Genomic DNA, 57,671 nt, shown 5'->3' with positions numbered 1-57,671 from the left:
CCAGCACCAGCAGGCCGAAGGTGGCGCCCAGCGCGTCTTCGTCCGGGCGGGTCGGCACGCGCAGCGCCACCATCGCCAGCGAGGCGATGTCGTCACGCTCGAGCAGCGCGGCGGCCTCGAAGCCGCTGTTCGGGCCGCAGTACGGCGCGCGCAGCCCTTCGGCGAACAGGCGCAGGTCGTCGCTGGCGCCCTGCGCCACTTCGATGTGCGTAAAGGCTTCGCCGACGTTCCACACGCGCAGCGCCACGGCCGGCACGTCGAACACCTGCTGCAGGCCGTCCTGCACCGTGTACGGCAGCGCGTGCGAGTCGGCCTCGGCCAGCAGGCGGAGCTGCCAGGCGTGCATGCGCTGCTGGGTGCGGTCGTTGTCGTGCCCGTGGCGGACCAGGTCGGCCAGCTTCAGCTCCAGCCCCTTGTTCTTCTCGCGCAGGATTTCCATCTGGCGCTCCTGCAGCGACACGGCGCGATGGCTATGCGGGCTGGTCAGCTGCACCGCGGCCAGCAGTTCGGCGTGTTCCTCGAAGAACTGCGGATTGCTCTGCAGCCAGGCGGCGACATCTTGGGCGTTCATAAGCTTCTACCGGAGTATTTTTCGGATGGCAGTGTAGCAAACGGCACTGCTAGGTCTGGATCAGCCGCTTCTGGCGCGAAATGCTCATCAGGATGCCGATCCCCATGCCCAGCGTCACCAGCGCCGTCCCGCCRTAACTGAGCAGCGGCAGCGGCACGCCCACCACGGGCAGGATCCCGCTCACCATGCCCATGTTCACGAAAGCGTAGGTGAAGAAGATCAGCGTGATGGAACCCGCCAGCAGCCGCGAGAACAGCGTCGGCGCATTGGCGGCAATATACAGCCCGCGGAAGATCAGCATCAGGTACAGCACCAGCAGCACCGCGTTGCCGATCAGGCCGAATTCCTCCGAGAACACCGCGAAGATGAAGTCGGTGTGCTTCTCGGGGATGAATTCCAGGTGGGTCTGGGTSCCCTTGAGCCAGCCCTTGCCGGTCACGCCGCCCGAACCGATGGCGATAATCGACTGGATGGTGTGGAAGCCCTTGCCGAGCGGGTCGGTGGTGGGGTCCAGCAGCGTGCAGACGCGGTGCTGCTGGTAGTCGTGCAGGACCGGCCAGTTCACGCCCGGGGCGCAGATCTGGCTTTCATAGGAGATCAGCAGCGTGACCGCCACCACGCCGATGGCCAGCAGCGGCAGGATGATCTTCCAGGTCAGCCCGGCGAAATAGATCACATAGAGGCCGGCGGCCAGCACCAGCAGCGCCGTGCCAAGGTCAGGCTGCTTGGCGATCAGCCCCACCGGAATGCCGAGCATGACCAGCGCCACGACAAAGTCGAACCACTTGACCACGCCCTCGCGCTTCTGGAAGTACCACGCCAGCATCAGCGGCATCGAGATCTTCATGATCTCGGACGGCTGGATCACCATGCCCACGTTGAGCCAGCGCCGCGCGCCCTTGCGGATCAGGCCGAACATCGCCACGGCAATCAGCAGCGCCACGCCCACTGTATATAGGGGGACGGCGACCCGCATCAGCAGCTGGGTCGGCATGTAGGCRATCACCATCATCACTGCGTACGAGAGCAGGATGTTGCGCAGCTGGTCTTCCACGCGGCCCGGCATGTCGATGGCGGCCGAGTACAGCGCCACGATACCGGTGGCRAACAGCAGGAAGACGATCAGGGCCAGCGGCTTGTCGAAGCCCGTGAGGGCCGTCCGGATCACGGACACGACGCGGCGTTTATCCATGGTGCCCGTCTCCTTTACTCTGAAGCATTGTTACGGGGGGCGGGTGCCGTCGTGCTGACCGGCCGGACGCGTGGCTTGGCCGGCGCAGGCGCCGAGGCGGGTGCGGGGCGCGCGGCGGGTGCCGGGACCGGCACCGGAGCCGGCGCGGCCGGCTTGCTGTGGCCAAGCGCCTGGAGCATCCGTTCGTCGAGCGTGGCCACGGCCGAGGCCGGCGCGATGGCGGCCGGGTCAAGCTGGGCGGCGATCGATTCCGACGCGCCGCGCGCGCCGGCGCCCGATGCCACGGTGGCGCCGGAAGCCCCCGCCAGGGCTGCACTCGCCCCCGCAGCACTGGCGTCCGCGCCCGAGGCCGCGCTCACCGGCGCATTGGCCATCACCGTGGCCGTCGCCACGTTCGCCGTCAGGCCGGTGGTGAACACGCTCGGCGTGTCCACCGGCGGCTTGCCGCCCGCGCGCTCGCGCTCGGCCGGCGGCGGCGCGTTGGCCTGCAACTCCTCGGGCCACTTGCCGAGCAGGTAGTAATCCATCACCTTCCGCGCGATCGGCGCCGCCACGGCCGCGCCGAAGCCGGCGTTCTCGACGATCAGCGCCAGCGCGATCTTCGGGTTGTCCGCCGGCGCGAACGCGGTATAGAGCGAGTGGTCGCGCTTTCGCTCGTCGATGGCATGGTGGTTGTACTTCTCGCCCTTGGCCAGCGTGTAGGTCTGCGCCGTGCCGGTCTTGCCGGCCGATTCGTAGGCCGCGCCCGCGAACACGCGCGCGGCAGTGCCCGAGTGCGTCACGGCCACCATGGCCTTCTTGATCACGTCGATATCGGCCTGCTTGAGCGGAATCCGATAGCTTTCCTTGGGCACGGTCAGCGTCCGCTGGCGCGAGACCGAATCCTCCACCGCCTTCACCAGGTGGGGCTTCATCGCCGCGCCATTGTTGACGATGATCGACACCGCATTGGCCAGTTGCAGGATCGTGAAGCTGTTGTAGCCCTGCCCGATGCCCAGCGAGATGGTCTCGCCGTCATACCACTTCTGCTGCTCGGGCTTGCGGTACGCCTTGCGCTTCCACTCGGTGGACGGCAGGATGCCGCGGCTTTCGCCCTCGATGTCGATACCCGTGATCTGGCCGAACCCGAGCGGCTTCATGAAGTCGTGGATGCCGTTGACGCCCATGTCGCGCGCCAGCGCGTAGTAATAGGTGTCGCAGGACTGCACGATGGACGCCTGCATGTCCACCCAGCCGTGGCCGCCCGGCTTGTCGTCGCGGAAGGTGTGGTTGCCCAGCGTGAAGAAGCCCGGATCGTGCATGCCCCAGGCGGCCGTGCGCTTGCCGATGGTCAGCGCCGCCAGCGCCATGAACGGCTTGTAGGTKGAGCCGGGCGGATAGGTGCCGCGCAGCGGGCGGTTCAGCAGCGGCTTGTCCGGCGAGCTGTTGAGTTCGTCCCAGGTCTTCGAGTCGATGCCTTCCACGAACAGGTTCGGGTCGTAGGTCGGCTTGGAGACGAAGGCCAGGATGTCGCCCGTGGCCGGCTCGATCGCCACCAGCGCRCCGCGCCGGTCGCCAAACAGCTGCTCGGCCAGTTGCTGGAGGCGGATGTCCAGCGACAGGATCAGGTTGTTGCCCGGCGTGGCCGGCGAGGTGGACAGCGTGCGGATCGGCCGCCCGCCCGCGCTCACTTCCACTTCCTCGAAGCCGGTCAGCCCGTGCAGTTCGGCCTCGTAGCTCTGCTCCAGGCCGATCTTGCCGATGTAGTTGGTGCCCTTGTAGTTGTCGGCGTCCTTGCGCGGATCGTACTTGGCGCCCTCGGCGTCGTTGGCCTCGTCCATCGCATCGATCCGCTCCTGGTCGCGCTGCGAGATGCGCCCCAGGTAGCCGATCACGTGGCTGGCCGATTCGCCGAGCGGGTACTGGCGGAACAGCCGCGCGCGCACATCCACGCCGGGAAAACGGAAGCGCTGGGCGGAGAACTTGGCSACTTCCTCGTCGGAAAGCTGGCTGCGGATCGGCAGGCTTTCGAAGCTGCGCGATTCCTCCAGCAGCCGCTTGAAGCGGCGACGGTCACGCGGCTGGATATCGACAAGTGACGAAAGCGACTCAATCGTGTTGTCGAGGGTATCGGTCAGCTTCGACGGCGTGATTTCCAGCGTGTAGGCCGAATAGTTGCGCGCCAGGATCACGCCGTTGCGGTCCATGATGATGCCGCGATTGGGCTCGATCGGCGCCACCGAGATCCGGTTGTCCTCGGCCTTGGCCGAGTACTGGTCGTGCTTGTACCACTGCAGCCACAGGAAGCGGGTGAACAGCAGCCCGAAGCAGATCACCGTAAACAGGGCGGCAGCCGCCACGCGGATGCGGAAGCGGCCGATTTCCAGTTCGACGTTGCGGATTTCGGTCATGGCGGTACTGCGGCGGCGGGTTCGGCGTGGGCGGTGGCCCGGGCGGCTCTATATAGATAGATCCGACCCGGGAAGGCTGGATCGGCTAAATCGGTCGGGTTTCGTCGACGTCGTGCGAACGCCGCTGTGGCGCCAACAGCACACTGGTGGCCAGCGGCCACAGCAGCGCCTCGATGCAGGGCGCCAGCAGCAGTTGCCAGCCCGGCAGGGGCGCGCCCATGGCCAGGCGGATCACCACCGGCACGGCGTGGACGATAAACAGCAGCGGCAGCACGTGCAGCGCCTGGGTATAAACCGAGAACCACAGCACGCGGCGATGGATCGTGATGGCGAAGTAGGCCAGCAGCGTGTAGGCCATGGCGTGCTCGCCCAGCAGGCGGGCATCGTGCACATCCATCAGCAGGCCGAGCAGGAAGGCCACGCCCATGCCGACCTTGCGCGGCTGGTGGATGTTCCAGAACACCAGCACCAGCGCCACCATGTCCGGAATCCAGAGCGTGGTGCCCCACGGCATCAGGTTGAACAGGAAGGCGACGATGAACGTCACCGCGATGAACGCGGGGTTGACCGGGCGCAGCAGATACTGGGGATTGGTCACCGTGCGGGCTCCGTGGCAGCGGGTTTATCGCCGTTTTTCTCTGCCGATTTCTCGGCACCGGCGCGGGCCGCCGCCGAACGCGCACCGCGCTCGGCCTTCTGCGGCTTGTCCTCGTCCTGCGGACGCGGTCCCAGCCCGGACTCGTAACGCACCACCAGCAACTGTCGGTGCGAGCGCACGCCAGCCACCGGCTCGCAGTACACGCGCGAGAAGGCGGTATCGGCCTTGCGTTCGATATGGGAGATCTTCGCCACCGGCAGGCCGGGCGGATAGGTCCCGTCCAGGCCGGATGTGACGAGAAGGTCTCCTTGCTGGAGATCGGCCGAGGCCGCCATGAAGCGCAGGTCGAGCTGCCCGGCACGCGAGCCGCCAAAGGCCACGCTGCGCAGCCCGTTACGCACCACCTGGACCGGAATCGCCTGATCCTTGTCGGTCAGCAGCGTCACTTCGGACTGGAGCGGCGAGACCCGCGTGATCTGGCCGATCACGCCGCGTTCGTCGATCACCGGATAGCCGGCGCGCAGGCCCTGCACGCTGCCCCGGTCGATCACGATGCGCTGGCTGTACGGGTCGCGGGCGTCATAGAGGATCTCCGCCGCCACCACCGGCGTGGCCGATTGCTGGGTCAGATTCAGCAGCTTGCGCAGCTGGTTGTTCTCGGCCTCGAGCTGGGCCTGGCGCACGGCGGCGCTGGCCTGCTCCACGGCGCTGCGGCGCAGCTCGCGGTTCTCGTTGGCCAGCGTGACGGACGACTGGGCATAGTCAAAGACGCCGCGCAGCGCATCGCGCGGCACCAGGACCGCGCGTTCCACCGGCATCAGCACGGTGGCGGCAACCTGGCGCGCGACGCGCATGGCGTCGAAGCGGGCATCGACCACGAGCAGCGTCAGCGCGATGGTCACGAAAATGACCAGCCGCGCCACGGCGGACGTGCCTTGCTTGAAGAGCGGCGGTGGGGAGTAATCCATTTACCCGTGCGCAGGCGAAGTCATCCCGCCRGGGGCGGCGGGAAGGGGCGGAAATCTCGTGGCGCACGCGCCGGCGCAGCCTGCTGGGGCCGGCATGCCGCGTGTCGCCACGTTGCGGTTCCTGTTCTTACTCGTACGAGAAGATGCTGCCGAGCTTGTCCATGCGCTCGAGCGCCATGCCGGAGCCGCGCACCACGCAGGTCAGCGGGTCTTCGGCCACCAGCACCGGCAGGCCGGTTTCCTCGGCCAGCAGGCGGTCCAGGTCGCGCAGCAGCGCGCCGCCACCGGTCAGCATCATGCCGCGCTCGGCGATGTCGGCACCCAGTTCCGGGGGCGTCTGCTCGAGGGCGATCTTCACGGCGGACACGATCTGGTTCAGCGGATCGGTCAGGGCTTCGAGGATTTCGTTCGACGAGACCGTGAATGCACGCGGAATGCCTTCGGACAGGTTGCGGCCCTTGACTTCCATCTCGCGCACTTCGGACCCCGGGAATGCCGAGCCGATTTCCTTCTTGATGGCTTCGGCGGTCTGTTCGCCGATCAGCATGCCGTAGTTGCGGCGGATGTAGTTGACGATGGCTTCGTCGAACTTGTCACCGCCCACGCGCACCGAACCCTTGTAGACCATGCCGCCCAGCGAGATGATGCCCACCTCGGTGGTACCGCCGCCGATGTCCACCACCATCGAGCCCGACGGCTCCGACACCGGCAGCCCGGCGCCGATCGCGGCCGACATCGGCTCCTCGATCAGGTACACCTGGCTGGCGCCGGCGCCCAGCGCCGATTCGCGGATGGCACGGCGTTCCACCTGGGTGGAGCCGCACGGCACGCAGATGATGATCCGGGGGCTCGGGCGCAGCAGCTTCGAGTCATGGACCATCTTGATGAACTGCTTGAGCATCTGTTCGGTCACGGTGAAGTCGGCGATCACGCCGTCCTTCATCGGGCGGATGGCCTCGATATTGCCCGGCACCTTGCCCAGCATCTGCTTGGCTTCCTTGCCGACCGCCTGGATCGTCTTCTTGGCGTTGGGGCCGCCTTCCTGACGGATGGCCACGACCGACGGCTCGTCCAGGACGATGCCCTTGTCGCGCATATAGATCAGGGTGTTGGCGGTGCCCAGGTCGATGGCCAGGTCGTTGGAGAAATAGCTGCGGAGAAATCCGAACATCAGGAATCCTGTCTTTTGTTGGTTCGCGAGTATGCGAAACGGCCGGCGCCGTCTTCGGCCCGGCCAGGTATACGTTTGCAAGGGTGATGGTTCACGGTTCCCCCGGTGCGCTGCGGCCCGTACCGGCAAGCCGGTACGCCCCGGTGCCGACGGCGAGGGGCGCATGCCCGCCCGGTCATCGGCGATCCGCAACCGGCGCAACCTGCACGCCGGACCTACGGGAACCTTTGATTAGACTCTGCGCGAAAGTTCGCCGCCAGATGCGCCGGACAGGTCGGAAAATCGCCTGACGATGGCAGAAGCCTAATCGGAGGAACCTGATTGTGAAGTGTGAAACTGCGATGAAAACCAGCCGTTAATCGCGGACTCGCCGCCGGGCCGTGCCTTTATCGTTCGCCAATCGTTTCCTGCTCTGTTGCAGTCCTGCGACGCTCGCGCGACGCATGCCCCGGGCGGCTGCCCTGCCCGGCACTCATGGTACGTGCCAGCAGTGGCGACGGCATCACCGGCGCAGCCGCCGGCGTGACCCGTGACCTGCCTGGAACCCGCCATTTGGCGCGCCATGTGAAGTCCGCGTTGCGGGAGGCCTGCAGCGCGTAATGATACCTTATAATCCACGCTGTTTCGGGGCGTCAGCGCCCGGAAAAACTTGTAACGAAACGATCCCGGGGGCGCCCCCGGACCCCGCTCCGGGCGTCCTGCCCGCCACCCGACCGCAACATCCCCAGTCCGATGGACTGAACCCGGCGCCCGCGCCGCATCACGCCATGGCTCTCGCACTCTCCGACGTCAAGCGCATCGCGCACCTGGCCCGCATCGAAACCAGCGATGCCGAGGCCGCGCAGACGCTCGCCCAACTGAACAACTTCTTCTCGCTGGTGGAGCAGATGCAGGCGGTGGACACCACCGGCATCGAGCCGCTGGCGCACCCGCTCTCCGCCGTGCGCGACATCGCCCAGCGCCTGCGCGAGGATGCCGTGACCGAGACCGACCGCCGCGAAGACTACCAGCGCCCGGCCCCGGCCACCGAACGCGGCCTCTACCTGGTGCCGAAGGTCATCGAGTGACGCCCGGGCCCACCCGCCCGGCCCGCCGCCGCCGCCCCTGACCGCCACCGCAGACACCAGACCGACATGTCCTTTTCCGCTGATTCCGTGACTTCCCTGCGCCAGATCGCCGATGCCCTGGCGGCGCGCACCGTCTCCGCCGAGGAACTCGCRCGCGACTACCTCGCCCGCATCGAGGCCGCGCGCGACCTGAACGCCTTCGTCGACRTCAACGCCGACCTCACCCTGGAGCAGGCCCGTGCCGCCGATGCGCGCCGCGCCCAGGGCCAGGCCACGCCGCTGACCGGCGTGCCCATCGCCCACAAGGACGTCTTCGTGACGCGCGGCTGGGCCTCCACGGCCGGCTCGAAGATGCTGGCCGGCTACCAGAGCCCGTTCGACGCCACCGTGGTGGAGCGCCTCGCCGCCGCCGGCATGGTCACGCTGGGCAAGACCAACATGGACGAATTCGCGATGGGTTCGTCGAACGAGAACTCGTATTTCGGCATCGTGCGCAACCCGTGGGACAAGCAGCGCGTGCCGGGCGGCTCCTCGGGCGGTTCCGCCGCCGCGGTGGCCGCAGGGCTGGCCCCGGCCGCCACCGGCACCGACACCGGCGGCTCGATCCGCCAGCCGGCGTCGTTCTCGGGCATCACTGGCATCAAGCCGACCTACGGCCGCGTCTCGCGCTACGGCATGATCGCGTTCGCTTCGTCGCTCGACCAGGGCGGCCCGATGGCGCGCTCGGCCGAGGACTGCGCGCTGCTGCTCAACGCCATGGCCGGTTTCGATCCGAAGGATTCCACCAGCCTCACGCCCGCCCAGGGCGGCGTGGACGAGGACTTCACGCGCCATCTGGGCCAGCCGCGCGCCGGCGCCAGCGCCGACCAACCGCTGGCCGGCCTGCGCATCGGCCTGCCGCGCGAGTACTTTGGCGCGGGCCTGTCCGCCGACGTGGAAGCCGCCGTGCGCGGCGCGCTGGCCGAGTACGAGAAGCTCGGCGCGACGCTGGTCGACGTGACCCTGCCCAAGACCGAGCTGTCGATCCCGGTGTACTACGTGATTGCACCGGCCGAGGCGTCGAGCAACCTGTCGCGCTTCGACGGCGTGCGCTACGGCCACCGCGCGGCCGAGTACAGCGACCTGCTCGACATGTACAAGAAGTCCCGCGCCGAAGGCTTCGGCGCCGAGGTCAAGCGCCGCATCATGGTGGGCACCTACGTGCTGTCGCACGGTTATTACGACGCCTATTACCTGCAGGCGCAGAAGATCCGCCGCATCATCGCCGACGATTTCCAGCGCGCCTTCAGCCAGTGCGACGTGATCATGGGCCCGGTGGCGCCCACGGTGGCCTGGAAGCTCGGCGAGAAGACCGCCGACCCGGTGCAGATGTACCTGGCCGACATCTTCACGCTCTCCACCAGCCTCGCCGGCCTGCCCGGCATGAGCGTGCCGTGCGGCACCGGTCAGGACAATATGCCCGTCGGCCTGCAGCTCATCGGCAACTATTTCGATGAAGCGCGCCTGCTGCAGGTGGCCCATGCGTTCCAGCAAGCCACCGACTGGCACCTGCGCCGCCCGGCCTGATGACGATGCACGACAAGCGCCTGCTACGCCTCTTTGCCGCGATGGCCCTCGCCGTGGTGCTGGCCGGCTGCTCGCTGCCGTTTGGCGGGCGCTCCACGCCCATCGCCGCGCGGGACATCGACCTGAACGGCGACTGCCGCCGCACCGAGGAAGACGGTTTCCGCGAGGACGCCCAGCTACGCGTGGTGGACAACGCCGTGCAGCAGTTGCAGTGGAAGCTGTGGGTCGGCAAGCGCGGCTCGTGCAGCTTCAATCTGGCCGACTTCCGACAGGTGCGCAAAACGCCACATATCGAACTGCGCGCCAACGATGGCAGCGCCTGCAAGCTGATGGTCTGGCAGGACCCGCGCCGCGTGACGCTGGCGCACGCAAGCTGCCAGTCGCACTGCACGCCCGGCATCTATGAAGAAGCGTGGCCGGTGATGTTCGAGCCGGACTCGGGCGCCTGCGCCCGCACGCGATAACGTAACTATCATGCCGCCACGCCGCCCACTCTCATCCTTCGCCGCCGGGATTCTGCCCGGCGTTATGCCTCGGGCGCGGCGCTGGCTGCGCGCGGGTTTTGCGATGATGACGGTGGCGGCGGTGCCGGCCTGGAGCACGGTCTCGGCGCCGCAAGCGCCGATTTCGGCCTCCAGTGCGCCTGCTGTGGCGGCTTCTGTGGCAGCCTCGGCAGCCACCTCCACGTCGGCCGCCCCGGCGCCCATCGTCCAGCGCGTACGGCTGGCGGGCGATGCCGGCATGCCGACGCTCCCCGCCTACTGGTTCCTGCCCCGCGACAGCGGCCAGCCAAGGTCGCAGCCGCTGCCGGTGGTCGTGGCGCTGCACGGCTGCGGTGGGCTTGAAGACACGCATCGCGTGGCACGGCGCACCGGCTCCATCGACGAAATCCTCGACCCGGCCGGCGCCCTGCAGGCCCGCTACCGCGAGTACGCCCACTGGCTGACCGAGCGCGGCTACGCCGTGCTGATGCCGGACAGCTTCGGCCCGCGCGGCCGCATCACCAGCGGCTGCGGCGACACGCCGGACGCGCGCGGCATCGACGACAAGACGCGCCGCGCCGACGCCCTGGCCGCGCTGCGCTGGGTGGCCCGCCAGCCCGGCGTCGACCCGCGCCGCATCGTGCTGCTGGGCTGGTCGAACGGCGCGCAGGCGGTGCTGGCCGCCATCGACGCCAGCCGCCCGTGGCCGGCCGGCACGCCTGCCGTGGAGCGCGCCGTGGCCTTCTACCCGGCCTGCAAGCGCGTGGTGCGGCAGCACAATTTCAAGCTGCGCGCGCCGGTGCTGATGATGATTGGCGGCGCGGACGACTGGACCCCGGCCACGCGCTGCGCGATGCTCCAGAACGCGGTGCTGGCCCGCCAGCCCGATGCGCGCTTCCGGCTGGAGATCTACCCGGGCGCCTATCATGGCTTCGACGGCACCAGCGAGCTGCACGGCCGGCGCGACGCCTCCCGGCGCACCCCGGGCGGCGATACCGCCAGCGGCGGCGACGCCCTGGCGCGTGTGGCCGCGCTCGCCCAACTCGATTCGTGGCTGTTGAACCCCGCGCCCTGAAAAACGCCGGGTCCGGCCTGATATAGAACAGAACAGAAGACTTAAACCAGGAATACCGCCATGCAATGGGAAGTGGTGATCGGCCTGGAGACGCATACGCAGCTCTCCACCGCCTCGAAGATTTTTTCCGGCACCTCCACCGCGTTCGGGGCCGAACCCAACACGCAGGCCTCGCCCGTGGATCTGGCGCTGCCGGGCGTGCTGCCCGTGCTGAACAAGGGCGCCGTCGAGCGCGCCATCGAGTTCGGGCTGTCCATCGGCGCCCATATCGCGCCGCGCAGCATCTTCGCGCGCAAGAACTACTTCTACCCTGACCTGCCGAAGGGTTACCAGATCAGCCAGTACGAGATCCCGGTCGTCCAGGGCGGCACCATCACGATCCAGGTGGAAGGACGGCAGGGCGTCTACGAGAAGACCGTGAACCTGACCCGCGCCCACCTTGAGGAGGATGCGGGCAAGTCGCTGCACGAGGACTTCGCCAACATGACCGGCATCGACCTGAACCGCGCCGGCACGCCGCTGCTGGAGATCGTGACGGAGCCAGACATGCGCAGCTCGGCCGAGGCCGTGGCCTATGCCAAGGCATTGCACTCGCTCGTGGTGTGGCTCGGCATCTGCGACGGCAACATGCAGGAAGGCAGCTTCCGRTGCGACGCCAACGTCTCGGTGCGCCCAGTCGGCCAGAAGGAATTCGGCACCCGCCGCGAAATCAAGAACCTGAACTCGTTCCGCTTCCTGCAGCAGGCGATCGACTACGAAGTGCAGTGGCAGATCAACGAGATCGAGGACGGCCGCAAGATCGTCCAGGCCACCGTGCTGTTCGACCCGGACACCGGCGAGACGCGCGCGATGCGCACCAAGGAAGACGCGCACGACTACCGCTACTTCCCCGATCCGGACCTGATGCCGCTCGAGATCGACAGCGAGTGGGTCGAGCGCGTGCGCGCCGGCCTGCCCGAGCTGCCGGCGGCGATGCAGGCGCGCTTCGTCTCGCAATACGGCCTCTCGGCCTACGATGCGAGCACGCTCACGGCCACCAAGTCCCTCGCCGCGTACTTCGAGGCTGTGGTGACCGAAGCCGGCGTGGCCAGCGCCAAGCCGGCGGCCAACTGGCTGATGGGCGACGTGGCGTCGCAACTGAACCGCGAAGGCATGGCCATCGACGACGCCCCGGTGCGCCCGGCGCAACTGGCCAGGCTGCTGGCGCGCATCGCCGACGGCACGGTGTCCAACAACACAGCCAAGAAGGACGTCTTCCCGGCGATGTGGGCCGGCGAGTCCGGCGGCGACGCCGACGCGATCATCGCCGCCAAGGGTCTCAAGCAGATGTCCGATACCGGCGAACTCGAGAAGATCATCGACGACGTGCTGGCCGCCAACGCCAAGTCGGTSGAAGAGTTCCGCGCCGGCAAGGAAAAGGCCTTCAACGCACTGGTCGGCCAGGCCATGAAGGCCACCAAGGGCAAGGCCAACCCGGCCCAGGTCAACGAACTGCTCAAGAAGAAGCTCGGCTGACCCGCCCTCGGCGCCATCCGAGCCATCTGGCGAAAAAAGCCGGCCCGCGCAAGCGGCCGGCTTTTTTGTTGGACGCCCCTAAGCACCCCTAAGCGCCCCGCAGCGCCCGCTCCAGCGCCACGATGCGCGCCTCGAGGTCGTGCAGGCGGCSCTCGCGCGAGGCGAGGGCTTCCCGCATCTGGGCGATGGGCGCGCTCAGTTGCCCCACGGTGGCCGCGTCGGTCGGCGCGGTGCCCGGCGCGACGTTGATGATCTGGCGCTGCAGGGTGTCGGTGCCGACCGAGACCGTCAGGTCGCGGTCGCAGTACGAGGCCGTGCCGAGCGCCACGCCGTGCGCTGCCGCCGCGCGGCTGCCGTGCCCGAGCGCCACCGCGAACTCGGTGCTGGCGACGGCGTCGGTGCCCACGGCGACCGCGCCGGTATTGGTGGCCTGCGCCATCGGCCCCACGGCGATCGCCGTCGCGCCGGAGGCTTCCGATCTCTGGCCCAGCGCCACGCTTTTGTGACCGGATGCCACCGCGGCCATCCCCACCGCCGTGGTGCCGCCCACCTGGAAGCTGTCCGCGCCGGACGCCACGGCATTGCCGCCGATGGCGACGCTCCACGCGTAGGCGGCCTGCGCTTTTTCGCCGATCGCGACCGAGCGGCTGCCATAGGCATAGGTATCGCAGCCCAGTGCGACCGAGCCGGCGTCCACGGGGTCCCGCGCGGCGACATCGGCACGGGCATTCAGGCCAATGGCCACGCCGGGCCCCGACTCGCTGACCGTCGCCCCTTGGCCCAGCACGACACTGCCGACCCCGGTGGCGACGGTATCCGCGCCGATGGCGATGGCGTTGCTGCCGGGTGCCGAGGCGGCCGTCCCGCTGGCGTTCACCTGCACATACTTGAGGCCGGTCTTGCCCGAGGCGAGGTCATCCACCGTCTGCGACAGCGCGGCGATGTCCTGCGCATTGCCAGCGACGTCGGCCTCCGTGTCGGCCAGCTGGCTGCCCGTGATGGCGTCGCTGCTGCCCTGGCTCACCTCGCCGGGCCGGAGTCCTGTGACCAATGTCGATGGCAGCGTAGCGCGGCTCTTGCTCTTGTCGTCATAGGCCAGGTAGGGCGCACCGCCGCCGCCGCCGCCACCGCCACCGCCACCGCCACCGCCACCGCCACGATTGCCGTTGGCGGACGATGGATGGTTCCCTGCTTCGGGCTCAGTCTGAGGAATTGCCATGAAGGGCTCCTGGAATCGGGTTGATCAGAACCACGGCAAGGGCGCATACACGGCCCGTGCCGTCGCCATGGTCGCTACCCGATCTCCAGAAGTACATGGATCCAAAGGCCGCCCGCCCCCCGACTACGAACGCCCCGCCGCCCGCTCCAGCGCCGCGATGCGCGCTTCGAGCTGGCGCAGCGTTGCGATGCGGGCCTCGAGGTTGCCCAGGCGCCGGGCCACTTTCGGGTTGACCTGCAGGGCCGCGTCCTTGAGTTGCGCGACGGTCACGGCGTCGTCGTCCTGCTCGCCCGGTAACACATGGGTGATGTAGCGGCCATTGTCCGCCGTGCCGACGGACACCGCGTATTCGCGGTCGCAGACGGAAGACGCGCCGAGCGCCACGCTGCCGTAGGCGCTCACCTCCGCATACTCGCCGATGGCGGTGGCGTGGTGGTTGTTGGCGATGGCGCCGCGCCCGATGCCGATGGTGCCGTAGCCGTACACGTTCGCGCTGGCTCCGATCGCCACGGCCGCCTGGCTTTGGGCGCTGGCGGCGGAGCCGACGGACACGCTCTGGTCGCCCCCCGCGAAGGCATCGGCGCCCACCGCCACGGCGGCGGAGGCRGCGGTGGCCTGGGCATCGCCGCCGATGGCGATGTTGTCCGTGTAGCCCGCATTGGCGTTGCCGCCGATCGCCACGGCCTTGTCGCCCCATGCCGTGGCGTCGCTGCCCAGTACCACCACGCCGTCGCCGGGCGAGTCCGCCCCGACCTGCGCCTGGGAGCCGATGACCACGCCCCGGCCCGCGGCGCCGAACACGGCGCCCTCGCCCACCACAACGCTCCCCGAGCCCGCCGCCACGGCGGAGGGTCCGATGGCCACGGCTTCCTGGCCACTGGCCTCGCTATCGGGACCCTTGCTGTTGGCGTGGAAGTACTTGGCGTTCTTGTCGTTCTTTCCGACTGCGCTCAGTGCCTGGAACTGTTCCCGGGTCAGGTACTGATTGCTTGCGATATCCGTCTGGGCGTTGCTCATCGAAGGTCTCCTGAAGTTGACGTTGGCCAGCGAGGCCATGTTTTCACGCCGTACTTCGGAAAACCATGGATCGGACAAACCCAGCCTAATCCATCGGCACCACGCTCACCTCCACCTCCACCTCCACCGTGTGCTCGCYCCCGTACTACCTGTGGCGCACCGCACGCTCCAGCACCGCGAGGCGCGCCTCGAGTTCAACCAGCTGCTGGTTTGCCTTGAAGAGCTGGCTGCCTGCCACCGCATCCGTGCTCTGCAGGCTCTGCACAGCGGGTCGCAACCCCGCAACTTTTACCGATTGCAGCGTAAGCCGGGTCTTGCTCCTGTCGTCGTAGAGCACCAACGCACTCTCCACTTCCCCGCGCGCATTCACGGACAGGCCCGCCTCCTTTAACTGGCCGACCGTGGCGGCATCATCATCCTCCTGCCCCGCCGCAACACGTGCGATGAAGCGACGGGTGCTGTCATTGCCGACAGATACTGTCTGCGCGCGATCRGTCGTGGAAGCGCAACCCAGYACCACACTCTGGGCGCCATTCACGGTCGCCTTCGCGCCGATGGCCACTGCTGAATCACTGTCAACGAGGGCCAGATCGCCGATAGCAATCCCCTTGTTACCACTGGCGCTCACCGTCGCCAGACACCCGGCCGCAACCGCTCCATAAGCGTTGGTATAGGCGTAATAGCCGATGGCAGTGGTGCATATGGCATATCCCTGGGCATACGCACCCACATACACCGAGCCCGGATAGTCCGCGCCGATTGTTCCCGCCGCGTGGCCGACAGCGACGCATTCCTCGGAATCCACCTCGGCGTGACTGGCAATCGCCACCGACTCTATGCCATTGGCCTGACTGTCCGGACCGGTGCTGTTGACTGCAAAATACGTAATACCGTCGTCTTGCAGCGCAATGGCGTCAACCCGTTCCCGTAGCGCATGGAACTGTTGCAGGGTGACATACTGGCCCGGGCGGTCCCTGTCCGAGGCGTTGGCCCTAGCCTGGACATCAGTCTGATTGCTCATTGCGTTCTCCATCAGCTGCCGCGACGGACAGCGCCCCATCCTGAGTAAGATTGCCGTGTGACCGCACCATGTGCTCAAGCCACCCGGGGCCATTCCTGCACGACTACCTGTCGCGCACCGCACGCTCCAGCGCCGCGAGGCGCGCCTCGAGTTCGACCAGCCGCTGATTTGCCTTGAAGAGCTGGCTGCCCGTTACCGCTTCTGTGCTCTGCGCGCTCAGTTCAGCGGGACGCAATCCCGACACTCTTACCAACGGCAGCGTCAGCCTCGTCTTGTTCCTGTCGTCGTACAGCACCAGCGCACGCTCCACTTCGCCGCGCGCATTCACGGGCAGGCCAGCCTCCTTCAACTGGCCGATTGTGGCGACATCATCATCCTCCTGCCCCGCCGCAACACGGGCGATGAAGCGGAGCGCGCTGTCATTGCCTACGGACACCGTCTGCGCGCGATCGGTCGTGGAACCAGCGCCTATCGCCACACTCTGCTCGCCGCTCGCCGTGGCACTCGCGCCGATGGCCAATGCTGAATCACCGGCAACGATGGCTGTGTTGCCGATACTGATCCCCTTGTTAGCAACGGGGTCCACTATCGCGGCAGACCCGATCGCAACCGCTCCATAAGCCTGAGCGAGCGTGTCAAAGCCTATGGAGGTGCTGCACGTTTCGCTGGCTGAGGAATACGCCCCCACACACACCGAGCCCTGGCCAGATCCGGTAGCCAGGTAGCCGACTGCAACAGATTCTTCGGAATTTGCGGAGGCACCGCTGGCAATCGCCACCGACTCGCTGCCATTGGCCTGACTATCCGCGCCGGTGCTGTTGACTGTGAAATACATAATGCCGTCGTCTGTCAGCGCAATAGCGTCAACCCGTTTCCGTAGCGCATTGAATTGTTGCTGGGTGACATACTCACCCTGCAAGGCCCTCCCCGGAAGATTTCGCCTTGCTTCGATCGCGGTGCGATGGGTCATTGCAGTTCTCCGAAAGGTGCCATYGGTGGACGGCGCGCATCATGGCGCCACAACGTCCAGGACGCCACCATGTTCCGCGGTCCCTCTCCTGAAGTACATGGATCCCCGGGTAGATGATGCGCGGGCGCCGCCGATCACTCCACYGGCACCACGCTCACCTCCACCTCCACCGTGTGCTCGCCCCCGCCCACGATGACGCCGTGCAGCAGGGGCACGTCGCTGTAGTCGCGCGCGATGGCCAGGGTGACGTGGCGGGTGTCGGCCAGCATGGCGTTGGTCGGGTCGAGATCGACCCAGCCGTTCCCGGGGCACCAGACGCCGGCCCAGGCGTGCGAGGCATCGGCGCCCAGCAGGCGCGGCTCGCCCGGCGGCGGGTCGGTGCGGAGATAGCCGCTGACATAGCGCCCGGGCAGCCCGAGCGAGCGCAGGCAGCCGATCATCACCTGGGCGAAGTCCTGGCACACGCCGCTGCGCAGCGCGAAGGCCTCCAGCGCGGGCGTGTGGACCTCGGTGATCTCGGCGTGATACTCGAAATCGGCGTGGATGCGGTGCATCAGGTCGATGGCGCCAGCCACCACGCTCACCCCGGGCGTAAAGCTGCGCCGGGCGTAGTCGCGCAGGTCCGCGTGCAGCGCCACATTGGGCGAGGCGAAGACGAACTCGGCCTCGGGATCGAACGGCTGGCCGGCGCGGTAGCGCAGCCGTTGCGCGGCCTTCTCCCACGGCGGGCTGCGGGCCGGGTCGAGCGTGGCCCAGCGCGGCGTCAGCGTGACCGTGCTGGCCGTGGTCAGCCGCATGGTCTCGTGCGGCACGTCGAGCATGAAATGAAGCACGTTGTTGCCGAAGGCATCGGTGCGCACGTGATGGTGCGAGGGCTGCGGATCGATGTCGGTGCAGTGCGCGCTCACGGCCTGCCACGGGTAGGACGGCGGCGTGACCACGGCGCGCTGCTGCGCGTGCTCCACGGGCCAGGCGTATTGGTAGGTGGTGACGTGGTGCACGCTCAGGGTGGMCGGGGCGTCGGCCTCCGGCGTCGGCGCCGGGGTGGCCGGCGGCTTGGCGGCGGGCACGGGATGCACGCTCATGGCAGGTCCGTTTCCGGCGCCACGCCGGCATGGCTGAAGTACCGGCCGCCGATTTCATCGGACAGCTTGGCCATGCGCGCGCCGAGCTGGTCGCACAGCGCGGCCAGCGTGGCATGGCGGCCCTCGTCATCGGTGGCGCACAGCACCGTGCGCGACGGCAGCGCGCTGGCCGGCGGCAGCAGTTCCGCCAGCGGTACGCGGGCCTGGCCCGTGGCGCCGGTCGGCAACTGCACCAGCTTCTCGCGCAGGCGGTCCAGCACGCCGTAGAGGCCGCGCGGGTTGGTGGCGTCCAGCACGAGCAGGTCCACCAGCGCCGGCACGTCGGTCCGGCCCGGGAACAGCGAGCGGTAGGTCAGCGTGCTGTCGAACAGGTGCAGCAGCAGGTCGAAGCCACTGCGCGAGCGCAGCGCGCCACTGCGCTCGGCCACCTCCAGGAACAGCGCCAGCGTGGAGACGCGCTCGATATGACGGCCGATGAACACCAGCCGCCACGCTTCGTCGCGCGACATGCGGTCGCCCTGCGCGCCGCTGATCGCCCCGAGCTGCATCGACAGTTGCTCSAGCGCGACCAGCACCCGGGAGCGGTCGTACGAGCCCTCGCCGCTGGCCGAGCCGGCCGGGCACGCGGCGGCGGCCATCGCGTCATGGAAGTCGTTGCGGGCGGCCAGGATGGTGCGCCAGTGGTCGTTCGAGAGCCGGTTGCGGATCTCGTTGGCGGCGCGGGCGTGACTGGCCAGCGTCTGCACCACGCCGGCGCTCCCGCTGGCATCGGCCAGCGCGGACACCAGGCTGCGCTCGAACACCCGCAGCGACGCCTGCGGCGACGGCGTCTGGGCCGGCACCAGGCCGAACCACTGCGCCAATTGGCTGATCATGTTCAGCGTGCCGTCGTCGGTTTCATCGTTCGATTCGATCGATCCGAGGATCTGCCGGCACAGGCGCACGGTGTTCTCGGCGCGCTCCGCGTAGCGGCCGGCCCAGTACAGGTTCTCGGCGGCGCGGCTGGAGACGGCCAGCGGGCGCGAGGCGGGCGCCCCCGCCAGCCCGCTGCGCGCGGCCAGTGGCACGGCGCCCGAGGTCTGGCTGGAGAGCACCCAGGTGTCGGCGCTGGTGCCGCCCAGCTGCATCGACACCGCCTCCAGCCGGGGCGGCGCCAGTCGCATGAATCCGCCCGGCATGACCTGCCAGCCGCCGTTGCCATCGGCGATGGCGAACACGCGCAGCATGGACGCCCGCGAGCCAATCCGCCCGCCACCGCGCCCGTCCGGCTCCCAGCACGGCGTGTGCGAAAGCGGCAGCGGCGCCTGCAGCGTGTAGCGGTCCGGCGTCTCGGCGATGCGCGCGCGCCAGTCTTCCAGCGGCTGCAGCCCGCGCTCCATGCCCAGGCGCGGCTCGCCCGGCACGCGCGGATAGGTCGGCATGACGAAGGCCTCGGTCAGCGTCGACATGGCCTCGTCCTGCGCGGCGGCCTCGCCGCACCACCAGCTCGACACCGCAGGCAGGATCAGCGTCTCCCCGAGCAACGCGCGGGCGATGCCCGGCAGGAAGCCGTGGATCGCCGGCGACTCCAGGAAACCCGCGCCCGGCACGTTCGACACCATCACGTTGCCCGCCCGCATCGCCTCCAGCAGCCCCGGCACGCCGATGGTGGAGTCGCTGCGCAGCTCCAGCGGGTCGCAGAACACGTCGTCCAGCCGGCGCAGGATCACGTCCACGCGCTCCAGCCCGCCGAACGTCTTCAGGTAGACCATGTCGTTGCGCACGGTCAGGTCCTTGCCTTCCACCAGCGTGATGCCGAGGTAGCGCGCCAGGAAGGTGTGCTCGAAGTAGGTCTCGTTGAACGGCCCCGGCGACAGCAGCACGATGTGCAGCCCGCCGCTCGACGGCAGCGACGTGCCTTCATCCGCCCCCGCCACCAGCGGCGCGTGGGCCAGCGTGGAGATCAGCTGGGCGAAGGCCGGCGGCAGGCGCCGCACGCGCATCTCGCGGAAGGCATCGGCGAACTGGCCCGAGATGATCAGCCGGTTCTCCAGCGCGTAGCCCATGCCCGACGGGGTTTCCGTGCGATGGGCGATGACGGTCCAGCCATCGTCGGTATGGACGAGGTCGATCGCCATGGTCTGGAGGAAGCTGCCGCCGGGCGGCTGGTAGCCCTTGAGGGGCCGCATGTAGCCGGGATGGCCGTAGACCAGCCCCGGCGGCAGCAGGCCGCGCGTGAGCAGTGTCTGGGGGCCGTAGATGTCGGCCATGATGGCGTTGGCGAGCGTGGCGCGCTGGGCTGCGCCGGCCTCGATCACGGCCCAGTCCTCCTCGGCGATCAGGAACGGCAGCAATTCGAGTTGCCACGCCCGCGCGCCGCCGCCCTGGTCGGCATAGACGTTATAGGTCACGCCGTTGTCGCGGATCTGGCGCGCCACTGCCGCCGCGCGCGCCGCCAGCGCGTCCGGGCTCAGGTTGCCCAGGTCGCCCTGCTCGCCCAGTTCCGAGAAGAAGCGCGCCCAGGGCGCGCGCAGCGTGCCGTCCGGCAGGCGCAGCTCGTCCAGATGGCCGGACGGCACGGGCAGGGCCAGCCGGCTCGCCATGGCAGCCGGGCTGTCCGATCCGTCGAGGGGAAGCGACGACTGCAAGGGCACGGGGAGGGGTCTCCGGGGGAGGGTGTCGGGCTAGATCTGCCGCAAATCGAGCGTAAAGGGAAATTCGAGGCTGCGTTCCACCGGCGGCGCCACGGACCGCCCCGGCGTATGGCCGATGGTGAAGAAACGGGCCAGCCGCCGGCTTTCGGCCTCGTAGGCGTTCACCGGGAATGTCTGGTAATTACGGCCGCCGGGGTGGGAAACATGATACTGACATCCCCCTACGCTGCGATCCATCCACGTATCCACCACGTCGAAGGTCAGCGGGGCATGGGAGCCGATGGTCGGATGCAGCGACGACGGCGGCGCCCAGGCGCGGTAGCGCACGCCTGCCACGTACTCGCCRGCGCGCCCGGTGGGCTGGAGCGGGATGGTCCGGCCGTTCACCGTCACCACATGGCGGGTCTCGTTCATGCCGAGCACGCGCACCTCCAGCCGCTCCACCGACGAATCGACATAGCGCACCGTGCCGCCCGCCGCGCCCTCCTCGCCCATCACGTGCCACGGCTCCAGCGCCGCGCGCAGTTGCAGCGAGAGCCCGGCCGCCTCGGCCTCCACCTCGCCCACGCGCGGGAAGCGGAACTCGAAGTGCGGCGCAAACCACGCGGACTCGAACACGAAGCCGGCGCTGCGCATCTCCGCCAGCACGTCCTCCAGATCCATCTGCACGAAGGTGCCGAGCATGAAGCGGTCGTGCAGCGCCGTGCCCCAGCGCGTGAGCCGCGCGGTATAGGGCGTGCGCCAGAAACGGGCGACCATCGCCCGCAGCAGCAGTTGCTGCACCAGGCTCATGCGTGCGTGCGGCGGCATTTCGAAGGCGCGCAGCTCCAGCAGGCCGAGACGGCCCGTGGCGCCATCGGGGGAATAGAGCTTGTCGATGCAGAACTCGGATCGATGCGTATTACCCGTCACATCGGCAAGCAGGTTGCGCAGTGCCCGGTCGATCAGCCATGGCGGGGTGTGGCCATCGCCGGCGCCTTCGTGCAGCGCCACCTGCCGACGCAGTTCCGCGAAGGCGATCTCCAGTTCGTAGAGCTGGTCGTTACGGGCCTCGTCCACGCGCGGCGCCTGGCTGGTCGGGCCGATGAACAGGCCCGAGAACAGGTAGGACAGCGCGGGATGGTTGTGCCAGTAGGCGATCAGGCTGGCCAGCACGTCAGGCCGGCGCAGGAAGGGGCTGTCCGCCGGCGTGGCACCGCCGAGCACGAAGTGGTTGCCGCCGCCGGTGCCGGTGTGGCGCCCATCGAGCATGAACTTGTCGGTGGAAAGGTGCGTCTCGTGCGCGGCCTGGTAGAGGAACTCGGTGTGATCCACCAGTTCCGCCCAGTTGCTGGCCGGATGGATGTTGACCTCGATCACGCCCGGGTCCGGGGTGACCTGGAGCAGCTTCAGGCGCGGATCGCGCGGCGGCGGGTAGCCTTCCATCACGATCTTCATGCCGAGYTCGGCCGCCGTGGCTTCCACCTCGGCCACCAGCGCGAGGTAGTCCTCGAGCACGGTCAGCGGCGGCATGAAGACATAGAGGATGCCGCGCTTGTCGCCCATCGCCTTCAACTCGACGGCCGGGCCGGCCGCGCGGCTGGGATGGCGCACTTCCACGCAGAGCGCGGTACGGATGATGTCCGCCGCCGACTCGCCAAGCGCGGGCGGGCGGGTGAAGGCCGGGGCCAGGCCCGCTGCGTCGGCCGTGGCGACCGGTGCGGGTGCTGGCTCCGCTGGTGTTGCGGGCCCGGACGGTGCCGGGGCGACGGCCTCGCCGCGCGCCTGGGCGCGCCGAACCGCCATGGCGGCCGGACCCAGCCCGGTCGGTTCGAGCGACAGCCCGCCGGCCGGCGCCGGCAACTGGCTGCGCAGCGGTGTAGTGGCCGGCAGCGGGGCGCGCGGGGCGAAGGGGTCCTGATCGAACTGCCACGGGTAGTCGGCCTCGGACACCCACGGCAGGGCGTCGAGCGGCAGCCGGTAACCCATCGGCGAATCGCCGGGCAGCAGATACATGCGGTCATCGCGCAGGAACCACGGGCCGGTAATCCATGCGGCGTCATTGCGCGACGGCGGCTCCTGCGTGGCGCGGGCCAGCGGCAGCACGTAGCCGGTGACGCGCGACAGGCCGCCTTCGAACACCCGGCGCAGGCGGGCGCGCTCCATGGCGTCTTCCAGCCGCGCCTCGTGCGGATCGACGTTGACCGGCAGGCTGCGCTCGCGCCACAGGTAGTACCAGACGTCCTCGTAGCCGGGCAGGATGAAATGCGAAGCCAGGCCGAGCCGGGCGGTCAGGGTTTCCATGAAGCGCCGGGCGTCGGCGTCGGTGTAGGCGTCCGGCTCGCGCTCATCGGCGAACAGCGCCGGGTTCTCCCAGCACGGCACGCCATCGGCACGCCAGCAGATCGACAGCGCCCAGCGCGGCAACTGCTCGCCCGGATACCACTTGCCCTGGCCGAAGTGCAGGAAGCCACCCTCGCCATATTGCGCGCGCAGCTTCTGCACCAGTTCGGTGGCCAGCCCGCGCTTGGTGGGGCCGAGCGCGTCGGTGTTCCATTCGGCGCCCTCGCGGTCGCGCGCAGCGACGAAGGTGGGCTCCCCGCCCATCGTCAGGCGCACGTCCATCTGCTCCAGCGTCCGGTCGACGGCTGCGCCGGCCGCATCGACGGCCATCCATTGCGCCTCGGTATAGGGCTTGGTCACGCGCGGGGACTCATAGATGCGCGTGATCGACATATGGTGTTCGAAGGAGACCTCGCACTCGTCCACCGCCCCGCTCACCGGCGAGGCGCCGCTGGGCTCCGGCGTGCAGGCTAGCGGGATGTGGCCCTCCCCGGCCAGCAGCCCGGAGGTGGGGTCCAGCCCGATCCAGCCGGCGCCGGGCAGGTAGACCTCGCACCAGGCATGGAGGTCGGTGAAATCGGTCTCGGCGCCTACCGGGCCATCGACGGCCTTCACGTCGGGCGTCAGCTGCAGCAGGTAACCCGATACGAAACGCGCCGCCAGCCCAAGATGGCGCAGCGTCTGCACCAATAGCCAGCCGGTGTCCCGGCACGAGCCGGAGGCGTTCTCCAGCGTGGTCTCAGGCGTCTGCACGCCCGGCTCCATGCGGATCAGGTAGCGGATGTCGTGCTGGAGGCGCTGGTTCAGGGCCACCAGGAAGTCCAGCGTGGCGGTGGGCGTCCGGTCGATGCTGGCCACGAAGGCCGCCAGGCGGGGGGTCAGCTCGCCGCGCACCAGATAGGGGGCGAGGTCGTGCCCGAGGCTGGCGTCGTAGTCGAACGGGAATGTCTCGGCCGATGGCTCCAGGAAGAAATCGAACGGGTTGTAGACGGCCATTTCCGCCACAAGGTCCACCGTGACCTTGAAGCTGGTGGTCTTCTCGGGGATGACCAGGCGGGCGAGGTAGTTGGAGAACGGGTCCTGCTGCCAGTTCACGAAGTGCTGCGCGGGCTCGATGCGCAGGGAATAGGACAGGATCGGGGTCCGGCAATGCGGCGCGGGGCGCAGCCGCACGACTTGCGGTGACAGATTCACCGGGCGGTCGTAGCGGTAATGCGTGACATGGTTCAGCGCAACGTGCGTAGCCACTACAACCTCCCAGGGGTGCGGTGAATCGTCAGTAATGCGTCAGTGAATCGTCCAGATGGGCATCGGCCGGATGGAATGCAGCAAGCAAGACTTGTACCGAGCCCTATCGGCAGACCGCGCCGTGGCCCCGACGAAGTGGCGCGCGCGGCGCTTCACATCGACCCGCCGCTCTTGGCGCGCAGGCCTTCCTCCAGCAGCGACCGCAGCTTGGCCAGCGCGCCGGGGTCCCCGCCTGCCGCCGCGCGGGCGTACCAGATCTTGGCCTGCTCGATGTCCTTGTCCACCACGCCGGGCTCGCCCCGCTCGTAATAGCTGCCGACGATGTACTGCGCGCCACCGTCGCCGGCTGTGGCCGCCCGGCTGTACCAGGTGAACGCCTTGCCGTAGTCGCGCGCCACGCCCCGCCCGGTGAAGTAGTTGGTGGCCAGCGCCATCTGCGCCTGCACATGCCCGCCCTGCGCCGCGCGCTCATACCAGCGATTGGCCTCCACGAGCGACTTCGGCACCAACTCGCCGCGCTCGTTCAGATCGCCCAATGTGAACTGCGCATGTGTCATCTGGTTGTCAGCCGCCTTGCGCAGCCAGACCAGCGCCTCCTGCGGCTTGGGCGACGTGCCCTCGCCACGCAACAGCATCATCGCGTAGTTGAACTGCGCCAGCCGGTTGCCCTTCTGCGCCGCCGCGGCAAACCCCTGCAGCGCGGCATCGAACTGCCCAGCCTCGTAAGCGGTCACCGCATCGCGCGTCTGCGCCTGCGCGGGCGCCGGCGGCTCGGTGGCGGCCCGCATCGGTGCGGCATGGGCCACGGACAGCACGCAGGCCAGAAATGCCATGCACGCCATGACAGCGGCTGCGGCCTGGCGAATCGGGACAAGGGAGGCAGACATGACGTGACTCCGGCGAGCAGGGGTCGGACGGAACGGGGCGCTACCAATTCAGTGTAGCGGACGACGCTTCGACCGGCTCGCCAGAATGCGAGTCGTCTTATGTACGTGGATTGGACGGCACAGAAGACTGGGGGACACCGCCTGCAGAGAATGGGGATGCAAACGAAAAAGGCTCCCGAAGGAGCCCTTTCTTCGCACTGCTAATCGGACTTCTTTGCTTTCAGCTATCAGCGCACTTGGGCGCAAACCTCTTGCGAGGCGGAGCTGACACGCGGCTTTCGCCGTTCCGTTCATATGCCAACGCCACGACGGTAGCCCGATCGGCGCCGGCTCGCAAGCCGGGCGTTGCGCTCACGCCGCGAAGCGGTAGCCGACGCCGACCTCGGTCAGCAGGTGGGCTGGCTGGGCGGGGTCGGATTCAAGTTTGTGGCGCAGGTGGCCCATGTACACGCGCAGGTAGTGGCTGCTCTCGGCGTGCGACGGGCCCCAGACCTCGCGCAGCAGTTCGCGGTGGGTCATCACCTTGCCGCGGTGGGCAATCAGCACCGCCAGCAGCCGGTATTCGATGGGGGTCAGGTGCACGGGCGCCTCGGCGCGCGTGACGAGGCGGTTGGCCAGGTCCACCTGCACGTCGCCGAAGGCGATGGTCGGCGTGCCCTGCGGATTGGCGCGCGCGTGGCGGCGCAGCAGCACGCGCACACGCGCCACCAGTTCGCCCACGCCGAAGGGCTTGGTCAGGTAGTCGTCCGCGCCCGCGTCGAGCGCGGCGATCTTGTCGGCCTCCTCGGTACGCGCGGATAGCACCAGCACCGGCACCTGCGTCCATGTACGCATCTCGCGGATCAGCGTCATGCCGTCGCCGTCGGGCAGGCCGAGATCGAGGATCACCACGTCTGGCTGGCGCGTGCCGGCGTCGATCAGCCCGCGCTTGAGCGTCTCCGCCTCGTGCACGGTGCAGCCCTCGGCCTGCAGCGATTCCCGCACGAAGCGCCGGATATGGGGCTCGTCCTCCACCAGCAGGACGGTCGGCGAATAGTCGAATGGCATCTCGTTCAGGGTTCCGTCCTGGCGACCTGGTTCAGGTCGCTCAGATCATTGAGGTCGTTGAGGTCATGCAGGGTTTCCGGCTCGATGTCCGGCGGATTGCCGCGCGGCAGCGCGAGCGTGAAGCGCGCGCCATGCGGCGCCGCGCCGTGCACCGGCTCCACCCAGATGCGGCCGTCGTGCGCCTGCAGGATGGCGTCGCACACCGCCAGGCCCAGCCCCACGCCTGCCGTGGCGGACTCGTGCGCGCCGCGCGTGAATTTCTCGAAGATGCGGCGCTCCTGCCCAACCGGCACGCCGGGGCCGTCGTCCTCGACGAACACCTGCACCATCTCGCCGGCCACGGCGCCGCCGATGCGCACCGTCGTGCCCGGCGGCGTGTACTTGGCAGCGTTCTCCAGCAAGTTGCAGAGCACGCGCTCCACCAGCACGGCGTCGCACTCGACCAGCGGCAGCGCCGCCAGCCCCGACACCTGCACCGGGTGCCCCGCCAGCGCCTCGCGCATCGCCGCCAGCGCCGCGCCCACCAGTTCTTCCATCGACTGCCAGCCGCGCGTCAGCGACACGTCGTGCCGCTGCAGCCGCGCCATGTCGAGCAGATTCACCACCATCGTCCGCATGCGGTGGGCCTGGACGCGCATGGCGTCCACGGTGGCCGCCACATCGGCCGGCAGCGGCGCCCGCGCGAGCGACTCGGCCATGCCGATCAGCCCGGTCAGCGGSGTGCGCAGGTCGTGCGACACCGCYGCCAGCAGCGAACTGCGCAGCTGCTCGGATTCGATCGACACCAGCGCCTGCTGCGCCACCTCCACATAGTGCAGCCGCTCGATGGCGATGGCGATCAGCGTGGCGAACACATCGGCCTGGCGGCGCAGCGCGGGGTCGGCCAGCGCGCCCCAATCGTGCGGCTCCACGGCCAGCACGCCGCGCGTCTGCATCGGCGCCTTCAGCGGCAGGTACAGCACGGTGCTGCCCGGCAGCGTGTGGGTGCCGGTGCCGGCCGCTTCGCCATGGTCGAACACCCACTGGGCCAGCACGGTGTCGATGGCTTCGCCCTTGGTGGTCCGACCTTCTTTCGGACTTGTCTCATTGGGATCCGCCACCGGAAGCAGCCGGCCCGATGCGGAGACGAGGAAGAACGACGCGTGGGCGTCGAACGCGGCACGCAGGAAGCGTCCGCCAATCTCGACGATCTGCTGCGTGGTCAGCGCCGCCGACAGCTCGCGCGCCAGTTCGTAGAGCGTGCGCGCGTCGGTCTCGCGCCGCACCGCCACGCTCGCCTGCTCGCGCAGGCCGGCAGTGAGCTGGCCGATGACCAATCCCACCGTCAGCAGCACGACGAAGGTCAGCAAATACTGCACGTCGCTGACGGCGAACGAGAGCCGGGGCGGCACGAAGAAGAAATCGAACGCCCCTACCGACAGCACCGACGCCAGCGCCGCCGGCCCCCGCCCATGGCGCAGCGCCACGCCCACCACGGCGGCCAGGAACAGCATGGCGATGTTGACGATGTCGAACCAGGGCCGGGCGAATGTGGACAACAGCGTAGCCCCGGCGCACCAGGCCACCGACCAGACATAGTCGAGGCGGCGCGTACCCGATTCGGCGACGTTTTCCTCGGACATCGCCCCTGCCGGCAGGCCCTGCGTGGCCGGCAGCGGCGCCGCGCGSGTGGTGTCGGCCGCCACGCGGATCACGTCGATTTCAGGGCAGCCGGCCGCCAGCGCATCGGCGAAGGTCTGGCGGCCGATCAACCGGTTGCCGGCGCCCAGCACCGGCGACAACGCGCGCCCCAGCAGCATGCGGCCCTGTTCGAGCCATCCGCCTTCATGCTGCCAGTCGGTGCGCGCGCGGCCCACCAGCACCTTGGTGAGATTGTGGCGGCGCACGTAGCCGGTGACCGCGCGCACCATATCGTGTCCGGCCAGCGTCTCGGTGCGGGCGCCCAGTTCCTCGGCCAGCCGCATTGCCGCGCGCACGCGGGTGCGCACCTCGGTGGACAGCGGCACCAGCCGGGGCGTGGCAATCGTCACCACGTGCCAGTCGCAGTCGAGCTGGCTGGCCAGCCGGCGCGCGCTGCGCACCACCTGCTCGGCGTCGTCGCCGGTGCCGATACAGGCCACCAGCGCCTCGCGCGTGCGCCAGACCGGTTCGATCGACTGGGCGTCGCGATAGGCGCGCACGTCGTCATCGACACGATCCGCCGTGCGCCGCAGCGCCAGCTCGCGTAGCGCGATCAGGTTGCCCTTGCGGAAGAAATTGCGCGCGGCGTGGCGGGCCTGCTCGGGCAGGTAGACCTTGCCCTCGCGCAGCCGGCGCAGCAGTTCGTCGGCGGGCAAGTCCACCAGCACGACGTCATCGGCGTCATCGAACACGGCATCGGGCACGGTCTCCCAGACCCGCACGCCCGTGATGCCGCCCACGGCCTGGTTCAGGCTCTCCAGATGCTGCACGTTGACCGTGGTCCAGACGTCGATGCCGGCGGCCAGCAGTTCGGCGATGTCCTGCCAGCGCTTGGGATGCCGGCTGCCGGCGGCGTTGGTGTGGGCCAGTTCGTCCACCAGCACCAGCGCGGGATGGCGCGCGAGCACGCCATCGAGATCGAATTCCTTGAGGATGCGGTCGCGGTAGGGCATCTCGCGCAGCGGCACGCTGTCCAGCCCGGCGACCAGCGCCTCGGTTTCGGCGCGGCCGTGGGTCTCCACGACGCCCACCACCACATCCACCCCCTGCGTGCGCAGCGCGCGGGCGGCGGTGAGCATCGCRAAYGTCTTGCCCACGCCGGCCGAGGCGCCGAAGTAGACCCGCAGCTTGCCGCGCCCGGCGCGCGCGCCCTCCTYCTGCATGCGTTGCAGCAGGGCGTCGGGGTCCGGGCGGTTGTCGGCGAGGGTCATGGTAGAGGGGGCGGTGGGACGGATTCTGCCACGGGGCCGGCGGCCGTGGGCTGGCGCATCCATTCCATCAGGCGCCCCGCTTCACCCCATCCAGCGCAAGGTTCAGCTTCAGCACATTCACCCCGGGCTCGCCGAACACGGCCAGCCCCGGGCCTTCCGTGTTCGCCGAGATCAGGGCCTCCACCTGCGCCACCGACAGCCCGCGCAGACGCGCCACGCGCGCCGCCTGGTAGCGGGCCGCCGCCGGGCTGATGTGCGGATCGAGGCCGCTGCCCGAGGCCGTCACCAGATCCACCGGCACCGGCGCCTTGTTGTCGGGGTCGGCGGCCTGCAGCGCCTCGATGCGCGCCCGCGCCGCGTCCGTCAGCGCCGGGTTGCTCGGCCCGAGGTTCGAGCCCACCGACGCCGCCGCGTTGTACGGCATCGGCGCCGTGGCCGACAGGCGGCCCCAGAAGTACTTCGGCTCGGAGAACGGCTGGCCGATCAGCGCCGAGCCGACCACCTTCCCATCCTTCTCGATCAGCGAGCCGGCGGCCTCGTGCGGGAACACCGCGCGGGCGATGCCGGTCACCGCGCCGGGATACAGCAGCCCGGTCACCACCGCCAGGCCGACGAAGATCGTCAGCGCCGGCCGAAGCAGCCCCGGCTGGCGCGGTACGTTGTTTGCGGCGGCGCCCATGGSGGCCTTGGTTTGCGTAGTCATGCGTATTTCTCCTAGACGACTCGGCTCAGACCCAGCCGAACATCGTCAGCAACAGATCGATCAGCTTGATCCCCGCGAACGGCACGATGATGCCGCCCAGCCCGTAGATCAGCAGGTTCCGGCGCAGCAGCACGGCCGCCCCGAGCGGGCGGTAGACCACGCCGCGCAGTGCCAGCGGAATCAGGGCGACGATGATCAGCGCGTTGAAGATCACCGCCGACAGGATCGCGGACGCCGGCGTGGCCAGCCCCATCACGTTCAGCAGGTTGAGCTGCGGATASGTGGTGGCGAAGGCGGCCGGAATGATCGCGAAGTACTTGGCCACGTCGTTGGCCACGCTGAACGTGGTCAGCGAGCCGCGCGTCATCAGCATCTGCTTGCCGATCTCGACGATCTCGATCAGCTTGGTCGGATTGCTGTCCAGGTCGACCATGTTGCCGGCCTCGCGCGCYGCCTGCGTGCCGCTGTTCATGGCCACGGCCACGTCGGCCTGGGCCAGCGCCGGGGCGTCGTTGGTGCCGTCGCCGGTCATGGCGACGAGGCGGCCCTCGCGCTGGTACTCGCGGATCAGCGCCAGCTTGGCTTCGGGGGTGGCTTCGGCCAGGAAGTCGTCCACGCCGGCTTCCGCCGCGATCGACGCCGCCGTGAGGCGGTTATCGCCGGTGATCATCACCGTGCGGATGCCCATCCGGCGCAGTTCGCCAAAGCGCTCGCGGATACCGGTCTTGACGATGTCCTTGAGTTCGACCACGCCGAGCACGCGCACGCTGTCCTCGGTGCCTTCGGMGATCGCCTCCGCCACYACCAGCGGCGTGCTGCCGGCGCGCGCCACATCGTCCACGGCCTGCATCASGGCATCGGGGAACTTGCCGGCGCGGTCGGCCACGTAGCGGCGTACCGCATCGGCGGCGCCCTTGCGCACGCTGCGCACCCGCGCGCCGTGGGTGACGTCCACACCACTCATGCGGGTCTGGGCGGTGAAGGGAACGAACACGGGGGCGTCCAGGCCCTTGCCGCCCATTTCGGGGACGGTGGCGTCGGGCTGCTGGCGGGCCAGCGCCACGATGCTGCGGCCTTCCGGCGTCTCATCGGCCAGCGACGACAGCCACGCRGCCTCAGCCARCTGGCGCGGGGTCACGCCCGGTGCGCAGATAAAGCGCGCRGCCTGGCGGTTGCCGTGCGTGATCGTGCCGGTCTTGTCGAGCARCAGCACGTCCACATCGCCAGCAGCTTCCACGGCCCGGCCGGACGTGGCGATCACATTCGCCTCCATCATCCGGCTCATGCCGGCCACGCCGATGGCGGACAGCAGGCCGCCAATGGTGGTCGGGATCAGGCACACCAGCAGGGCCACCAGCACCGTCACCGAGACCGGCACGCCGGCCTTGGCCACCATCACGCTATATAGAGAGAACGGTTGCAGCGTGGCCGTGGCCAGCAGCAGGACCAGCGTCAGGCCCACYAGCAGGATGGTCAGCGCCAGCTCGTTGGGGGTCTTCTGGCGCTTGGCGCCTTCGACCATGCCGATCATGCGATCGATAAAGCTCTCGCCGGGGTTGGCGGTGATGCGCACCACGATCCAGTCGGACAGCACGCGCGTGCCGCCCGTGACCGACGAGAAATCGCCGCCGGACTCGCGGATCACCGGTGCGGACTCGCCCGTGATGGCGGACTCGTCGACCGAGGCCACGCCTTCGATCACGTCGCCGTCGCCGGGGATCATGTCGCCGGCCTGGACCAGCACCACGTCACCGCGACGCAGGTCCGTGGCGATGCGCGCCTCGGTGGCGCCGTCGGCCCGGATGTTGGTCCGGCCCGGGCGCAGCACGCGTGCCGTCACCGTGGTCTTCAGCCCCCGCAGCGCGGCAGCCTGCTGCTTGCTGCGGCCTTCGGCCATGGCTTCGGCGAAGTTGGCGAACAGCACCGTGAACCACAGCCAGATCGAGATGGCCAGGATGAAGCCGGCCGATTCCCCACCCTGCACGGGGCTGAACAGGGCGCGCAGGAACAGGATCGACGTGAGCACGCTGCCCGCGTAGACCACGAACATCACCGGATTGCGCAACTGGGCGCGCGGCGACAGTTTCCTGAAGGCGTCGACGATGGCCGGCTTGACCAGCTCGGGCGCGAACATGCCGCCCCGGGCCGGAACCTGACGCGGGGTACGCGCCACCGAAGTGCGCGTCACCGTAGTGTCTTGCTGCATACGATTCTCCACGATTACCGGGCCACCGCCTGAGTGGCGGCCGGGATGTGCTGCAACTGCTCGGCCACCGGGCCCAGCGCCAGCGCCGGCACATAGGTCAGCGCGCCTACCAGCAGGACCGAGCCCACCAGCAGCACCACGAACAGCGGGCCGTGCGTCGGCATGGTGCCGGCGGTAGGCGGGGTGCGGCGCTTGGCGGCCAGCGAGCCGGCCATCGCCAGTACCGGCACGATGATCCAGAAGCGGCCGAACCACATTGCCGCGGCGAGCAGCCCGTTATAGAACGGCGTGTTGGCGGAGAGGCCCGCGAACGCGCTGCCGTTGTTGTTCGCCGCCGACGAGAGGGCATAGAGGATTTCCGAGAAACCGTGCGTGCCGGGGTTGAACACCCCCGCGCGGCCGGCCTCGGTCATGACCGCGATGCCCGTACCCACGAGCACCAGCAGTGGCGTGACGAGGATCGCCACGGCGGTCATCTTCATCTCGTAGGCTTCGATCTTCTTGCCGAGGTATTCCGGCGTGCGGCCAATCATCAGCCCGGCGATGAACACCGCCAGCACCGCGTAGACCAGCATGCCGTACAGGCCCGAACCCACGCCGCCGAASACCACTTCACCCAGCTGCATCAGCAGCATCGGCACCAGCCCGCCGATGGCCGTGAACGAGTCGTGCATGCCGTTCACCGCGCCGCACGACGCCGCCGTGGTGATCGTCGCGAACAGGGAGGTCGCCGAGATGCCGAATCGCACTTCCTTGCCTTCCATGTTGCCGCCGGCCTGGAGCGCAGAGGCCACGTGGTCGATACCCAGCGACGTCAGCGCCGCGTTGACCTGCTGCTCGGAMACCACGGCGGCAATCGCCATGACCACGAAGATCACGGTCATCGACGCCAGCACCGCCACGCCCTGCCGGCGGTCACGCACCATCTCGCCGAAGGCGAAGCACAGCGCCGCCGGGATCAGGAAGATGGCTAGCATTTCCACGAAATTCGTGAACGGCGTGGGGTTCTCGTAGGGATGCGCCGAGTTGGCATTGAAGAAGCCGCCACCGTTGGTGCCGAGCATCTTGATGGCTTCCTGCGAGGCCACCGGACCCATCGCCAAGGACTGCGTGCGGGTCTTGACGGTCTCCGTCACGGGCTGGCCGGCGGTGTCGAGCACGGGCTGGCCGGCCGCATCCACCTTGGGCTGGGTGTAGGTGAGTTCCGAGACCAGCGCTGCATCCTGGTAGCGGTCGAAGTTCTGGATCACGCCCTGGCTGACCAGCAGCAGCGCGGTAATCAAGGACAGCGGCAGCAGCACATAGAGCGTGGTGCGCACCAGATCGACCCAGAAATTGCCGAGCGTGGCGGCGCCGTGGCGCGCGAAGCCGCGGATCAGCGCAAACACCACCGCAATGCCAGTGGCCGCCGAGACGAAGTTCTGCATCGTCAGCGCCAGCATCTGCGTGAGGTAGCTCATCGTCGATTCACCGGCGTAGCCCTGCCAGTTGGTATTGCTGACGAAGCTGATGGCGGTGTTGAACGAGGAGTCGGGCGAGATCGCGCCGAACGCCTGCGGGTTCAGCGGCAGCATGCCCTGCAGGCGCTGGATCGCATAGACGAAGACCACGCCGAGCACGTTGAAGACGAGGACGGCGATGGCGTACTGCTTCCAGCCCATCTCCGCGTCCGCGCGCACGCCGGCCAGACGGTAGAGCGCGCGCTCAAGAGGGCGGCCCCAGGCGGTCAGGCGATAGTCGCCCTCCTCCAGCGCGCGGCGCATGTAGCGGCCGAGGAACGGCGCCATCGCGAACAGGATCGCGAGGTACAGGACCAGCAGCCCGATGAATTGTGTGGACAACGGCGTGGACATCAGAATTTCTCCGGCCGGAACAGGGCAAAAAGCAGGTAGAGGAAGATCGCGGCGGCCAGGGCCCCGCTCAGGATGTCGGTCCAGTCCATCARCGCCCCCGCTCGTCGTCCGTCTGCCGCGCAGACGGCGGGTTGGCGCCCAGCGCGGCGCACAGTGCCAGCAGCGCGCCRGTCAGCGCGCCGAAGGCCAGCAACACGAGGAAATAGATCCCGTCCATACAAACCCCAAATAGGAAAAACGTGAAGGATTCACGTTGACTTCACGTTCTGGAGATTAGGGACGGCGGGGTAAAAACGGGGTAGAGAGGGGGAGGGGTGGTGTAAAGAAGATATAAAAACGGCGCCAACGCCAGGCGTGGCGCCGTTTTCCAGCCATGGCGGCTRAGTCGGACTGGGCTAGATCCAGCCCGCCCGGTGCAACTTGCGCCAGAGCCAGGTGCAGGCCGTGGCGGTCACGCCGATGACCACCGGATAGGCGTAATGGAGCTTCAGCTCTGGCATAAAGCTGAAATTCATGCCGTAGAGGCTGAAGATCACGGTCGGCACGGCGAGGATGGCGCCCCAGCCGGCCAGCCGCTTGACCACCTCGTTCTGGCCCACCGTGACCAGCGCCAGGTTGACCTGGACCGCCGTGGTCAGCATCTCGCGCACCACGTCCAGCGTGCGGACGATGCGGCTGGCGTGGTCCTCGATGTCGCGGAAATAGGCGCGCAGCTCCTTCGGCACCAGTTCCTCGTGCAGCCGGATMAGCTGGCTGCAGATGTCCTCCACCGGATAGACCGCGTTGCGCAGCCGCAGCACCTGGTGCTTGACCTGGTACAGCCGTTCGATGGCGGCACGATCGAATTCATCGCGGAAAATGTCCTGCTCTAGCGTYTCGAAGYTGTCCTCGAGCCGGTTGACGATGGGCAGGTAGTGGTCCACCACGAAGTCCATCAGCGCATAGAGCACATAGCCGGGGCCGTTGGCCAGCCCCTGCGGGTCGCTCTCGCAGCGCTCGCGCACGGGGGCGTAGGTGGAACTGGCGCCGTGCCGYACCGAAACCACGTAGTTCGGGCCGACGAACAGGTGCGTCTCTCCCACCACCACCTCCTCCCCGACCAGTTGCGCGGTATTGAGCACCACGAAGACCGAATCGCCGTAGGTTTCCAGCTTGGGCCGCTGGTGGGCGTCCAGGGCGTCCTCCACGGCGAGGTCGTGCAGCCCGAACGCCTGCTGGACCTTGCGCAGCAACGCCAGGTCCGGTTCGTGCAGGCCCAGCCAGACAAAGGTGCCGGGCTCGGACAGTACGCCGGCGAGGGCGTCGAATTCGACCGGACCCAGCTTCTTGCCTTGACGATAGGCCGCGCAATTGACGATGGCGCCCATGGGAACTCCGTTGTCGAGATGCGCAATCGTAACAAGAGCGTCACCCTTCTGCGAGCGTAAGCGGCATCGCCCGGCACTTTAGGCGCGCGATCCGGCCGGGAAGCCCCGCATCGGGCACGTTCGGCGCCGGGTTCGAGAATTGTTACAGTTCGCCGGAGAACCGACGTTAGAATGTGGCATTTCCACGGTCACCGACTATGTCTCAGAAGAAATCGCCACGCTTCGAGCTGCGCAGTGGCAACGTCGACGCCCTCCTTCTCGCCCTCAAGACCGCCGACATCGAGGCGCTGCGGGATGATCTCCTCTCCCGCTTCGAATCGACCCCCGATTTCTTCTCCAATGACGTGGTGGCGCTGGACCTGCGCCGCCTGGAAGGCGACGACCGCCTGGCGCTGGACCGCGTGATCGACACGCTGGCCACCCTGCGGGCCCGGGCCATCGGCGTGGTGGCGCGCGACGACCAGCGCGCCTGGGCCGAAGCCTTCGGCCTGCCGCTGCTGGAGAGCCAGAGCCGCCGTGGCGGCCGGGACGAAGCGGCGACGGCTGCCGCCCCAGGCGCCCCCAAGGCCGCCGAAACCCCTGAATCCCCCGCCGCCGAAGCCGCGCCAGTCAACAACACGGCCTCGGATATCGCCGAGATCATGGCCGCTGCCGCCGCCCCGCGCGCGGTGCCGACCCTGCTGATCGACAAGCCGCTGCGCTCCGGCCAGCAGATCTACGCGCAGGGCGACGTGGTGATCCTGGACCTGGTCAGCTACGGCGCCGAGGTCATCGCCGAAGGCAACATCCATATCTATGCCCCGCTGCGCGGACGCGCGCTGGCGGGTGTCAAGGGCAACCCGGACGCGCGCATCTTCTGCACGTGCCTGGAGCCCGAGCTGATTTCCATCGCCGGCATCTATCGGACSGCCGAGCAGACGCTCCCGGCCGATGTGCTCGGCAAGTCGGCCCAGGTGCGCCTGGCTGACGAAAAGTTGATTCTCGAACCGCTGCGGATGAAATAACCGCGCTAACCCATCGGTACGGCCGGCCCGCCCGGTACGAAATACCCTGCACCCATACTGGACCATAGAGCCATGGCAAAAATCATCGTTGTGACCTCCGGCAAGGGAGGCGTTGGCAAGACCACCACCAGCGCGAGCTTCGCCGCCGGCCTGGCCCTGCGGGGCCACAAGACGGCCGTGATCGACTTCGACGTCGGCCTGCGCAACCTCGACCTGATCATGGGTTGCGAGCGCCGCGTGGTGTATGACCTGATCAACGTGGTCCAGGGCGAAGCCAACCTGAACCAGGCGCTGATCAAGGACAAGAAGTGCGAGAACCTGTTCATCCTGCCGGCGTCGCAGACGCGGGACAAGGACGCGCTGACCCGCGACGGCGTGGAAAAGGTCATCAACGGCCTGGTGGGCATGGGCTTCGAGTTCATCGTCTGCGACTCCCCGGCGGGCATCGAGTCCGGTGCGCTGATGGCGATGTACTTCGCCGACGAGGCGCTCGTCGTGACCAACCCGGAAGTCTCGTCCGTGCGCGACTCGGACCGCATCCTCGGCATCCTGGCCTCGAAGACCAAGCGTGCCAGCGAGGGCGGCGAGCCGATCAAGGAGCACCTGCTGATCACGCGCTACAACCCGAAGCGCGTGCATGGCGGCGAAATGCTGTCGCTGACCGACATCCAGGAAATCCTGCGCATCAAGCTGATTGGCGTGGTACCGGAATCGGAAGCCGTGCTGCACGCGTCCAACCAGGGCACGCCCGCCATCCACCTGGAAGGCAGCGATGTGGCCGACGCCTATGGCGACGTGGTGGACCGCTTCCTGGGCAAGGACAAGCCGATGCGTTTCACCGACTACCAGAAGCCGGGCCTGCTCTCGCGCATCTTCGGTAACAAGTAAGGAGGACTCATCCCTATGTCGATCCTGTCCTTCCTGCTGGGGGAGAAGAAGAAGTCAGCGTCGGTCGCCAAAGAGCGGCTGCAGATCATCCTCGCCCATGAGCGCACCGGCCATTCCGCGCCGGCCGATTACCTGCCGGCCCTCCAGCGCGAGCTGGTGGCCGTGATTTCCAAGTACGTGAAGATCAGCGACCAGGACCTGCGCGTCAGCCTGGAGCGCCAGGACAACCTCGAAGTGCTCGAGGTGAAAATCGAAATCCCGCAAAACTGATTGCCCTTCGGCATTTTCGGTATTCGTTTTTCGGTTTTCGAATTAATTCGAGTTTCCCGGTCCTGAACGGCGCGCGGATACCTTTCCGTGCGCCGTTATCCCATTAACTAAGGGATAACCCGCCCCTCGCAAGGAGGGGTTTTTGCATTGCAGCAACCATCCACGTGGTGGCTGCAATCGCGCCTGCACAGCCGCCCCACCGCTCGCCTCCCACGTCCATGCACTGCCATGGCGCACGCTGCAATGCACCATTATCACGAGGGTGTGACATTGTGTAGCGACAAACCAACGGAATTGCACCAAATGTCTCTCTAGAGTGCCGGTTCACGCTGCTTTTATGTCCGAAAGTTCCGTGTTTTGTTAAATTTTCGCGGCGTTTACTGCAAACGTAAACCTTTGTGCCGGCCGTGATCCGGTTACGGCACAACCACAAGACAGAAAAGGAGCACCATGAAGAAATCGCTACTCACCCTCGCCATTGGCAGCCTGCTGGCCGGCAGCGCCTACGCACAGACGTCGGTGACGCTGTACGGTATCGTTGACCAGAGCATTCGCTTCCAGACCAACGCCGACGCCGGCAACCACAGCCAGACGCAGCTGACCAACGGCGCGATCACCAACAGCCGTTGGGGCATCAAGGGCAGCGAAGCACTGGGCAACAACCTGAAGGCCATCTTTCAGCTGGAAAACGGCTTCGATCCGGATACGGGTCGTTCCAACCAGGTCAGCACCGCCAATCCGAGTGGCCGTATGTTCGGTCGTCAGGCCTACGTGGGCCTGGCCGGTGACTTCGGCGCAGTCAAGCTGGGCCGCCAGTACACCGAAGGGTTTAATTTGTTCGGCGACTTCGACCCGCTGACCATCGGTAACTACGACAACAACGCCTGGCCGTTCTTCCTGACCCAGATCCGTACCGACAACGTGGTGAGCTACTCGGGCGCGTTCGCGGGCCTGAACGTGGGCGCCAGCTACGGCTTCGGTGAGACCGCCGGCAGCATGACGCGCAACCAGTACTGGGGCACCCGTGCCTCGTACGACATCGGGCCGTTCGGCATCGGCGCCGTGTACCAGGAATTCCGCAACGCCAGCAGCGAGCGCCAGCAGATGTGGGGCCTGGCTGGTAAGTACACCATCGGCGCAGCCAAGCTGTTCCTCGGTTACGTCGGTGGCCGTGACGCCACCGGTACGATCGACAATGGCTTCCTGAACCGCTCGGCCGCCACGACCACGGTTGCCGCCCAGAACGCCATCGCCGCCGGCGCCGCCAACACGCCGCGCAAGGACATGATCGGCTACGTCGGCATGACCTACCAGGTCAGCCCGGCCCTGGCCGTGACCGGCGTGTTCTACGGCGACCACGTGAAGGACAAGAACGGCGTGGAAAGCAGCGGCAACCGCTACACCGGCGTGCTGCTGGCCGAGTACTCGCTGTCCAAGCGTACCCAGGTGTACGGCACCGTCGACTACAACAAGGTCACGGGCGCTGTGCAGGCCGAAATGCCTGGCAAGAACAACCAGACGGGCGTGGCCGCAGGTATCCGCCACATCTTCTGATTGTTGGTCTGACCGCATCGCAGAAAGGCACCTTCGGGTGCCTTTTTGTTTTTCAGGGCGGCGGGTCGTTCCTGCCGTCATCAGCGATTGGGGCCCAGCACCGGCTGGCGGCCCGTTCCACGGCGCCTGCGGGAGCCGCCGGCCGGCGCGGCGTCGGGCTTGGGTGCAGGCCCCGCCGACCCCTCCTCGCCGAGCAACTCCAGCCGATAGCCATGCGTGTACAGCGGGACGATGCGCACGCCGTTGTCGGGCCAGAGGCCCAGCTTGTTGCGCACGCGGGAGATGTGGGTGTCGATGGTGCGGGACATCGGCGGGATGTCGCGCCCCCAGACCGCCACCACCATGTGTTCGCGCGGCACCACCCGGCCGGCGTTGCGGAACAGCAGTAGCGCGAGGTCGAATTCCTTGGGCGTCAGCGCCACCTTCTGGCCGTGGCATGTCGAGGCCCGGGTGGCCAGGTGGAAGGCGAAGCAGCCCCAGGCCATGCTGCCGTCGCGCGACTGCCGCAGGTCCGGGTACGCGCGGCGCAGCAGCGCCTCGATCCGCGCGGCCAGTTCCTGCGGGCGGATCGGCTTGACCATGTAGTCGTCCGCTCCCGCTGCCAGCGTCGCCACGATGTCCCGCTCGTTGTCCAGCCCGGTCAGGAACATCACCGGCACGCGGGCGTCCAGATGGGCGCGCACCCACGCCAGCACCTCGCGGCCGCTGACCTGCGGCGCGTGCCAGTCCAGCAGCAGCAGGTCGAACGTGACCTTGCGCAGCGTCAGCAGCATGCGYCGGCCGTCGTCGAACGTCACGCACTCGTGCCCGGCGGCGGTCACGATCTCCCGAATCCGCGCGGCGTGGCCGGCGTCTGGCTCCAGCGAAGCTATCCTCAATCCCATCGTCGTTGCGCGCCCCCGAGGCGCATCCGTTGTCTGCCATCCGAGCATTAGAGGCCGGGACGCGTCGCAACCCTATAAGACGATGCTCATTTTTAGTCGGCAACAAATGTTTACTTCGTGCCGGCCGGCGCGCGGCCTACCATGGCCGCATTGAAACAAGCCGAGGGAGGCCCATCGTGAAGATCGCCGCGCTGGCGGACAACCCGTCCCGCGCCGGAATGCTCAGGCACGCGCTGCATCGGGGCGGGCATATCGTGCGCTGCTTCGGGTGTGGAAAGTCGATGACGGACGCGGTGCGGGATGCCCGCTACGACGTGCTGCTGCTGGACCGCGCCAGTTCCATCGCCGCCGCGACGGCCGCGTGCGACGTGCTGAAATGGGTGCGCGACACGCTCGGACAAGGCGTGCCGGTGATGATGCTGGGCCGGGGCGACGACGACGCACAGGTGGCGGCCTGCCTGGCGGCGGGCGCCGATGCCTACGTGGGCGAGGCGGGGCGCGGGGCCGAGTTGCTGGCGCGCGTGGAGGCGCTGGCGCGGCGCGCGGCAGTACCGGGAATGCTGGCCGGCACCGTGGCGCCGGCGGGCTTCGGCGACATGCCCGAGCAACTCGTGAGCGGCGTCTATCGCTTCGTCACGGCCGAGCGGCAGGCCTGGGTGGCCGGTGTGCCCGTGGCGCTGGCGCCAAAGGAGTTTGCGCTGGCCCTKCTGCTGTTCCGCAACCTGGGCACGCTGGTGCTGCGCGAGGCGATGATCCGGCACGTCTGGCCGGACGGCGGGGTGCACACACACGCGCGCACCGTGGACAGCCACCTCTCGCGCGTGCGGACCAAGCTGGCGCTATGGCCCCGCAACGGCGTGATGCTGCGGGCGATCCACCGGCTGGGCAGCCGGCTGGATCTGGTCTAGCCGATGGTGGACGACGGGGGCTCAGTCGGCCTTGATGCCGGCTTCCTTGACGATGCGCGCGTTGTCTTCCGATTCCGCGCGAATAGCGGCGGCGAACTGCGCGGCGGTGCCGCCGGTGGGCACCTCGCCGCCCTTGAGCAGGCGCTCGCGCACTTCCGGCTCGCCCAGCGCCTTGTTCAGTTCGGCGTTGAGGCGGTTGATGATGGCCGGCGGGGTCTTGCCCGGAGCGAAGATGCCGAACGTCGACGTCAGGTTGGCCTTGGGATAGCCGAGTTCGGCGAAGGTCGGCACGCCGGGCAGGCTCTCCAGGCGCTTGGGCGCGCCCACGGCCAGCGCGCGCAGGCGGCCCGCCTGCATATGCTGGCTCAGCATGGGGCTGGCGTTGGTGCTCATCACCTCGAACTGCGCGCCCAGCGCGTCGTTCATCTGCTGGCCCGCGCCCTTGTAGGGGATCAGCGTGATGTCGGCCTTGGACTTCGCCTTGACCTGCTCGAGCATCACGTGCCCGACTGTGCCCAGGCCCGAAGTGGCCCAGCGGACCGAACCCGGCTTGGCCTTGGCCTGCGCGACGAGGTCCGCGAAGGCCTTGCCGGCGAAGCCCGAGGTGGCCACCACGAGCACCGGCGAGTACATGACGCTCATGACCGGCGCCACGTCGTGCTCGGGGTCGTAGTTGACGCGGCCCACGTGCGGGTTCAGCGTCAGCGGGCTGGTGGAGGCGAAGCCGATGGTGTAGCCGTCCGGCGCGGCCTTGGCCACGGCGTCGATGCCGATGCTGCCGCCAGCGCCGGCCTTGTTCTCCACCACCACGGAGGTGCCCATCTGTACGGACAGCTTCTCGCCCAGCGCGCGGGCCACGGCGTCGCTGATGCCCCCGGTCGGGTAGGCCACGATCACGCGGATCGGGCGGCTCGGGTAGGCGTCGGCCGCGTGGGCGGAGGAAACGAAGGACGGGGCCGCAAGCGTGGCGACAGACAAGGCCGCCAGCAGCGGCTTGGAAATGGCAGGAAACATGGCGGAAACGGGGCGGGAGGGTTGCTGATGGATAGGCGCTATCTTAGCCGAAGGGCCCCGGCGGCCGAACCGCCCGCTTGCCGTTCCGGCCTTGCCAGCCCTCCCGGCGAAGCCGTTTTAGCGCACGAGCGGGTGTTCCGGCACCCACGAGACGAAGAGTTCGTTGGCGCGGTCGTACAGCCGCCACGCCGTGCCGCACTCGCGGCAGGTGAAGGACAGCATGCTGAACGGCACCCCGGCCGCGCTGGCACTGACATGGGGCGCCGTGTTGCGCAGAGCCAGGCAGGCGTGCGGCTCGCGCCGGCGCGGGTCCTCGGCCAAGGCCAGGCAGTGGGCGCAGGCGGGGCGGGTGGGTACCGGCAGGGGCGGGGCGGCTGGCATGGCGGGATGACCGGAATGACCGGGGAGCGGGGGCACGGCGGACTTCATGCCCGCCATGATGCCGCAAAACGCTGGCGTTGGCCCCATCTGGCGGTGATTGGTCCGTGGCCGGGCCATGGGCAGGCCATGTCGCGCCATGTCTGCTGCGTGCGCGCGACAGGCTGGCGTTTTCACGCGGCATCGCGTCTGGCGCACTTTACGTGGCGGCGCCATGCGCTCAAGATTTCCGATCCCACATCCCCATAACAAGGAGCCTGACCGCATGCCATCCGTTCGTCGCCCCCGCTTCCCTGCCCTGCGCGCCCTGCCGTTCGCGCTGGCACTGGCCTCCGCCTGCGCCGCCACGGCCCACGCCGCCCCGGTGGAGCCGGCCTACCAGCTCGCCCAGCAGGAGAAGCCCGCGCTGATCGCCACGCTCAAGGATCTGGTGTCGATCGAGTCCGGCAGCAAGGATATCGAGGGTCTGGACCGCATCGCCGCGCTGATCCGGGACCGGCTGGCCGCGCTCGGCGGCGACGCCAAGCTGGTCGAGCCCACCGAGGTCTACCGGATGGAAGACACGCCGGAGAAGGTCGGCAAGATGGTCGTGGCCCAGTTCAAGGGCACCGGGCGCCGCAACATCATGCTGATCGCCCACATGGACACCGTGTACCTGCGCGGCATGCTCGCGCAGCAGCCGTTCCGCGTGGACGGCGACCGCGCCTACGGGCTGGGCATTGCCGACGACAAGAATGGCGTGGCCGTGATCCTCCACACGGTGGCCATCCTGCAAAAGATGAAGTTCAAGGACTACGGCACGCTGACGGTGCTGATCAACGGCGACGAGGAAATCAGCTCGCCGGGCGCCCGCGCCATGATGACCAAGCTCGGGGCGCAGCAGGACGCCGTGTTCTCGTGCGAGGCCACGCGCGTCACGGGCGACCGCCTGTCGCTGGCGACGAGCGGCATCGGTGCGATTTCGCTGAAAGTCGAGGGCAAGGCGTCGCACGCGGGCAGCGCGCCGGAGCTGGGCCGCAACGCGCTGTACGAGYTGTCGCACCAGATCCTGCAAATGCGCGACCTGTCCAACCCGGACACCGGGCTCAAGGTCAACTGGACGATCTCGAACGCGGGCACCAACCGCAACGTGGTTCCGGCCGTCGCCACGGCGCAGGCCGATGTGCGCGTGCTGCGCACCGCCGACTACGATGGCCTGGAGCGCACGCTGCAGGAGCGCGTGAAGCAGAAGCTGATTCCGGACACCAAGGTCGAGGTCAAGTTCGAGCGTCGTCGCCCGCCGCTCGAGGTCACCCAGGCGGCGCGCACGCTGGCAGCCCATGCGCAGGGCATTTATTCGGAAATCGGCGAGAAGCTGATGGTCTATGACACTGCCGAAGGCGGCGGCACCGACGCGGCGTTCGCGGCGGCGGGCACCAAGGCACCGGTGATCGAGCGCTTCGGGCTGCGCGGCTTTGGCGCGCATTCGAACGATGCCGAGTACGTGGACCTGAACTCGGTCACGCCGCGCCTGTACCTGCTGACGCGGATGATCATGGATGTGTCCCAGGATAAGGCTGGGGCCGCGAAGTAGGCGTTCTACGAGGGGTGGCGGGCAGGTTCATGCGCCGRCCCTCTCCCCCKGCCCCTCTCCCGCAAGCGGGCGAGGGGAGCAATCCAACGGCGGGCTAGGCCGCCGCGGTCTTCTTCCGTCCGCCAAGGTCCGGCAGGAACACCGCCAGCAGGCCGAGCAGCGGCAAATAGGCGCAGACGTCGTACACGGTCTTGATGCCGTGCGTGTCGGCCAGGGTGCCGAGCACGGCGGCGCCGATGCCGCCCATGCCGAACGCGAAGCCGAAGAACAGGCCGGACACCATGCCGACCTTGCCCGGAATCAGCTCCTGGGCGAACACGAGGATGGCCGAGAACGCCGAGGCCAGGATGAAGCCGATCACGAACGACAGCACGCCGGTCCAGAACAGGTTGGCGTGCGGCAGCATCAGCGTGAACGGCGCCACGCCGAGGATCGACGCCCAGATCACGCGCTTGCGGCCGATGCGGTCGCCAATCGGGCCGCCGAGGATGGTGCCGGCCGCCACCGCGAACAGGAACAGGAACAGGTAGATCTGCGAAGACTGGCGGGTCAGCCCGAACTTCTCCATGAGATAGAACGTGTAATACGTGTTCAGGCTCGCCATGTAGAAGTACTTCGAGAAGATCAGCAGCAGCAGCACCGCGATGGCGCGGACCACGGTGCGGGTCGGCAGCGGCTTGGCCGCCGTGCCGGCGCCCTTCTTCTTGGCTGCGCGCTCGGCCAGGTGGCGGCCGTACCAGCCGCCGATCTGCCACAGCACGGCAATCGCCAGCAGCGCGGCCAGCGAGAACCACGCCACGCTGCCTTGCTGGTGCACGATCCACGCCGCCAGCAGCGGCCCCATGGCGCTACCGCCGTTGCCGCCCACCTGGAAGATCGACTGGGCCAGCCCGTGCTGGCCGCCCGAGGCCATGCGCGCCACGCGCGACGACTCCGGATGGAAGATCGACGAGCCGGTACCCACCAGCGCCGCCGCCACCAGCAGCACGCCATAGGTCGGCGCCACGGACAGCAGCAGCAGCCCGCACAGCGTAAAGCCCATGCCGATGGCCAGCGAATGTGGCTTCGGATGCTTATCTGTGTACAGGCCAACGATCGGCTGCAGCAGCGACGCGGTGATCTGATAGGTCAGCGTCAGCAGGCCGATCTGGGTGAAGCTCAGGTTGAAGCCGCCCTTGAGCATCGGATAGATGGCCAGGATCAGCGACTGAATCATGTCGTTGAGGAAGTGCGCGAAGCTGATCGCGTACAACACGCGGAAGCGCGTGCCTTCCTCGCGGTGCGCGGCCTCGGCGGCGGGGGCGGGATTRACGGTTGTGCTCATGGGGCGGGGCGCATTGGCCGATCTGGTTAAAAGTGTGACGATCGCATCSTAAATGGCAAATTTCCGCCTGTCCTGCGAGAATGGGGCCGGAACTTTGGAGAAAAGGACATGCCGCCCACCCCCCGTCCTCGGAAAGCGACGCCGCCGCCAGTCGAGTGGATCGACCGCACCACGCCGGGCGCCCGGCGCCTGCCGCCCGATGCCCCGCACGACCCCGATGCCGACGCCCGGGCCGACACCTACGCGGCCTCGCCAGCCTACATCCGCTACGACCGCAGCCCGATGCCGGTAACGGCCATGGCCGCCGACTACGCCCCGGGCCACGTCACCAAGCCGCACCAGCATCCCCACGCGCAGTTGATCCACGCGATGCACGGCGTGATGGTGGTCTCCACGGCGGACGGGCAGTGGATCGTGCCGCCCACGCGCGGCATGTGGATGCCCGGCGGCACGGTGCACTGGATTCGCATGGTCGGCCGCGTGCAGATGCGCACCGCCTATATCCGCCCGGACGCCGCGCCGGACCTCCCCACCCGCTGCACCGTGCTCGGCGTCACCGCGCTGCTGCGCGAGCTGATCCTGGCCGCCATCGACATCCCCCTGCCCTATGCACCGGACTCGCGCGACGGTCGGCTGATGCGGCTGCTGCTCGATGAGGTGCTGCTGGTGCCGACCCTGCCGCTGCACCTGCCGCGCCCGAGCGATGTCGGCCTGCGGCAGATCTGCGACGCCATCGTCGAAAGCCCGGACACCGACCTGACCCTGGCCGACTGGGGAAACTCGCTGGGGGTAGATCCGAAGACGATCCAGCGACGGTTCGCGCGCGAGACCGGCATGACCTTCGGCCAGTGGCGCCAGCAGGCGCGGCTGCTGGCCGCGCTGGAGCGCCTGGCGGCGGGGGCGAAGGTGGTGGATGTGGCGCTCGACATGGGCTATGGCAGCCCGAGCGCCTTTGCGACGATGTTCCGGCGGCAGTTCGGCGTGCCGCCCAGCGCCTTCTTCCGATAACTGCCCGATGAGCCCGGTCGGGGCTCAGGCCCCGATCGGGTCCCGCTCAGGCCCCATCCAGGTAACGCTCGGCCAGCCGGGTCCAGTACGCCGCGCCCACGGTCAGATTCTGGTCATTGAAGTCGTAGCCGGCGTTGTGCAGCAGCGGCTGGTTGGCGCCGTTGCCCATCCGCACGAAGCAGCCCGGGCGCTGTTGCAGGAAGTACGCGAAGTCCTCGCTGCCGGCGATCCGGTGGAAATTCGGCACGGCACGCTCCGGCCCCACCAGTTCCTCGGCCACCTGGCGCGCGAACTCGGTTTCGGCCTCGCTGTTCACCAGCACCGGGTAGCCGCGCACGTAGTCGATATCGACCGTAGCGCCGTAACCCTCGGCGTGCGATGTAGCCAGCTGGCGGATGCGCGCCTCCATCGACGCCCGCACCTCGGGGTTGAACGACCGCACGCTGATTTCCATGCGTGCGCTGTCCGGAATCACGTTCGGGGCGTGGCCGGCGTGCAGCGTGCCGATGGTCACCACGGCGGTCTCGTTCGGATCCACATTGCGCGATACCACCGATTGCAGCGCCATCACCAGGCTGCCGGCCACCAGGATCGGGTCGATCGACTGGTGCGGGCGCGCCGCGTGGCCACCCTTGCCGCGGATCGTGATCGCTACCGTGTCGCAGGCCGCCATGAACGGGCCGGAACGGAACATGAAGGTGCCAGCTTCCACGCCCGGATGGTTGTGCAGGCCGAAGATCGCATCGCAGGGAAACCGCTCGAACAGGCCATCGGCCAGCATCCGCTCCGCCCCGCCGCCCGCGCCGATTTCCTCGGCCGGCTGGAAGATCAGGTGGATGGTGCCGTTGAAGCGGCGGGTCCGCGCCAGCTGGCGGGCGGCGCCCAGCAGCATGGTGGTGTGGCCGTCGTGGCCGCACGCGTGCATCTTGCCCTCATGCACGCTGGCATAGGGCAAACCCGAGCGCTCGTGAATCGGCAGCGCGTCCATATCGGCGCGAATGCCGACACTCCGCTTGCCCGTGCCGGCGCGCAGCGTGCCGACCACCCCGGTGCCGCCCACGCCGCGCGTGACCTGATAGCCCCACCCCTCCAGGCGGGACGCCACCAGTTCGGCAGTGCGGATCTCGTTGAAGGCCAGTTCGGGATGCTGGTGGATGCTGCGCCGGATGTCCTGCAGCTCGTCGTGGCAATCGAGCGTGTCGTGCAGCGTGCAGTAGGAGCGCGTGGGGGATTCGGTGGAACCGTTCGCGAGCTTGACCGCGACGGTCTTCAATATCGATTCTATTTCGGGGGCATGTTCAGACATGGCATTGCTCTTTTGGCTTGCATGTATGAACAGTATTTCACGCAGGGTCGAAGGGTAAAACCCAGAATGCGGATTTCGTGCGTATGCGCCCTAAACCGTGCCAAAACTGTTGCCCTTAGGGGACGCTTTGTGTGGAACTGCGACCCTTTGTATGAAGACGTTTCAGCGGGGAACCCGAAAGTCCCCCTTTTTCTGGCAACGATGTCGGACATGGGCCGACGCCCGACTCAGCGCTCGCCGTATGGCACGACCTGCTGGGTCTGCTCGCCGAGGCCGGCGATACCGAGGCGCATSGTGTCGCCCGCGCGCAGGTAGCGCGGCGGCTTGAACCCCATGCCCACACCCGGCGGCGTGCCCGTGGCGATCAGGTCGCCGGGCAGCAGGGTCATGAAGCGGCTGACRTAGCTGACCACGGTGGCGACGTCGAAAACCATGGTCGCGGTGCTGCCTTTCTGCATGCGCTGGCCGTTCACGTCCAACCACATCGCCAGGTTCTGGGGTTCGGGCACCTCGTCGCGCGTGACCAGCCAGGGGCCGACCGGGCAGAAGGTGTCGCAGCCCTTGCCCTTGTCCCAGGTGCCGCCCCGCTCGATCTGGAACTCGCGCTCGGACACATCGTTGACCACGCAGTAGCCCGCCACGTGCTCAASCGCCTGGGCCTTCGAGACATTGCGCGCGGTGGTGCCGATGACCACGCCCAGCTCCACCTCCCAGTCGGACTTCTCCGAACCGAACGGCAGCATCACGGCATCGTTGGGGCCGTTCAGCGAGGAATTGGCCTTCAGGAAGACGATCGGCTCGGCCGGCAGCGGCATGCCGGCTTCGGCGGCATGGTCAGCGTAGTTCAGGCCGATGGCGATGATCTTGCCGATGCCGGTCCAGGGCACGCCGTGGCGGGCGCCCTCCACCAGCGGCAGCGTGGCGGGGTCGATCGCGGCCAGCCGGGCCAGCRCGGCCGGCGCCAGTTCGTCCGGGCCGATGTTGCCGATMACGGCAGACAGGTCGCGCACGCGGCCATCACGATCCACGACGCCCGGGCGCTCTGCACCGGGCTGTCCTACGCGTACTAGTTTCATGGTGATTTCCTTGGTTTCTGGGCTGGCCGTGGGAAGCGAGACGGCAAGGAAACCGAGGATAGCCGGAATCTGGCCGGCTTGTCCTGTGCAGCAGCGGAGACATCCCCGGTGGAGAAGTACCGCCAGGGTCACCACCACGCGCTACGTTTACGCCCCGGCCGGCACGCGATAGTGGGAGCTGTCGAGCAGGTCGAGCCCGCATTCGAGCTGCCCCACCCAGTCGATAAAGCGCTTCACCATCGCCCGGCCCCGGAACGACGGCCCGTGCTGCGGCACGATCCATTCGATATCCATGGTCCGCGCCATCTCGGCCCAGAGCCGGCACGCGCGGTTGCCGCTCATATAGCGGCGATGGAACGGCAGCATGCGCGGGAGATGGGCGTCGAAGTCCTCGACCACCGCGCCGGCCTCGGCGGCCGTGGTCATGGCCGCGCCCAGATCGCCCGAGAACAGGATCTTGCTGATGGGATCGTAGAAGTGGAAATTGCCCTCCGAATGGAGGAAGTGGGCGGGGACGGCGATCAGGTTGCTCGCGCCGAGCGGCACGACCATGCCGGCATCCGGAATGCCGACCACGCGGCCGGCCATCTTTCCGGCCTGGCAGATATGGGGCAGGAAGCGCGCCCATACCTGCGAGATCAACACCTTGCTGTCCGATGCCGTCAGCCAGCGGCCCACCGACGCCACGATGTCCGGATCGGCATGGGAGGCCAGCACGTAGTCGAGCCGCTTGGGCGGAAAGTGGCGGCTGATCGCCATATACAGCTCGCCGTAGGTCAGCGCACCGCCGGGATCGATCAACGCCCCGTGACCGTGGTTGACCACCAGGAACTGGTTCGACTGCACGACGTCCCCGTCGCCATCGTCCACCAGGTCGGTGAACACCATGCAGACATGCTCGCTCGATTCATATAGCGCGATAGCCATCGCGGCCCCCCTTTCGCTCGTTTTTGTTTTGAATCGGCGAAAGTACCAGCGGGGGCGGTTCGACCTTTGACGGGGATCAAAGGTCGGTCATGCGGTCTTAGCGCGTGCTGAGCAGCTTCTCGATATTGGCCACGAGTTGCTTGTCGTCCGGCTTGACCATGCTGTTGTAGCTGCCGACGACCTGCCCCTTGCGGTCGATCAGGTATTTATAGAAGTTCCACTTCGGCGCGGTGCCGGTTTCCTTGGCCAGCAGCTCGTACATCGGGTTGACATCGCTGCCGCGCACGTGGGACTTGCCCAGCATCGGGAACTTGACGCCGTAGGTGTTGTAGCAGAAGTCGGAAATTTCCTTCGAGGAGCCGGGCTCCTGCGAGAAATCGTTCGACGGGAAGCCGAGCACGACCAGGCCGCGCTCCCGGTACTTGGCGTAGAGCGCCTCGAGGCCCTCRTACTGCGGCGTGAACCCGCAGTAGCTGGCCGTGTTGACCACCAGCACGACCTTGCCGGCGTACTGGCACAGGTTCTGGGGCGACTCGTCCTGCAGGCGCGGGAACTTGAAGTTGAGCGTCGCCGGGCAACTGCCGGCCTGACCGGCTGAAGCGGCGGCTGTGGGGGTCGACTTCTCGGCGGCGTGGGCTGCGCGCGGCAGCAGGCTGGCCGTGGCGGCGGCCATCGCGGACACCGCCAGGGCGGCGAGCAGCGCGCGGCGCTGGAGCGTCAGGGTGGCCGTGCGCGGGTGGCGCATCCGGGTCGGGGGGACCATGCGGGTCATGACGGGCGACTCCATATTGGGGCGTGAAAGGTAGCCTCCGCAGTCTACGCCTTCGTCGGGTTCACTGCACTCCGTGCTGCAGGATCGATGATGGACGATGGCGGCCGCCATCCGTCCGGGGGTCAGTCCATCACCGCCGTCGCGGCGTGCTCGGTCACGCTGGTACGCAGTTCCAGGTCCGGCATGCGCCGCACGATCAGTAACGCCACCACCGCCGCCACCGCGCCCGCCGCGAAAATCAGCTGGAAGCCCGACTCCACGCCGGCGGACAGCACCTGCCGCACGGCCGGCGACAGATGCGCCATCGCCTCGCTACCGTGGCGCAGCGCGCCAAGGTCCAGCGCCTGGGTCACGCCGGCGCGGCCCATCGCCTCGCGGAACTCCAGCGCCAGCAGCGTGCCGGCCAGTGCGCCGCCAATCGCGCTGCCGAGCGAGCGCACCACCAGCAGCGCGCCGGTGCCGGCGCCCATGTCGCGGCGCTCGAGCGCGTTCTGTACCGAAATCAGCGTGCCGACCATCGCCATGCCCAGCCCCACGCCGCCCACCGTCATGGCGAGCAGGACGGCAGCCGTGGGCACGTCCGGGGTAGCGCCAGCCAGCGCGCTCAGGCCGATGGCGGCCAACACGAAGCCGGCGCTGAGAATGCCCCGCATGCGTCCCATGCGCGGCGCCAGCCAGGCCACCACGAGGTTGCCGGCCACGGTGGACAGCAGGAACGGCACCACGAGCAGGCCGGACATCGCGGCATCGGCATGGCGCGCCAGCTGGAAATGCAGCGGCAGCGCGAAGATGCACAGGAAGATATTGAGCGCGGCCAGCGCCGAGGCGCCCACGCCCATCACATACGCGCGGTTGCGGAACAGACGCGGCGGCAGCATCGGGTCCGCCGCGCGGCGTTCCTGCCAGGTCAGCAGCGCCAGCGCCCCGGCCGTGATGGCCAGCAGCGCGCCGGTTTCCGGGGAAATCCAGTCGAAGGCATCGCCGGCCCAGCTCATGGCGAGCAGGAAGGCGACGATSGCCACCGCGAGCAGCAGCGCGCCCAGCCAGTCCACGCGCGGCCKGCCGCCGCGCGGGCGCAGGTTGGCCAGGCCCCGGTAGCACATCGCCATGGCCAGCGCGCCGAGCGGCACGTTGATCCAGAACAGCCAGCGCCAGGACAGATGGTCAGACACCCAGCCGCCCACCAGCGGCCCGGCGATGGAGGCCATCGCCCAGACCATCGCCAGATAGCCCTGGTAGCGCCCGCGCTGGCGCGGCGCCACTACGTCCGCAATGGCCGCCTGCGCYAGCGACATCAGCCCGCCGCCGCCCACGCCCTGCAGCGCCCGGAACAGGATCAGCTGCGTCAGCGACTGCGCCAGCGCGCACGCCACGGAGGCGAGGATGAACAGCGTGATGGCCACCATCAGCAGGCGCCGCCGCCCGAAGCTATCGGACAGCTTGCCGTACAGCGGCGTGGTGACGGTGGAGACGATCAGGTAGGCAGTGACGATCCACGACAGATGCCCAAATCCGTTGAGATCATTCGCAATGGCGGGCACGGCGGGGATGACCACGGTCTGGTCCAGCGCCGCGAGCAGGATACATAACACGATGCCGCCGATCACCCGCATGATGGCGCGGTGATCGTGGACGATGGGCGGATGTTCGGGAACGGAGGCGGTAGCCTCCACGGCGGATTGCGGCGAGGTGGGCGACGACATGTGGCTACGGCGGGATGGAGGCTGCGGGGACCATCCCTTGCGTGGGGACGGCCTAATTCAGTATCCGCATAATTATATGCGGAAGCCATCGTTGACGTAGCAATGAATTTTGGCGAGAAGTGGCCACGGCGCCACATGGCGCGTCCGTGGCCTGATGGCCGCTAGCGCGAGCCGCCGGTGATGTAGTGTTCGAGTTGCTCGATCACRAAACGCTGTTCGCTGATGATGTTGTTCACGAGGTCGCCGATCGACAGCATGCCGAGCAGTTCGTCCCCTTCCATCACGGGCAGGTGGCGCAGGCGGTGCCGCGTCATCAGGCTCATGCAATCGTCCGTGGTCTGGTCCGCCCGCACATAGATCACCGCTGAGGTCATGATCTCCCGCACTAGCGTTTCGCGCGACGTACGTTGCATCAGRATCACTTTTCGGGCGTAATCGCGTTCGCTGAGGATGCCCTGGATCTTGCCGTGCTCCATCACCAGCAACGCGCCGATGCCTTTCTCCGCCATCAGTTGCAGCGCGGCGTAGACCGTCGCTGAAGGAGGAATGCTGAAGATCGCCTGATTTGGCTTCGCTTCCAGAACCTGCCGTGCGGTTTTCATAGACCGACTCCTTATTGCTGTCTGGGGAAATCGCTGCACCGGCCCGCCGCGCTGTCTTGCCCCCGCATACGCCGCCGGCCGCTCATTCAGATTAGCAAAGGATAGTCGGCGCTTACAGGGTGACTTTCACGAATCTTTGTAAGCAAGCCGACGTGCCCTATTGTTTCTTCTTGCGCACAATTCCCAGCAGCGAAGTCGCGCGTTACTCGGTCAGCATCCGCACCCGCACCTTGCGGCCCTTGACCTTGCCATCGTTGAGCCGTTTGACCGCTTCCTTGCCGATGGCACGATCCACGGCGATGTACGTGGACATCTCCATCACGTTGATCTTSCCRATCTGKTCCTTGGTGAAGCCGGCCTCGCCGGTCAGCGCGCCGAGGATGTCGCCCGCGCGGATCTTTTCCTTGCGGCCGCCGAGCATTTGCAGCGTGACCATCGGCGGCAGCAGGCGCTCCTTGCTCTTCGGCACCAGCTCGGTCAGCGCGTGCCATTCGAATTCGCCGCCCTGATGCTGTTCCAGGTTCCCCACGCGCCCCATTTCATCCATGCTGACCAGGCTGAACGCCCAGCCTTCGGCATCCGCGCGGCCCGTGCGGCCGATGCGGTGCACATGCACCTCGGGGTCGGGCGTGACATCGACGTTGATCACGGCTTCCAACTGGGCGATGTCGAGACCGCGGGCTGCCACGTCCGTGGCCACCAGGACCGAGCAGCTCCGGTTCGCAAACTGCACCAGCACCTGATCGCGGTCACGCTGTTCCAGGTCGCCATGCAGCGCCAGGGCCTCGAAGCCCTGCGCGCGCAGCAATTCGACGAGATCGCGGCAACGCGCCTTGGTATTGCAGAAGGCAAGCGTGCTGGCAGGCCGGAAGTGATCGAGCAGGCGGCCCACAGCTTGCAGGCGGTCGCCATCCTCCACCTCGTAAAAACGTTGACGAATCTTGCTGGCGCCGTGCGTCTCGGCCAGCTTGATCTCGCGCGGCTTGTTCAGGAACTGCTGGCTCAGCTTGACGATGCCGGGCGGGTAGGTGGCCGAGAACAGCAGTGTCTGGCGGTCCTTCGGGCAATGGTTGGCGACGAACGCGATGTCATCGAAGAAGCCCATGTCGAGCATGCGGTCCGCTTCGTCCAGCACCAGCGTATTGATACCGCGCAGGTCCAGGCTGCCGCGCTCGATGTGATCGAGAATGCGCCCCGGGGTGCCCACAACGATATGCGCGCCATGGATAAGGCTGTCGACCTGTGGCCGCATAGGCGACCCGCCGCACAGCGTCAGCACCTTGATGTTCTCTTCCGCACGCGCCAGGCGGCGGATTTCCTGCGTGACCTGATCGGCCAGCTCGCGCGTGGGACAGAGCACGAGCGCCTGCACGTCGAAGCGGCGTGCGTCGAGCCGATGCAGCACCGCAAGCCCGAAGGCGGCGGTCTTGCCGCTACCAGTCTTGGCCTGCGCGATCAGATCCTGCCCGGCCAGCGCCAGCGGCAGGCTGGCGGCCTGGATCGGCGTCATGGTGTCGTAGCCGAGCTGCGCCAGCGTGGCGAGCATAGCGGGCGACAGCGCCAGATCAGAGAACGGCGCGCCTGCCGAAGTCGTGGCGGGGGCGGTGGAGTTGGGGGTTGGGCTCGAAGTCATGCCGGATTATAGCGGCGGGGGTGCGGCGGGGGTGGCTCGGAAACCGGCTTCAGTCACGCAGCCTTGCGCGCGGCGGGCTTCTTCACCGGCACGTCCTCGGTCGGCGCCCATCCCAGCCGCTCGAGCAGGGCCTGCGCCGCCGCCGGCGCGTGCTCCTTCGCCCCGTTGATGAAGAACAGGAACAACCCCTTGGGCTTCTGACGGGCGCCGGCCTGCTCATCCACGCGCGGCAGGTCGTCCGGCACGCTACCGCCGGCCCACGCGGTGGCGCGCGCGGCCCAGGCGTCGAGGTCCTTCGGCGCATAGCCGGTCTTGAGCTTGGCCTGCGCGTTCATCAGCCGCGCATAGGCAAAGTCCGCGGTCGGGTCCGCGAACGACGGAAACTTTGGCGAATCTGTGTACACCGTGGCCGCCTTGAACTTGCGCGCGAGTTTCAGGTAGTCGTCGCACATAAAGCTCTCGTGCCGCACCTCAAGCACGTGCCGCAGCTTCACGCCTTCGACAGCATCCGGGAGCAAGGTCAGGAATGCCTCGAAGTCATCGGCCACGAACTGCTTGGTTGGCGCGAATTGCCAGACGATGGGACCGAGTTTCTTGCCCAGCTCGGCAATGCCGCTGTCGATGAAGCGGGCGATGGAGTCGCCCGACTCGGCCAGGATGCGCCGGTTGGTGGCGAAGCGCGACGCCTTCACCGAGAACACGAAGCCATCCGGGGTCGCATCGCGCCAATTGGCGAATGACGTTCGCTTTTGTGTCCCGTGATAGGTGCTGTTGATCTCGATGGCGGTCAGGTGACGGCTTGCGTACTCGAGTTCGCGCGCCTGCGCGAGCCCGGACGGGTAGAAGTTGTCGCGCCATGGCGCAAAACTCCATCCGCCGATGCCGATGTGGATGTTACCTACCGTCTTGCCTTGCTTGCGCACTGCCATGACCACCTCCGCCAATCACGCAAAATGCGATGCATACCAGTCTAGCGCGCAGCGGCGTGTCCGGCCAACGCCACGTTTTCGTCGCATGACGATTCATGGCGGGAATGTTGCTTCCTGAATGTGGCGACCGAAGGCACACTACAACCGATTCCAGCCGCCTCACCTAACCCGGAGGGCCCGCCTTGCGCATCGACCCCGACACGCTCCCGGCCATTCTGCAAAGCATCGAGGCACGGGCCCTGGCACTGCGCGACACCCCGCCAGCCGGCTTGTTTTCGTCGATCGACGAGACGGCGGCTCACATCGACCTGCCCATGGAGCGGGTGCTGTATCAGCCGCCGCCGGCTGCGGCCCTGAGTCAGAGCCTTCTCAAACGACGGGTCGAAGCTGCGCTACGCAGCCAGCCGCAAGTCTCGCTGCAAKCCCTCTGCGGGGACCACCCACTCGAACACGGCCTCGCGGAGTTGCTGACTTATCTGCAACTGACTGGCGATACCTTCCATTGCGTCGTCGATGAGGCGGCGACCGAGACCGTCACCTGGCACGCGCGCGGCATGGGCGGCGAGCCGCTGACACGCGGCGCACAAATGCCACGCGTCGTCTTTGTGAGACATGGATCATGAGCGCGCACSGTCCCCACGCCCTGTCGCCCCTTGTGGTCCCGCTGCTCAAAGGGGTGCTGTGCCGCGAAGACTCACCCAGCGCTTGGCAGGCACTCGTGTCACAGCAGGCAGCCGTGCGCGACTATGTGGCCGTGCTGGGCCTCGCCCTGGTCGTCGACGAGGACGATGGATTCGCATTTCTACGAGTGCTATCAGCGCCAGCGGCAGATGCCACGGCGCCCTCTTTGATCGCCAGACGCCCCCTGTCCTACGCGGTCAGCCTCACGCTGGCGTTGCTGCGCAAGGCGCTCGCCGAATYCGACGCTGCCGGTCTCGATGGCCCACTGATCCTGACGCGCGAAGACATCGCTGAATTGCTACGCACGTTCCTGCCTTCGGGCAGCAATGAAGCCAAGCTTATCGACATGGTCGACTCGCATGTGGGCAAGATCGTCGAACTCGGCTTCCTGCGGCGCGCGGGCCAAACGGAAACACCTTCGTACGAAGTCCGCCGGGTGTTGAAAGCATTTATCGACACCCAATGGCTGGCCGATTTCGACGCGCGGCTGGCCGCCTATCAGACACAACTGCGCGGCACCTCCACCGAGCGCACGCGAGGCGTCGATGGATAGGCCACCCACCATGGCACCGGAGACGGTGGCCCCGGATATCGAGGCCACCACACTGGATGCAGGATTCCGCCTGATGCGGCTCGAGGTCTCGAACTGGGGGCCGTTCCGGCAAGGTGTGACGTCGATGTGTCCCGACGGCCGCCATGCCGTGCTGACTGGCAACCTCGGGCCAGGCACGAGCGCCCTGGTCGAGGCCTTAAGAATGCTCCTACTCCCGGCCCCGAACCCCGCYATCAYGCCGCATGCGACGGATCGGCCCGCCATGCTGCTTGGCGTCTTCCACAATGCCGCGTTCGACAGAACGGTCACCCTCGCCCAGATATTCCCTAGCGCGGCGGATCAGCCCCTGCCCGCGCGGCTGTTCGTCGCCGCGCCGCATGAATTGAGCATCGGCGGSGATCTTTCTCACTTCGACGGCGACCTCGTCGCCCTCCGCAAATCGCTGCGCACGGTCGGCGCCGAATCCTTCGACACCTTCGCGCGGTATCACGCATGGTTCCGTCGCTGCTTCRCCATCGGCGATCCGCTACCCGTCGAAGCYCTGCGCGCCTGCCGCGACGCGCTGGACGGCTACTTTGCCAGCCTCAAGCTCGCGCTGCTGGAGGTGCGGCTCGGACAACTGGCCGACGACTGGGCGCGACACGACCGCCGCGTGCTGGATGAAGTGGAGCGCCACGCCGCGCTGCGCGCCCAGGCGCTGCACCTGCGGCATAGCATTTCCGCGAGTGGCGGCGAGCGGATCGCGCAACTCGACATCGATATCGAGCAACTCGAACGGGTACGCGACATCCGCCGGCAACGCGCAACGCTGTACGCCACGCTGATTGCCTCCGTCAACGAAGCGCCTGCCGCCACCGAGGCGGACTTCCTCGCCCAACGCGAGCGGCTGGCGGCGCGCCGGGCCCATGCGCCGTCCGCAGCGCTCTCACAACTCTCCGCTTTTYYAGACTTCCACGAAATCGACTGGCACATGCCGGCGCGSGACGCCGCGCGGCTCGGCGAGGAAAAGCAACGACTCCAGAATGCCTCGGACATCCTCCAGCAACTGGCTGATGGGCTGGAGGAGTTACGAGGGACAATCCGGTCATGCGAGCAATCGCTCGATGCCTGCCGCGACGCCCGCACGGCGGCGCAGACGGCGATGGCCATCGCAGAAACGGAGCGCCAGCAGGCGGAAGACCTACTGGCCGCGTCCGAACCCGCCATGCAGTCGGCCAGCCTCGACATGCTCGACGCGCTGCGCGCCGAGGCGTTCGGGCAACACGCGCCCACCGTGGAATCATGCGACCCCTGCCGCGAGAGCATGCGCCGCTGGCTCCAGGCCCGCATCGACGCCGACGCACGCGACTGGGCACTTCTGGACGAACAACTACGCGACGCGCCATCCGCGCTGGCCACCGCAGAGGCGGCTCGGCCCTACCGCTTCCACCTCGCCGTGCTGGATGAATCATTCTGGCGGGGCGACGACGACACCACGCGCAACTGGCTACAACGGCTAGGCGCCGCCAACGTGCAATGCCTGATCGTCACCCCGATGGAGAAGATTCCTATTGTTGAGCCGATGGTGTCCAGCGTGGCGTTTGTGCGGTATGAGGGAGACGCTGCAGCGCGGGTCTGGCG

The 57,671-nt window shown here is 67.9% G+C and carries 49 protein-coding genes (1 of these 49 running past the window's edge); 15 read left to right on the top strand and 34 right to left on the bottom strand.

What is annotated here, in order from left to right:
* The 6 genes from AB4Z27_RS06610 to AB4Z27_RS06585 form a co-directional block, all read right to left on the bottom strand.
* Positions 1-571: the 5' portion of a DUF484 family protein gene (locus tag AB4Z27_RS06610; protein ID WP_092291242.1), read on the bottom strand. Its footprint begins 101 nt before the window's first position; 571 of the gene's 672 nt are visible here — the first part of the coding sequence; its start codon is at positions 569-571; the stop codon falls past the left edge of the window.
* Between the two features lie 49 nt (positions 572-620).
* The gene (rodA, locus tag AB4Z27_RS06605; RefSeq protein ID WP_092291240.1) at positions 621-1,763 is read right to left on the bottom strand and encodes a rod shape-determining protein RodA; all 1,143 of its coding nucleotides are present in this window, start codon (positions 1,761-1,763) and stop codon (positions 621-623) included.
* A gap of 14 nt (positions 1,764-1,777) precedes the next feature.
* Positions 1,778-4,153, bottom strand: a complete 2,376-nt coding sequence (mrdA, locus tag AB4Z27_RS06600; RefSeq protein WP_092291238.1) for a penicillin-binding protein 2 — start codon at positions 4,151-4,153, stop codon at positions 1,778-1,780.
* A gap of 85 nt (positions 4,154-4,238) precedes the next feature.
* On the bottom strand, positions 4,239-4,751 hold the full coding sequence (gene mreD / locus AB4Z27_RS06595; RefSeq protein WP_092291236.1) for a rod shape-determining protein MreD: 513 nt from the start codon (positions 4,749-4,751) through the stop codon (positions 4,239-4,241).
* The gene (gene mreC / locus AB4Z27_RS06590) at positions 4,748-5,719 is read right to left on the bottom strand and encodes a rod shape-determining protein MreC (RefSeq protein ID WP_092291234.1); all 972 of its coding nucleotides are present in this window, start codon (positions 5,717-5,719) and stop codon (positions 4,748-4,750) included. The genes mreD and mreC overlap by 4 nt, the downstream gene beginning before the upstream one ends.
* A 127-nt stretch (positions 5,720-5,846) precedes the next feature.
* On the bottom strand, positions 5,847-6,890 hold the full coding sequence (locus tag AB4Z27_RS06585; RefSeq protein WP_011296266.1) for a rod shape-determining protein: 1,044 nt from the start codon (positions 6,888-6,890) through the stop codon (positions 5,847-5,849).
* A gap of 767 nt (positions 6,891-7,657) precedes the next feature.
* Between AB4Z27_RS06585 and gatC the strand changes: the two genes are divergently transcribed.
* The 5 genes from gatC to gatB all read left to right on the top strand — a co-directional run bounded on the left by gatC (position 7,658) and on the right by gatB (position 12,595).
* On the top strand, positions 7,658-7,957 hold the full coding sequence (gatC, locus tag AB4Z27_RS06580; RefSeq protein ID WP_092291232.1) for an Asp-tRNA(Asn)/Glu-tRNA(Gln) amidotransferase subunit GatC: 300 nt from the start codon (positions 7,658-7,660) through the stop codon (positions 7,955-7,957).
* A gap of 66 nt (positions 7,958-8,023) precedes the next feature.
* Entirely contained in the window at positions 8,024-9,523 is a 1,500-nt protein-coding gene (gatA, locus tag AB4Z27_RS06575; RefSeq protein WP_441644119.1) for an Asp-tRNA(Asn)/Glu-tRNA(Gln) amidotransferase subunit GatA, read from the top strand.
* A complete protein-coding gene (locus tag AB4Z27_RS06570; protein WP_092291228.1) occupies positions 9,523-9,987 on the top strand; it encodes a hypothetical protein in 465 nt (154 codons plus the stop codon). The genes gatA and AB4Z27_RS06570 overlap by 1 nt, the downstream gene beginning before the upstream one ends.
* Before the next feature lie 103 nt (positions 9,988-10,090).
* Positions 10,091-11,080, top strand: a complete 990-nt coding sequence (locus AB4Z27_RS06565) for a dienelactone hydrolase family protein (protein WP_441644160.1) — start codon at positions 10,091-10,093, stop codon at positions 11,078-11,080.
* A 60-nt stretch (positions 11,081-11,140) separates the two neighbouring features.
* Positions 11,141-12,595, top strand: a complete 1,455-nt coding sequence (gene gatB / locus AB4Z27_RS06560) for an Asp-tRNA(Asn)/Glu-tRNA(Gln) amidotransferase subunit GatB (RefSeq protein ID WP_092291224.1) — start codon at positions 11,141-11,143, stop codon at positions 12,593-12,595.
* A gap of 88 nt (positions 12,596-12,683) precedes the next feature.
* Here the strand turns inward: gatB and AB4Z27_RS06555 are convergent, their stop codons facing one another.
* The 16 genes from AB4Z27_RS06555 to AB4Z27_RS06480 form a co-directional block, all read right to left on the bottom strand.
* Positions 12,684-13,814 (bottom strand): hypothetical protein, encoded by a 1,131-nt coding sequence (locus tag AB4Z27_RS06555; protein ID WP_441644118.1) that lies wholly within the window; start codon positions 13,812-13,814, stop codon positions 12,684-12,686.
* Positions 13,815-13,937: 123 nt separating this feature from the next.
* On the bottom strand, positions 13,938-14,831 hold the full coding sequence (locus tag AB4Z27_RS06550) for a hypothetical protein (RefSeq protein WP_092291220.1): 894 nt from the start codon (positions 14,829-14,831) through the stop codon (positions 13,938-13,940).
* Positions 14,832-14,976: 145 nt separating this feature from the next.
* Complete coding sequence (locus AB4Z27_RS06545) at positions 14,977-15,852, bottom strand: hypothetical protein (protein ID WP_441591489.1); 876 nt, start codon at positions 15,850-15,852, stop codon at positions 14,977-14,979.
* A 103-nt stretch (positions 15,853-15,955) separates the two neighbouring features.
* Positions 15,956-16,822, bottom strand: coding sequence for a hypothetical protein (locus AB4Z27_RS06540; RefSeq protein WP_441591491.1), 867 nt, complete (start codon positions 16,820-16,822; stop codon positions 15,956-15,958).
* Between the two features lie 134 nt (positions 16,823-16,956).
* Positions 16,957-17,907, bottom strand: coding sequence for a transglutaminase family protein (locus tag AB4Z27_RS06535; RefSeq protein WP_441644117.1), 951 nt, complete (start codon positions 17,905-17,907; stop codon positions 16,957-16,959).
* Positions 17,904-20,540 (bottom strand): circularly permuted type 2 ATP-grasp protein, encoded by a 2,637-nt coding sequence (locus tag AB4Z27_RS06530; RefSeq protein ID WP_441591494.1) that lies wholly within the window; start codon positions 20,538-20,540, stop codon positions 17,904-17,906. The genes AB4Z27_RS06535 and AB4Z27_RS06530 overlap by 4 nt, the downstream gene beginning before the upstream one ends.
* Before the next feature lie 30 nt (positions 20,541-20,570).
* Entirely contained in the window at positions 20,571-24,110 is a 3,540-nt protein-coding gene (locus AB4Z27_RS06525; RefSeq protein WP_441644116.1) for a transglutaminase family protein, read from the bottom strand.
* A gap of 152 nt (positions 24,111-24,262) precedes the next feature.
* Positions 24,263-24,952, bottom strand: coding sequence for a tetratricopeptide repeat protein (locus AB4Z27_RS06520; protein WP_369823465.1), 690 nt, complete (start codon positions 24,950-24,952; stop codon positions 24,263-24,265).
* Between the two features lie 396 nt (positions 24,953-25,348).
* Positions 25,349-26,044: a two-component system response regulator KdpE gene (gene kdpE / locus AB4Z27_RS06515; RefSeq protein WP_092291206.1), complete on the bottom strand. Its 696-nt coding sequence runs from the start codon at positions 26,042-26,044 to the stop codon at positions 25,349-25,351.
* Positions 26,045-26,049: 5 nt separating this feature from the next.
* Entirely contained in the window at positions 26,050-28,935 is a 2,886-nt protein-coding gene (locus AB4Z27_RS06510) for a DUF4118 domain-containing protein (protein WP_441644115.1), read from the bottom strand.
* A 67-nt stretch (positions 28,936-29,002) separates the two neighbouring features.
* The gene (gene kdpC, locus AB4Z27_RS06505; protein ID WP_441644114.1) at positions 29,003-29,638 is read right to left on the bottom strand and encodes a potassium-transporting ATPase subunit KdpC; all 636 of its coding nucleotides are present in this window, start codon (positions 29,636-29,638) and stop codon (positions 29,003-29,005) included.
* 25 nt (positions 29,639-29,663) lie between these two features.
* Positions 29,664-31,772 carry a potassium-transporting ATPase subunit KdpB gene (kdpB, locus tag AB4Z27_RS06500; protein ID WP_441644159.1) on the bottom strand — a complete coding sequence of 703 codons (2,109 nt, stop codon included), beginning with the start codon at positions 31,770-31,772 and terminating at the stop codon, positions 29,664-29,666.
* Positions 31,773-31,858: 86 nt separating this feature from the next.
* The gene (gene kdpA / locus AB4Z27_RS06495) at positions 31,859-33,685 is read right to left on the bottom strand and encodes a potassium-transporting ATPase subunit KdpA (RefSeq protein ID WP_441644158.1); all 1,827 of its coding nucleotides are present in this window, start codon (positions 33,683-33,685) and stop codon (positions 31,859-31,861) included.
* Between the two features lie 11 nt (positions 33,686-33,696).
* The gene (kdpF, locus tag AB4Z27_RS06490; protein WP_092291198.1) at positions 33,697-33,786 is read right to left on the bottom strand and encodes a K(+)-transporting ATPase subunit F; all 90 of its coding nucleotides are present in this window, start codon (positions 33,784-33,786) and stop codon (positions 33,697-33,699) included.
* The gene (locus tag AB4Z27_RS06485) at positions 33,786-33,914 is read right to left on the bottom strand and encodes a hypothetical protein (RefSeq protein WP_255370702.1); all 129 of its coding nucleotides are present in this window, start codon (positions 33,912-33,914) and stop codon (positions 33,786-33,788) included. Before AB4Z27_RS06485 ends, kdpF begins: the two co-directional genes overlap by 1 nt.
* Before the next feature lie 178 nt (positions 33,915-34,092).
* Positions 34,093-35,064, bottom strand: coding sequence for a magnesium and cobalt transport protein CorA (locus AB4Z27_RS06480; RefSeq protein ID WP_441644113.1), 972 nt, complete (start codon positions 35,062-35,064; stop codon positions 34,093-34,095).
* Positions 35,065-35,261: 197 nt separating this feature from the next.
* On the opposite strand from AB4Z27_RS06480, the gene minC reads away from it, so the two are divergent.
* From minC to AB4Z27_RS06460, 4 genes are all read left to right on the top strand, one after another.
* Complete coding sequence (gene minC, locus AB4Z27_RS06475) at positions 35,262-36,068, top strand: septum site-determining protein MinC (RefSeq protein WP_441644112.1); 807 nt, start codon at positions 35,262-35,264, stop codon at positions 36,066-36,068.
* Between the two features lie 72 nt (positions 36,069-36,140).
* The gene (gene minD / locus AB4Z27_RS06470) at positions 36,141-36,956 is read left to right on the top strand and encodes a septum site-determining protein MinD (protein ID WP_092291192.1); all 816 of its coding nucleotides are present in this window, start codon (positions 36,141-36,143) and stop codon (positions 36,954-36,956) included.
* A gap of 15 nt (positions 36,957-36,971) precedes the next feature.
* The gene (minE, locus tag AB4Z27_RS06465) at positions 36,972-37,226 is read left to right on the top strand and encodes a cell division topological specificity factor MinE (RefSeq protein ID WP_011296252.1); all 255 of its coding nucleotides are present in this window, start codon (positions 36,972-36,974) and stop codon (positions 37,224-37,226) included.
* A gap of 450 nt (positions 37,227-37,676) precedes the next feature.
* A complete protein-coding gene (locus AB4Z27_RS06460; protein ID WP_092291190.1) occupies positions 37,677-38,780 on the top strand; it encodes a porin in 1,104 nt (367 codons plus the stop codon).
* A gap of 80 nt (positions 38,781-38,860) precedes the next feature.
* On the opposite strand, the gene AB4Z27_RS06455 is transcribed toward AB4Z27_RS06460, so the two are convergent.
* Entirely contained in the window at positions 38,861-39,664 is an 804-nt protein-coding gene (locus AB4Z27_RS06455) for a response regulator transcription factor (RefSeq protein WP_441644111.1), read from the bottom strand.
* A gap of 176 nt (positions 39,665-39,840) precedes the next feature.
* Here AB4Z27_RS06455 and AB4Z27_RS06450 point away from each other — a divergent pair, with 176 nt between their 5' ends.
* A complete protein-coding gene (locus AB4Z27_RS06450) occupies positions 39,841-40,572 on the top strand; it encodes a response regulator transcription factor (RefSeq protein ID WP_441644110.1) in 732 nt (243 codons plus the stop codon).
* 21 nt (positions 40,573-40,593) lie between these two features.
* Here AB4Z27_RS06450 and AB4Z27_RS06445 read toward each other — a convergent pair whose 3' ends face one another.
* On the bottom strand, positions 40,594-41,586 hold the full coding sequence (locus tag AB4Z27_RS06445; protein ID WP_441644109.1) for a Bug family tripartite tricarboxylate transporter substrate binding protein: 993 nt from the start codon (positions 41,584-41,586) through the stop codon (positions 40,594-40,596).
* A 117-nt stretch (positions 41,587-41,703) separates the two neighbouring features.
* Complete coding sequence (locus AB4Z27_RS06440) at positions 41,704-41,967, bottom strand: hypothetical protein (protein ID WP_177219853.1); 264 nt, start codon at positions 41,965-41,967, stop codon at positions 41,704-41,706.
* 262 nt (positions 41,968-42,229) lie between these two features.
* On the opposite strand from AB4Z27_RS06440, the gene AB4Z27_RS06435 reads away from it, so the two are divergent.
* Positions 42,230-43,537, top strand: a complete 1,308-nt coding sequence (locus AB4Z27_RS06435) for a M20/M25/M40 family metallo-hydrolase (RefSeq protein WP_092291180.1) — start codon at positions 42,230-42,232, stop codon at positions 43,535-43,537.
* 94 nt (positions 43,538-43,631) lie between these two features.
* Here AB4Z27_RS06435 and AB4Z27_RS06430 read toward each other — a convergent pair whose 3' ends face one another.
* Complete coding sequence (locus AB4Z27_RS06430; RefSeq protein WP_092291178.1) at positions 43,632-44,861, bottom strand: MFS transporter; 1,230 nt, start codon at positions 44,859-44,861, stop codon at positions 43,632-43,634.
* 189 nt (positions 44,862-45,050) lie between these two features.
* On the opposite strand from AB4Z27_RS06430, the gene AB4Z27_RS06425 reads away from it, so the two are divergent.
* The gene (locus AB4Z27_RS06425; protein WP_092292079.1) at positions 45,051-45,869 is read left to right on the top strand and encodes an AraC family transcriptional regulator; all 819 of its coding nucleotides are present in this window, start codon (positions 45,051-45,053) and stop codon (positions 45,867-45,869) included.
* 46 nt (positions 45,870-45,915) lie between these two features.
* Here AB4Z27_RS06425 and AB4Z27_RS06420 read toward each other — a convergent pair whose 3' ends face one another.
* From AB4Z27_RS06420 to AB4Z27_RS06385, 8 genes are all read right to left on the bottom strand, one after another.
* Positions 45,916-47,175, bottom strand: a complete 1,260-nt coding sequence (locus AB4Z27_RS06420) for a M20 aminoacylase family protein (RefSeq protein WP_092291176.1) — start codon at positions 47,173-47,175, stop codon at positions 45,916-45,918.
* A 227-nt stretch (positions 47,176-47,402) separates the two neighbouring features.
* Positions 47,403-48,251, bottom strand: coding sequence for a fumarylacetoacetate hydrolase family protein (locus tag AB4Z27_RS06415; protein ID WP_441644108.1), 849 nt, complete (start codon positions 48,249-48,251; stop codon positions 47,403-47,405).
* A gap of 147 nt (positions 48,252-48,398) precedes the next feature.
* Positions 48,399-49,178, bottom strand: a complete 780-nt coding sequence (locus AB4Z27_RS06410) for an MBL fold metallo-hydrolase (RefSeq protein ID WP_092291172.1) — start codon at positions 49,176-49,178, stop codon at positions 48,399-48,401.
* A 97-nt stretch (positions 49,179-49,275) separates the two neighbouring features.
* Positions 49,276-49,941: a glutathione peroxidase gene (locus tag AB4Z27_RS06405; protein ID WP_369823464.1), complete on the bottom strand. Its 666-nt coding sequence runs from the start codon at positions 49,939-49,941 to the stop codon at positions 49,276-49,278.
* A gap of 131 nt (positions 49,942-50,072) precedes the next feature.
* Complete coding sequence (locus AB4Z27_RS06400) at positions 50,073-51,563, bottom strand: MDR family MFS transporter (protein ID WP_441644157.1); 1,491 nt, start codon at positions 51,561-51,563, stop codon at positions 50,073-50,075.
* A 251-nt stretch (positions 51,564-51,814) separates the two neighbouring features.
* On the bottom strand, positions 51,815-52,255 hold the full coding sequence (locus tag AB4Z27_RS06395; RefSeq protein ID WP_441591515.1) for a CBS domain-containing protein: 441 nt from the start codon (positions 52,253-52,255) through the stop codon (positions 51,815-51,817).
* A 202-nt stretch (positions 52,256-52,457) separates the two neighbouring features.
* On the bottom strand, positions 52,458-53,888 hold the full coding sequence (dbpA, locus tag AB4Z27_RS06390; RefSeq protein ID WP_441644107.1) for an ATP-dependent RNA helicase DbpA: 1,431 nt from the start codon (positions 53,886-53,888) through the stop codon (positions 52,458-52,460).
* A 53-nt stretch (positions 53,889-53,941) separates the two neighbouring features.
* Complete coding sequence (locus AB4Z27_RS06385; RefSeq protein WP_441591517.1) at positions 53,942-54,817, bottom strand: DUF72 domain-containing protein; 876 nt, start codon at positions 54,815-54,817, stop codon at positions 53,942-53,944.
* 182 nt (positions 54,818-54,999) lie between these two features.
* Between AB4Z27_RS06385 and AB4Z27_RS06380 the strand changes: the two genes are divergently transcribed.
* The 3 genes from AB4Z27_RS06380 to AB4Z27_RS06370 form a co-directional block, all read left to right on the top strand.
* Positions 55,000-55,440, top strand: a complete 441-nt coding sequence (locus AB4Z27_RS06380; protein ID WP_441644106.1) for a DUF3375 family protein — start codon at positions 55,000-55,002, stop codon at positions 55,438-55,440.
* The gene (locus tag AB4Z27_RS06375; RefSeq protein WP_441644105.1) at positions 55,437-56,051 is read left to right on the top strand and encodes a DUF4194 domain-containing protein; all 615 of its coding nucleotides are present in this window, start codon (positions 55,437-55,439) and stop codon (positions 56,049-56,051) included. Before AB4Z27_RS06380 ends, AB4Z27_RS06375 begins: the two co-directional genes overlap by 4 nt.
* 10 nt (positions 56,052-56,061) lie before the next feature.
* Positions 56,062-57,671, top strand: a 1,610-nt coding sequence (locus AB4Z27_RS06370) for an ATP-binding protein (RefSeq protein ID WP_441644104.1), incomplete at its 3' end; no start/stop codon positions are given.

The sequence above is a fragment of the Cupriavidus sp. KB_39 genome (genome assembly GCF_052114485.1).
Lineage (GTDB): Bacteria > Pseudomonadota > Gammaproteobacteria > Burkholderiales > Burkholderiaceae > Cupriavidus.
The sequence above is the reverse complement of the archived record's forward strand: the minus strand, read 5'-3'. Positions and strand labels throughout refer to the sequence as shown.

Coding starts and splice junctions, on each gene's coding strand:
- mreC (WP_092291234.1), bottom strand. CDS start 5,719: ATGGATTACTCCCCACCGCCGCTCTTCAAGCAAGGCACGTCCGCCGTG.
- minE (WP_011296252.1), top strand. CDS start 36,972: ATGTCGATCCTGTCCTTCCTGCTGGGGGAGAAGAAGAAGTCAGCGTCG.
- AB4Z27_RS06445 (WP_441644109.1), bottom strand. CDS start 41,586: ATGTTTCCTGCCATTTCCAAGCCGCTGCTGGCGGCCTTGTCTGTCGCC.
- AB4Z27_RS06420 (WP_092291176.1), bottom strand. CDS start 47,175: ATGTCTGAACATGCCCCCGAAATAGAATCGATATTGAAGACCGTCGCG.
- kdpE (WP_092291206.1), bottom strand. CDS start 26,044: ATGCCATTCGACTATTCGCCGACCGTCCTGCTGGTGGAGGACGAGCCC.
- AB4Z27_RS06570 (WP_092291228.1), top strand. CDS start 9,523: ATGACGATGCACGACAAGCGCCTGCTACGCCTCTTTGCCGCGATGGCC.
- kdpF (WP_092291198.1), bottom strand. CDS start 33,786: ATGGACTGGACCGACATCCTGAGCGGGGCCCTGGCCGCCGCGATCTTC.
- AB4Z27_RS06385 (WP_441591517.1), bottom strand. CDS start 54,817: ATGGCAGTGCGCAAGCAAGGCAAGACGGTAGGTAACATCCACATCGGC.
- AB4Z27_RS06540 (WP_441591491.1), bottom strand. CDS start 16,822: ATGACCCATCGCACCGCGATCGAAGCAAGGCGAAATCTTCCGGGGAGG.
- gatC (WP_092291232.1), top strand. CDS start 7,658: ATGGCTCTCGCACTCTCCGACGTCAAGCGCATCGCGCACCTGGCCCGC.
- AB4Z27_RS06460 (WP_092291190.1), top strand. CDS start 37,677: ATGAAGAAATCGCTACTCACCCTCGCCATTGGCAGCCTGCTGGCCGGC.
- minD (WP_092291192.1), top strand. CDS start 36,141: ATGGCAAAAATCATCGTTGTGACCTCCGGCAAGGGAGGCGTTGGCAAG.
- AB4Z27_RS06410 (WP_092291172.1), bottom strand. CDS start 49,178: ATGGCTATCGCGCTATATGAATCGAGCGAGCATGTCTGCATGGTGTTC.
- AB4Z27_RS06585 (WP_011296266.1), bottom strand. CDS start 6,890: ATGTTCGGATTTCTCCGCAGCTATTTCTCCAACGACCTGGCCATCGAC.
- AB4Z27_RS06565 (WP_441644160.1), top strand. CDS start 10,091: ATGATGACGGTGGCGGCGGTGCCGGCCTGGAGCACGGTCTCGGCGCCG.
- AB4Z27_RS06440 (WP_177219853.1), bottom strand. CDS start 41,967: ATGCCAGCCGCCCCGCCCCTGCCGGTACCCACCCGCCCCGCCTGCGCC.
- AB4Z27_RS06520 (WP_369823465.1), bottom strand. CDS start 24,952: ATGGCGTGCATGGCATTTCTGGCCTGCGTGCTGTCCGTGGCCCATGCC.